This window comes from Paenibacillus sp. Paensp111, from assembly GCF_059492195.1.
Genome location: NZ_CP168527.1, coordinates 3,042,501 through 3,099,135 on the forward strand (window position 1 = coordinate 3,042,501; position 56,635 = coordinate 3,099,135).

A 56,635-nucleotide genomic window follows, 5' to 3' on the forward strand; every position below is an offset into this window, starting at 1 on the left:
TCACACCTATTTGATGGGGGATAAAATCAATAAGCGCTTCTCCCATGGTGAATACGGTCAACATGCATGTTCCTCCTTATAAGACATCCCATTTATAAAGGGATACAAGCTTGGCAGATCCCTTGGCGAATGCCTGTATCCCAAGCGAATGAGGTCCAGGATAGATGCGGGCTGTTATGACGTGCTGTCCATCACCGATAAAAACTTCAACCGAGGATTTATCAACAAATATCCGCAGCTTCAGCCGTCCTTCCGTAAGCCGGACGTGAACGCGGCGTTCACCACCAGGACCCACACCGGAGTTATCTCTATTCAAGCTGAATACTCCTTCACCGGGACGATAAGATAACACCGTCTCCTCCTCGGCTCCGACACGGAGCTTTAGGCCGAACTCCTCTGAATCGCCTGCTTCGAACTCGGTTATTAGCTCGTAGCTGTCGCCCATAGTCTGTATGTCGATAACCCGATCTAGAACAACGTCATGAATTTCATAAAGATTGCTCCGGTAATTCTCGATTTCTTCAACAGGACTAAATAGTATACGGTTCCCTTGCAGTTCTGCAATGCGAGGCAGACTCATGGCACCTGCCCAGCCATGCCCCTTCTGTGTAGGCATATCGCTCTCCCAAATATCCATCCAGCCCATTACAATTCGGCGGCCCTTGTCATCCAGCATGGATTGAGGTGCGTAGAAGTCAAATCCGTGATCAACCTGGGCAAAAGCTTCACTATGGAACTTACCCGTACCAGAATCGAACTCCCCAACACAATACATGGTGGAATGAAGGTTCCGGTATTCTTCTCCTTGAGCCGGCATCCGCTGCGGGGAGAGCATGAAGATGTCTTTATTTCCGAGCGAGAACAAGTCCGGACACTCCCAATTATCACCAAAGCGGCCATCACTTGATGCGAGCACATTCACAAAGGTCCAGCTATACAGATCATCAGATCGATATAAAAGAACCAGCCCATTTCCTTTTGCATCATTCGAACCGAGAACTACATAATACTGCCCGTTCCTCATGAATACTTTAGGATCACGAAAATCCTTCTGGCTTACTCCATCTGGAATCTCATCGTAACCAATAATGGGGTTGCCCTTCCACTTCTCAAAGCTCACTCCATCCTCCGAGACAGCAATCCCTTGAGACTGCATGTAATCCTGTTCCGGGTCAGGTCCAGTGACTACATGACCCGTATATAAGAGCATTAGGAGACCGTCTTTCTCAATAGCACTACCGGAAAAACAACCGTCCCGATCAAATTCCCCCTCGGGAGCCAAGGCCACCGGGAGATACTCCCACTTGATCAAGTCCCTGCTTACTGCATGTCCCCAGTGCATCGGTCCCCACACAGGCTTATAGGGATAATGCTGATAAAAGAGATGATACTGCCCTTTATATTGAATAAAACCGTTCGGATCGTTCATCCATCCGTATTCGGCCATCAGATGATAATTCAGTCTATACTCTGCCTTAAGCAGGGCCTTGGATTCTTTGATAAACTGGTCAGCCTGATCTCTGGTGTACTCTCTCATTTGCATAAAAAGTTATCCTCCTGCCTATAAGAAACAGAATAAAACCCTTTGAATAAATAAACCGCTTACACTCCGAAGTATATGTTAAACATTTAGCGTGTGTCAATCGTTTGACATATGTGGCATAAGATAACCAAGCTTTTAATTAACCCCGCATAAATATAGAGAATATCACTCATAGGTAATCAGAATTCATGTGGTAGAACGCTCTATTAATTCAACAGGGAGCAGGTTCTTCGGATCAAAAGGGTCTCCCTTTAATTGCTTTTGGATTAATTCTACGGCCAGATGTCCCATTGCTTCGATTGGCTGCTTGACTGTAGTGATCCCAGGGATGAACCATGAAGCCATATTCACATCGTCGTAGCCCACTATTCGAATATCCTGTGGCACCTTCTTCCCTTTGCTTAAGCATTCTCTCACTGCAAAACCGGCAATAACATCGCTGCTGGCAAAAATACCATCCATATCGGGATATTCCTCAAGAGCCTTGTGAATGATCCGTTCGTACTGCTGTTGATCGAATACATTCATATCCGTTTGAATAGTCATGTGGTGAATCCCATGCTTCTCGGCAGTATCCCTGAAACCGTCATTCCGATCATTCGCAAGCATCTTAAGCCCAAGGTTACCGCAAATGTGTACAATGTTCCGGCAGCCCTTACTTACCAGCAATTCAGTGGCCAGCACCCCGCCGTGATAATTGTCTGAAGAGACATACGGAATCTCAATGCCGATCTGCCGATCTATAGTAACAATAGGGGAATGAAGAGTGAGGTATTCTTCTATCTCAAGTGTGTGACTGCCCATTATAATTCCGTCAACCCTATTGCGTTTGAGCATGGCGATATAATCCTTCTCTTTGAAAGGATCCATATGAGAGCTGCAGAGCAGCACCTTGAATCCGTTCTGATAAGCATAATACTCGATATGGTTGGTCAGCTCACCGAAGAATGGATGAGATACACTCGGGATAATAAGACCGATAAGATTCGACTGCTTACGCAAAAGAGAGCGGGCAAGCTCATTAGGCTGATAATTGAGCTCCTCCATGGTCTTGTATACTTTGGCCCTCGTCGCCTCACTGATGTATCCCCGATTGTTAAGCACCCGGGACACCGTGGTAACAGACACACCGGCTTTAAGAGCAACATCATTAATTGTCGACATGGCTACCTCTGATTCTACTGATTTTATTTCAACCTAATATACCCGATCATTTGGGGTTAGACAAGCCATTTCATTCTCTGTTGATGCCAGGTAATTGAAGACTTGAGTGGTGATAACAAAGACATTTAGCAGTAGAGCCTCCTCAGTCACGGTACCATCAGAAAAAGACAAAATGGAGCAGCTGCCAACAAGGCAACTGCTCCATTTATTTTCCAAAAAGCTAGAGCTTATCATCATAGCATTGTCTCTCTCTAAGCTTTAACCTAAATTTGATCTAACTATCAAGAACATCTGCTGTATCCACAGTTACTGCAGGTCCGGCAGCCTTCCGTATTGACCAGAGAGGCCGATCCGCAGGAAGGGCACAGATCACGGGTGCTTTCTGAGAAGCTTGAGGTATGGGCTGTAGCCCCCGCCTCTTCTTCATATTTGTTGAACATCTCTTCCACAAGAGCAGCCGGATCCCCCGAAATCTGGCCCCTCTCCTGCAGCGCCTCCTGCTGAACATGGGTCTCTAATGCCTTGGCTACCGCATCAGCAATTGATTCTACCCGGTTCGCACCAAAGCCGATAGCACCTGAGCCACCGATTCCTTTCAAATGCTTGATCAGCAGCTCAACTTTATGCCCATGGTCTCCGTACCGCAGGAACAGGGAGCAGACACGCCCCAAAGCTTCGGCCATGGCGAACACGTCGGACCCTGCTTTTCCAACATTCAGGAAGATTTCTGCCGGTATTCCATCCAAGTCATTGATCGTGATATAAGCCATGCCAAAAGGCGTATTCATCTTATAGGTGGCCCCTCTCAGAATTTGAGGGCGGCGTTTATACTGCTTATCTACCACCTTATTATCGGGCAGGGAAACACTGTTCTTGGCTGAAAGATCCTGCTTCAACAGCTCTTCAACTTCTTGGCCTTCCAACTGAACCAAACGGTCAGAGGTTTCTGAGGTCACCTCAGCAGCCCGCTGAGCAATCTTCTGTTCCAGTTCCTTTTCATCCGCTTGCGGGGCTGTTTTGTCTTGCTTTTTCTCGGTCTGCAGCACCTGAATGTCCCGGCTGCCGTCCCTGTAGATCGTCACTCCCTTGCAGCCAAGGTCAAAGGCTAATTCATACAGCCGCTTAGTATCCTCCACTGTAAAGTCAGCCGGACAGTTCGCCGTCTTGGAGATCGAACTGTCCACCCATCGCTGAATCGCAGCCTGGGTCCGAATATGATCCTCAGCAGATAAGTCCATTGCTGTGACGAAGTAGTCAGGCAACTCCTCCCCCGGGTGAGCATCGATCCAGTCCTGGGCAATCGGCACGAACTGCTCGTCAAAGCCCAGCCGACTCTGTCTGTAATACTTGAAGGCAAAGTAAGGCTCAATTCCCGTAGAAGTGCCTACCATCGTTCCTGTGCTTCCCGTCGGAGCCTGGGTAATGATCGTGACATTCCGGATCCCCTTCGCGCGTACGGCTTCGCCAACCTCTGGGAATTCTTTTACCATTTCCTTCATGAATCCGCTTTGTAAATATTTGCTTGCATCGAAAGCCGGGAATGAACCCTTCTCCTCGGCAATATCGGCTGAGGCGAGGTACGATTCTCTGGCAATGAAGCCATACAACTGGTCGAGAAATTCCAGGGACTCCGCACTTCCGTAACGGATCTTGAGCTTAATCATGAGCTCGGCCAGCCCCATGGTCCCAAGCCCAACCCGGCGCTCGTTCTTCTGATTCTCCTCATTCTCTCTGAAATGGTATGGGGTCTTATTGATCACGTTGTCCAGGAAACGCACCGAATAGCGCGTTGCCCTAGCCAGCTCGTCCCAGGCAACATCTTCGCTTGACTCGTCATAAAACTTAGATAGATTCAGCGCGGATAGATTGCATACTCCCCAGCCAGGAAGTCCCTGCTCACCGCATGGGTTGGTACATATAATTGGATTAAAGTACCAGCTGTTGGACATCTGGTTATAGTACTCCATAAATACGACACCAGGCTCGGCGGATTTCCAGGCGGACTCCATAATAATTTCCCAAATTTCACGAGCCTTTACCGTACGGTAATGGACAACTTTTCCGCCGGCCGCTTTCCAGGCCTCCAGGTTACCATCCCATTCCTCATTATACTTATCGCCCGTGGTATCCGGGAAGACAAGCTCCCAATCCAGATCCTGCTTCACTGCCTGCATGAAGGAATTACTGATGCATACCGACAGATTCGCATTAGTCACCTGACCCATGGTCTGCTTCACGGTGATGAAATCAAGAATATCCGGATGCCAGTCATTGATCATCAGCATCAGCGCGCCTCTGCGGCTTCCGCCCTGCTCAATGAGTCCAGTAGTATAGCTGAACAAGCCTCCCCAGGAGACCGCTCCGCTGGATGATCCGTTAACACCTTTAACTACAGCTCTTCTCGGTCTTAACGAGCTGAGGTTAATGCCCACGCCGCCGCCTCTGGCCATAATCTCGGTCATCTCAGACAGGGTCTCCATAATTCCGCCGCGGCTGTCCCTAGGAGAAGGAATAACGTAACAATTGAACAAGGTGAGCTCTTCGCTCGCCCCGGCCCCGGCTGCAATTCTGCCGCCCGGAACGAGCTTCCAGTCATCCAGTATGGAGCGGAACTTGCCTTCCCATTCCTGCTGAAGCTCCGGAGTCGCTTCTACCGAAGCCATGGCCTTCGCCAAGCGATCCCACATCTCCTCGGGTGTCTTCTCTATATTAAGGGTAAGTTTCTCTACATCGGTATCCACCGTTTCACCGCTACGGGTCTTAACGGTAACTCTACTTCCCTGTCTTTCAACTATTTCTCCAACTTCCTTGGCAGGGAATTTCGGATCATCCTTGGTCAGAACAAGGACGGTATCCCCAATCTTCGCTTGGCTGGGATCTGCATTTTTCCAGGCATAACGATCCAGAAATATTTTTTCACTCAATCCTTCAAGCCGCTTGTGATTCTGTGTATTCATGAAGAATGCCTCCTAAGAACTTAATGAGAACTATATAACTTCACTACCCAAATATGTACATACCACAACATATTGTGCATAATCATCATCATACTATACAACATATCGGCCTATTGTGATTTGTGTCATATCTCTCACCCGTACAATTCCCTCTCATAACCCTTCTTCACTTGACCGGTTTATCTCTCCAAGCATCGCGAGTTATGAACAGCTCTATTTTCGTCCATACTAACCCTACATCATCTGATCCAGATGGAAGTGAAGTCAAAACCTTCGGCCTGCGCATTCTTCAATACAATTATTACTACTACATTCACCATCCAGATTCAACAGCTGAGAAAGGAAGGCCCAAGCCTTATGAGAATACAACCCGGACCTGATCTTCATCCTAGCATTCAATTTGACCGAACGTGGTTTGAACAGCTGGAGTCCAGACTAGACCGAGGAGGTCCCTGGGACAACTGGAGCTTATTCTCCCTAGCCATAGAGTCAGAAGAAGCGGGACTTGTCACGGAGTTTGAGGAAATGCAGTGTCTGAAGCATCTGCATGGACTTGAGCCGCTTCCTCATCAGACGGATACAGCAAGGAAAGTATTGTTCGAGATGAGGGGCCGTGCCATTCTGGCGGATGAGGTTGGGCTTGGCAAGACGATAGAGGCCGGTCTTATTCTCAAAGAATACTTAATCCGCGGGCTTGTCCGCAAGGTTCTTATTCTGGTCCCCGCCTCTCTTGTTCTTCAGTGGGTCAGAGAGCTGAACTCCAAGTTCGGAATCTCGGCCACTGCCCAGAAGAAGATTCATTCCTGGGATTCTGACATCGTGGTGGCTTCGATGGATACCGCCAAGCGGGATCCGCACCGGGAGATTTTGCTGGGGAAGGAATATGACCTCGTTATTGTAGATGAAGCCCACAAGCTCAAGAATAAGAAGACGACCAACTATCAGTTCATGCTGAAGCTCCGCAAGAAATACTGTCTGCTTCTCACGGCAACGCCAGTTCAGAACAATTTGGACGAGCTGTTCAATCTCATTAATCTGCTCAAACCGGGCCAGCTGGGGCGGCAGGATGACTTCTCGGCCAACTTTGTGGTTGATAAGCGCGTTGCCAAGAACGAGGATCAGCTTAAGGGCGAGCTCTCCAAGGTAATGATCCGTAATCGCCGCGGCGATGGACAACTTAATTTCACCAAGCGCATTGTACGGAACATCCCGCTGGAGCTGTCGCCCGACGAGAAGGCACTCTATGACGGAGTAACCTCTTTTGTCAAAAATCAATACCAGGCATCCGGAGGCAATTTCAGCAGCATGCTCTCCATGGTGACCTTACAACGGGAGGTATGCAGCAGCCGGGATGCGGTGTTCGTCACCCTCGTCAATTTATCCAAGAAGCTCGCTCCTGATTCACCGATCAGAGATCAAATTTGGGAACTCGTTCATGCGATTAAGGCTATCAAAGAAAATACAAAAGCGGAGAAAACCATCGAGCTCATCCGGGAAATGAATGAGAAAGTCATTGTCTTCACGGAATATCGGGCTACTCAGGAGTATCTGCTTAATTACTTTCGGGACCACGGCCTGACTGCCGTTCCTTACAGGGGCGGGATGAACCGCGGCAAGAAGGACTGGATGATGGATTTGTTCCGGGGCCGGGCTGAGGTCATGATTGCTACCGAAGCAGGCGGCGAGGGCATCAATCTTCAATTTTGCCATAACATGATCAATTTCGATCTGCCCTGGAATCCGATGCGTGTTGAGCAGCGGATTGGACGCGTTCACAGGCTGGGACAGCAGAATGACGTGAGGATCTATAATTTATCTACTAACGGGACGATCGAGGAGCATATTCTGAACCTGCTTCACGAGAAAATCAATATGTTCGAGACTGTCATCGGCAGCCTAGATGTCATCCTGGAACGGTTCGAGAAGAATCATTCTCTGGAGAAGAGCCTGTACAAAATCATGCTTGAATCGGAGAACGAGGAAGACCTTAGGAAGCAGGTCGAGTCACTTGGTAGTTCGCTGGACTCCATCAAACAGGAAGTAGTACTAAATGACACTTTTACAGAGGAAGATGAAGGTAATCTAGAGCAGCTCTTGGGAGGATGATTGTTACGATGAGTATGACCACAGAACAGATCCGGAAATACGTCCTGACCTACCTGGAGAGTATGGAATGCAGCGTGATCGAACAGTCTCCTTACCATGTGACAGTCAAGCTGTCTCCTGAAGCCGATAAAGAGCTTACCGGCCGGCCGTACTACTGGAGCTTTATTGAACGAACGAATGCAGAAGCGCAGACGATGTCTTTCCTGTTCGTCTTTGATCCAGAGAAATATGAGCAGTCTGAAATCGCCAAGACAGCCAAAGCGAATGAGGAACGGAGAGCCTCTCTTCATGCCCAGCTTAATCAGCCTGTCATCTCATCCGGTGAAGGAACCGTCACCCCCCCGTCTTCTTCACCATCCGAGGACAGCATTCTTGGAAGATACTTTGGAGTTGTACGCCCGCTGCCCAATGTCGGTCCTGGCCGAATACACCGGGAGCATCTGCATTTCGGTAGTCCGCGTCTGAAGCAAATTTTCGAGGCAGCCCGGCGTGGAGGCAGCTGTGTATATTTGTTCGAGGACCCGGGACCAAGACAGCGCTCCACTCTGTTCCCGGCAGCCTACGAGCCATGGCTGGGTGTTAATTTCAAGGTGGAGTTCGCCTGTGATATGAAGCGCGAAGAGCTTCACTTCATGGGGATATCTCTGGTAAGCCGAAAGATCGACTTCCAATTCCGTGATCGGCTGAGCGAAAGATCCCTCCGGCCAAGACTGCCCGAGAATGTGCATATCGAGCCCTCTTCCATCACCCCGGCCGAAGGAAGAGATGCTCTTGAAGCTTCCCTTGAAGACAAGCTGAGGGACATTGACCCAAGCTGGGCAACGGAGGCATCTGCCCGTCTACAAGAGGAGCTCGATTTGATTGATGTCTATTACAAAAACCTACTCCTCGAAGAGGATGAAGAGAAGCGTGAAGCTGCCAAAGAGCAGTATGAAGCTAGACGGAAGGAAATCCGCTGGCAGTATGAGCCCCGAATTCTCGTATCTGCCATAAACTGCGGTATCTTTCACCTAAGACAGGAGACCTCCCGAATGAGGTGACCATTATCGATAAAACACCGCAAAAATAGAATACTCGTGACAAGCTTGTCCCGACAGGTTGTAACAGTCTTTTGCGAGCCACTTCACTACAATGGGTACACCGGGCTTCAACCACGGTTAACACGGGAAACCAACCAAACTTAGGCAGGTGTTGTCTTTTATGAAAAGAGGGTTGAATCAATTCTTACGTACCAGCGTATGTATGGCCTTGATATTTGGAGGGGTCCAGAGTCTGTCCGGCCCCTATGTTGAAGCAGCCTCAGGGAGTCAGATTATCCAAATCTCCTCCGAGACTGAAGCTGCTGCTGAATTAACTCAATTTATTCAGGATATCCTAGATAGCTTATCGGAGCAGGAACCGTTTGAGGATTGGAAGAAAGCTGAATTCACAGCGGAGCCGCTCGGGCCAGGTACCCATGCCTGGATGGTAACGATCCGAACGGCCTCCCCCACAGCCGGTTATCTGATTATCGGAGCCAAACCGGATGGCGGTTATGCCTTAATTGAATATGGACGGGGAGCGGAGCCGCTATTCGCTGGGAAGTCGCTGGAGCAAGCAGTATCCCTAGTTAGAGACTCGGGAGAAGAGCGTGAGCTCGTGATCCAGAAGCTGTATGCTGGACCTACTCTAGCCGAGTGGAAGATTAGCATCAAGGGCTCGCCAGAGGAGAGCCGGTATTTCGATGCAGTCAGCGGAGAACTTCTCCCCGAGACAGAGGCCAGCTGGGCGAAGCAGATGGATGTCACGGCAACGCCCGATCCAAGCTTGATCCACAGCGGCAGTTCAGTCCTAACTCCGATGAAGACGGTGGTCACCGCGCGAGCTTTTAATCCTTATGCGAACATTGGGTGGATGAATCAGAAGGCACTACATATGAATCCCACCTCTTTCATCAAGCAGCTTAAGCTTAAGAAAAAACTTGTCTATGCCTCCCGCGGACCTGGCCGCACTTATTCTATTTCACTTCCCGTTAACGGATTTCAACGCTGGACCCATTCAGCAGCCGAAAGCCTGTATGTAATGTCCAAGTCTGGTGAATCCATCCGATGGATCTCCTTGGCATCTTTGGAGAGAATGGGGGGATTCTATACTGTGGATGGTTCTTAACGTCAAAAAAGCTGATCCCTTTACCGGTATCAGCTTTATTCAGGTCATGAGAAATCCCTAGATTTCTCGCGAAGACTCCTTGCGGCCGCGCTCCTTCACGAGCGGAACCGGTTCACTCTCCCACCACATCTCGAGGGCGAAAGGAATCATGCCGAACCATTTACGTGCCCAAGGCTCACGATGGTGCTGCTGTTCCTGCCTGCGAATTTCACGGGGTGTCTCCACAAAGTGTACAACTCTCTCGGTAATGATCTTTACAAGTTCATCGCCGCTTGCCATGATGACGATCCCTCCTTTAAGGAGAAGGTTACGGACTGCTCCTTGGTTTTATTGTGCTCCCATTCCACACTTCTTATTCACCCTTTTCACCTTTCACCCTTTACCTTTCACCTTGTACAGATCATGCATGATTTCAAGTCCATTAGACCATGATAGAGGTAAAAGAAACCAAGTGAAGGTGATTCTTATGCAGCGAATACTCCCTATGCTTCTGTGTCTCCCTCTCTTAACCGGGTGGATGTCTCCAGGTGCGGCATCTGCACGTCCCGATGAGATGGAGAGGCTCGCCCGCCATGCATTTCCAGAACCTGTAGTCCTCATTGATGCCGGCCATGGCGGAGTTGACGGCGGGACCTCTTTTCACGAAATTCTGGAGAAGGACATCAATCTGGATATCTCGCGCAAATTATATCTCCTGCTGAAGAGCAAAGGGTATATGGCTGCCCTAAACCGTTCCGAGGACTATGCGCTCAGCGATGAGAATCAGTGGCTGAAGAGCAGGTCCCGGCACCTGCGCGACCTAGCCCAGCGAAAAGGCTTAAGTGACGAACTCACCACCTCCATCGTGGTCAGTATTCATGTGAATTGGGCGAACAGCCGGTCCAAGCGCGGGCCGCTTGTTCTGCATCAAAAAGAAGGAAAAAGCGCACTCTTGGCCTGGGCCATTCAGAATGCGCTGGATCCTTTATTCGGCACCCGTTCATCACCTACGCTCGGCAAGCCGTTTTACTTGCTCAATCACACCCGTTACCCTGCCGTCATAGTCGAGACCGGATTCCTCAGCAACCCCGGGGACAGAGCCATGCTGACCAAGTCAAAAGGCCAGATGGATGTGGCCAAAGCGATTGCCGCCGGAATCATGCAATATTTCATGGAAATATGAAATCCAGCTGCTGCTGTTCCTTGGCCAGATCGCTGATACCTACAAAATCAGCCTCCTGCCTAAGCGTATGAATCGAATTCCGAAGCACCGAGGCTGTTTTCTTCCCACGTGAACCGACGTGACCAATGGTGACGCAGCTATCATGGCTTTTTAACCATTCGGACACCTTCCCGACCTGCTTGGATATATGTGCGGTGGATGCTACATCATCCAGAAAGATATGGTTGTACACCTCAGGAAGTCCTTTTTGTTTGCACAGCTTGCCGACAATGGATCTGTAGTTAGTTTTGCTATCTACGAAGAACAATCCCCGTTCCTTGCAGACATCCAGTACGATGGACATAATGCGCTCATCCGCGGTCACTTTGGATCCCATGTGATTATTGATCCCGACCGCGTAAGGCACATTATCAATAGCTGCTTCCACCGCCTTGCGTACCTCTTCATCCGACATTTTGGTCAAAATAGCCCCTGGTCCAAGCCATTCCGGTCTCCCGCGCTTTGGCTCCATAGGCAGATGAAGAAGCACATCATACCCTTTCTCATGAGCCCGTTTGGCATCCTCCTGCGTAGTTTGAAGAAAAGGCATGACGGCCACCGTTAACTTGACAGGCATGGACAAAATTTCATCCGTCCCTTCCATCTTGTTACCCAGGTCATCAATGATGACCGCAAGCTTCTTCTTCGAATGAGCACTCGGATTAGTGACCTTCGTATCCGGGTTCGCCGCAGCTGCGGATTCCCTGATCATCCGCTGACTTGTATCCTCCGGGAAGGCATACATGGAGACCGGACCTGCCAGAAGTCCGCATAACACTGCACCGGTTAATAGACTGCGGGCGATTCCTGTTCGCTTGTTCTTTTGCTTATCCATTGCCATAACCTGACCCTCCTGCCTTAAGACACATTGTCCCTACATTGTTTGAACTTAGGGAGTCAAATATGTATGGCAAATAAGGAGCTTTCAGGATGCCCTAGCTCTTACCAGCTTCGAGCTTCGACTCTGCCTGAACCAAGCAAGCTGCGAGCAAGCCCACGCTCAATATAAGCGCAAGCAAGATAAAGGTTAACGAGAAGCTGCCTAATTTCATAAACTGAATCGATACAATGGGGCCCAGGCTTGTTCCAGCAAAGAGAATAAACGTATATACGGACACCGCAATACCGCGTGCTTCTCCGCCCAATTGGCCAATCAATGACACCAGAGAAGGAACAGCCAAGGCGATCCCGGATACGAAGACGACAGTCATGAACACAAGGAACACCAGATTCGGGATCAATCCCAATGTACAGAGCCCGAGTACAGCCAAAGTTAATCCCCCTCGCAGTACAGCAAGAACCCCATAACGCCCGGCAAGTCTTCCTGCAAAAGGAGAAACCAGCATGCCTAACACCCCAAATAATCGTACATACAGGATTTCATGTGGACCAAGCGAGAACTTCGGGCCGCTCAGATAAGATCCGAGTACGGAATACATACTTACAAAAGACATAAGGAGCACAAGCGCAACGATATAGCTAAACACTAGATTTTTCCGCATAAAAACGCTACCCATCTGCTTGATAGGTTCCCAGACGTTAGCCTGAGGCCGGGTAACCTCCCCTTTAGGCAGAAGCCAGACAATTAATAAAAAGGTACATGCATACATGGCCGAAAGCAAATAAAAAACCATGTTCCATCCGTATTCCTGACTGACAATGCCAGAAATGACCTGCCCAATAATCCCGGCTATCAGGAAGCCCGTACTGATAAATCCAATTGTAGTCACCCGCTTGTGGGCCGGGAACATCTCCACAGTATAAGCTAAGGCTACGGGAGAGAAGGTCGCTGCTGCTGCCCCTTGAAGACCTCTAAGAGCAAACAGCATAGTTAGGTTGTGAACAGTTCCAAGTGTTAGTGAAATCAGGGTCAATGCGATTAACCCCAAAGTTATGACTTTCTTTCGGCCATATCTATCCGACAATCCCCCATATACCAAGCATCCCAGTGCAAATCCCAGGGAAAAGAAACTGCCCGCGGCTGCAGCTTGTGTTGTCGTAATGCCAAACTCACTCGCAAAAGTCGAGATTAATGGAATAGATACATACAAGCTGCACATCACAGCCATTCCCGACCAAGCCAATACTGCTGTCATCAGCGAGTAATTGTGCTGGTTAATAGATGTACCTGTCGTCTGTTTGATACTAAACACCTCTCTCAGTAATTTTATAGTTAGATAATCTAATTATTATGCTAAAAAAATTTATCTTCCCACACCCATTTTTCTCTCCACGCTTGCATTCAGTTTGGTTAAGACTTTTTGTAACACAGCTTTCTCCTCTTGATCCAAATCATCGATAAACGATGCGCAAGCTGACCAAAATGTAGGCAGGACCTGTTCAACCAAAGCGCGCCCTTCAGGTGTGATTGTCACATGAACTCTTCTGCGGTTATTCTCATCCGCCTTACGCTGAACCCAGTTTCTTCCCTCAAGCCAATCAAGCAGAGCTGTCGCCGAGGCCCGCCGGATACCAAGACGCTCAGCAATAGCTGAGGGGTTTATCTCTTCATGGTTTTGGTGCAGAATTAGCAGAAGCAGAAGGTCTAACTTGCTTTCTGTAATTCCATAGGCAGAGAGATCTAGATCCATCTTATCCTGCTGGTTGTCACCAATCCACAGCAGCAGCAGACCAATATGAGCCGAGGCTTGATCGGTCTCCTCAGAAGCTGTCTTCCCCATAAGCTCCAAGTATGGCTCTATGCCTAATTTAGGCAGCCGCTTATCAACTGAATGTTCTTTTTCAATTTTCTTTCTCATCTTGTCACCCATAATAATTAGATTATCTAACTATAATCAATATAATGGTTTTCTTTACTAATTGCAAGCCGTTAATTAAAATCTAGTCGCAGGAAGATCCAACTTATTGGATATCCACACCATCTACGAAATAAAAAAGAACAGGCCCGTAAATTATAAGTAATTTACGGGCCTGTTCTACTTAAAGTTATGCGGTCGAGAGGACTCGAACCTCCACGGGGGGTTAGCCCACACGGACCTGAACCGTGCGCGTCTGCCAATTCCGCCACGACCGCTCATTGCCTCTTGCAGAAGTTGTTCTCTGCGGCGACAAGATATATCTTATCATGGAATCTCAACCAAGTCAACAACCTTTTTATATTTTTTATTTTCCATTGATATTCAGTAAATAAAGTGGTTAAAATAAGAACATAAGTTCGTATTAAGGTGGTGGATTCCATGGCTGTTCCCAATATAAGTACAGATGAGCTTAGCTTGATCAAGAGCTGGCTGATGCTTGTATTTATACGCAAAGTCTTCGAACGCGACTCTCGAATTCTAATGAGCAGCGGTGTTCTCAAAAGTCCTGATGTCTATGTGGATATGATCGCTAGTGGTGCAGACCGAGTTGCCGTAGTTATGAAAGAAATACAGAATGATTTCAAGAAACGCAAAATCAAAATTTATGAGGTTAACCAGAATCCGCAAGGCATTGAAGCCAAGTATCTATGCCGCGGAAGCCGGGGTGAAATGAGGCTCCTCTGGTCTGCCTTGCGAAGTGAAATGCCAAGCCGAATGAGAGCTTATCTGGGCGTTCAGCATCAGCAGATCAGTCTGAGCGAACAGCTGAGCCCTATCTAGTCCTGATCGCTACCTAACTAACGGCAAGACAAATACCCTTTGCACCATGTCAAAGGGTATTATCCTAATATTTAGACTCATGCCATATACTTCTTACTGGGTCAATGCCTGCTCCACTCTTGTGGCACCCTGGGAGAGGATATGCCCTGAGCTGACCGCAGCAGCCGCCGCTGCTGCCTCACGAATCTCTGCGTCGGTTGCACCCTTGGATCTGGCCTCTTCTGTATGATAGAACGTGCACACCTCATTGTTGGCGAACAGACTGATTCCAAGAGCAATCAGCTGCTTCGTCTTGGCATCCAGTTCGCCTGCGGCCAGGGACTTTCCGGTAAAATCATGATAGGCTTCGGCTACACCTGGCAAAGATTCGCCAAACGCCTGGATTCCATCTTTATATGCTCTTACTTTATCGTTCTTCTGAGACATGGTCAGCACCTCTTCCTAAATAGATGAGCTTTATCAGCCGCTCTCTATTACGTTGTCCGAGGTTCAGCCAGAATATGCTCTACCCTTCAAAAGAAATGCGCGGTTCTTTGGCGGACTGGAACGTATAATTTCTGTCCAGCTTGACAATATTACGGTTTGGCCGACGGATCATGACCTGTGTATCACTCCAGGCTACGACAATCCCTCTGACGTCATTCTCTGGGATCGCATCCCGAACAACCCGTACCTTTTCTCCGGATAAGCGAAATGCATCTAGTTCTTCATCACTAATCATGTTCTTGTCATACCTCCTCTTCGATAGACGTGGTCACTCGGTTAAATATATCACAAAAGGAACGAGCATCAAATCCAAACACAAAAACAGGTCATTCACCGGTATGTACCGGCAAACGACCTGTCTCAACAACGATTACCCTGTAGTAACCGTGTATATCAAAAGGTATTGCTCCCTATTTATCTTTGTGCATGTTCTTTGCTATCGTTCTTCTCGAACCAGAAATCAAGCACTTTAGCGGACATCACGCGCTCTTCAATGTATGCTACCTGCTGAGGACTAAATTCTTCTCTCCAAGGAAATGAGAGATCCTCGCACATACCCGCAATGGTTAGCAGCTGTGACCAAGCCACGTACCGTTTGTACCAAAAGAACTGCGGATGTTCAAGCATATAGGGATAAAGGTCATCAAATTCTGTATGTTTGCAATCAAGAGCTCGCTCAAAGGTTACCTTAGCTTCACTTAACTTCGTAACAAAATATTCTGCATTTACTACCGGTTGTTGTTCCCCCATGTAGTTGCCTCCTCTCCCTACTTATCTCTTATTATAACTGAAAAGAAAGGCTCTGGAAAGGACTCTTGTGAAATTGATGCCGTTTTGCCTAGTCTTCAAACGTGACTTTGCCGTCATTTAGGGACAAAATCCGCACGAGTGATTCCAGGCGGATTCCCTGCTCACGAATTGCCTTGCCTCCAGCCTGAAAGCTCTTCTCCACGACGATGCCGACGCCAACCAGTTCAGCACCCGAACGCTGAATAATCTTCACTACACCGCGGGCTGCATCTCCATTGGCAATAATATCATCAATGAACAGGATACGGTCGTTCTCGGAGATGTACTGCTTCGAGATCAGAATATCCGTTACAATCCCTTTCGTAAAAGAAGGAACACGCTCGCACAGCGCGTCTGGATCAGCCAGAAGTGTCTTCTTCCTGCGGGCGAACACGAGTGGAACTCCCAGTTCATAAGCCGTAGCAAAAGCTGCAGGAATGCCGGATGATTCTACCGTAATGACACGGGTTACCCCTGCTTCACGGAATCTTGCGGCAAACTCCTTTCCCATTTGCATCGTAAGCTCGGGATCCACTTGATGATTAAGCAGGCCATCAAGCTTCAACACCTGGTCCGAGATCACGATCCCTTCTTCCAGGATTCTTTGTTTTAATGCTTCCATGGTTGTCTCCTCCTAAAGATATGATCTAATCTGCATTCTCTGATTGGCTGGATCTGTCAGCCTGTCCCCGTTCAGCCTTGCTTAATCTGCTTGCTTTCAAATTCCGTATGAACAGATAAATGATTACTCCGATCAGTGAAAGAACAATTACCAGAAGTGCCATACGCCACATATGATGATGAACAAAATAAGCCATTTTTCTCCAGTGGTGGCCTACTGTAGCTCCAAGAGCCATAAAAGTTGTACACCATATAGCCGCACCAATACTTGCGTAGATCAGATACAAGTAGAGCGGAAGGCGGTATACCCCCGACAAATATGAGGTTAGTTGACGCAGACCCGGGACGAAATAACCGAAAAGCACACTCCAATTGCCATACTTGGCGAACCATCTCTCCGTTGTGGCCAGCCTGCTCGGAGTGATGAATATCCACTTCCCGAATTTGTGAAGCAAAGGGGTTCCAACCACTCTACCCAGCGTGTAGCTCAGAATCATCCCCGTCATGCTTCCTAAGAAGGTCATAAGCAGGGCAATCCAGAATACAAAATGCCCTTCTGCCGTTAACCCTCCAAATGTCACAACCAGTGTTTCATCGGGTACAGGAATGCCCATAAAGCCCAATGCCAGTAGTCCGAACATAGCCAAATAACCATATTGGGCGATATAAGACATGATTACACTCAAGATATATCTCACCTTTCTGAAGATAAAGCGCAGGGCTCTGCTCAAGAATGGACATGTTGCAGTCATGTCCGGTTCCCGTACTACATACCTTGTACTATATATAGCACAGATCCGGTACGTTCGGAAGCCATGTACTTCCAAAGTTACCCGCAGGCAGCGCCGCGAAACGGTAAGGAGGAAAAAGATGAAAAATGCCGTCAAGGTCTTACAGATCGGCTTCACCTATATCGGCACTATTGTTGGAGCCGGTTTTGCAACGGGACAGGAGATCATTAAATTCTTCACGCAATACGGCAAATGGGGCGTCTTCACTATTCTGCTGGCAACCATCCTGTTCATCTGGCTGGGTACCAAGATGATGCTTCTTGCTCACGATATAGGCGCCTCCTCCTATGAGGACCTGAACCGCCGCCTGTTCGGTCCACGGGCCGGGGGCTTAATCAGCATATTCACTTTAGTTGTCCTCATGGGTGTGAATAGTGTTATGCTCGCCGGCGCAGGCTCCGTCTTCATGGAACATCTTGGACTTCATTATCAGACGGGGCTGTGGATTACACTGATCGGCACTTACCTGCTGCTTCATCGCGGCATTCAGGCCATTCTGCAGCTTAACTCCATCGTAGTGCCGCTCATGCTCATCTTGTCGGTCATTATAATCAGCAACACCTCAGGTATGCCGGATGCTTCCCGCTTCCTCACTTACACGACCGACACAAGCGTGGGCGCAGCATGGGCCTCTCCGCTAATGTATACAGCCTTTAATCTGGGAATGGCCCAAGCGGTTCTCGTTCCTGTGGGAAGTCATACCCGGAACCGGAAGGTGCTTATCTGGGGCGGCATCGTGGGCGGAGTTGGCGTTGGCTTTCTGCTGTTGGCAGGACACTTTGCTCTATCGGCCCACATGCCGGGCATCACCCAATTCGAAATCCCTATGGGTCATATCGCCAATCGTCTGGGAGCGCTCGTTAGAATCGTCTATGTGATCTTGATATTCCTCGAAATCTTCAGTACTTTCGTGGCCGATGTCTATGGAGTGGCTTTGCAGCTGAGGCAGCATCTCCGGATTGCACCCAAGCTGCTGTCATTGATCCTGCTGCTGGTATGTTACCTGACCAGCCAATTCGGATTCAGCTCGCTGCTCTCCGTACTGTATCCGTTATTCGGCATGTTTAGTCTCATCTGGGTCACTATGCTGGTGCTGCATAAAAAAGAAAAAAAGGCATGAACAGCAGAAGCCGATGCTCCTCTTCCTAGGATTGATACTGCAAATATACCTTCTTCAGCTCATGAACCGCGCGGGCGATGGAATATTCACGCTTCGCTTTCTCCCATCCTGCGCGCGCCAGGCCATAACGGTAGGAAGGATCTAAGATAACCGACTCCAGCGCTGAAGCCAGGGCATTGCAATCTTCAGAAGGAACAAGCAGTCCACCTACACCATGCTCAATCTGCTCTGCAATCCCCCCAACTTCCGTGCCCACGAGGGCAAGACAGCACAAGGCGGCTTCCGCAAACACGGATCCGAATGCCTCGGCCCGGGACGGGAGTACAAATATATCAAAGAAGGGCATGAATTCTTCTGGATGGAGTGTATACCCGTAGAAGATCGTCTCTTCGTAGATTCCAAGATCCTGGGCCATCTTTTCCAGTTCAGGACGGATCGGTCCATCACCAATGATATGCAGCACATATGGGTGACCCTTGCGTTTGAGCTTCGCGCAGGCCTCTAGCAGAATATCAAGGCCTTTGGCCGGGACAAGGCGGCAGACCGTTACAAGCTGGGCTACCTCATTATCATGCGGAATCGGCTTGAACCTCTTCTCATCGAATCCATTCGAGATGACGCCGATCTCTTCTGGACGCTCCACATGCGGAGACAAATAATCAAGAAACGATCTAGAGACGGTTAACATATGGTCGGTCCGATGCTCAAGCTCTCTATACAAGGAGGTCAGAAATCGCTGCTCCAGCCCCCCTTCCTGTATGGTCCCATTAAGAAGAAGTTCCCGTTCATAACTGGAGTGAATGGTCTGAATGACCGGCGTATCCGGAAAAATCTCCTTCATCGCAAGTCCGGCAATCGGATGATGAGCATGAATAAGATCATAGGGACGCTGTATTCTCAGCTTGGTCCACCACAAGTAGTCCCGGTATGTCTGTATATACTTCTGGACGACGGGGCTGTCTTGGAACTCAGTCCAGTCGAAAGTATGAAATTTCACTTGATCCGTACCTTTGCTCCGGATTCGCTTCGGGATCGAGAATATATCCATTTCCCAGTGGGGCGGATTAAATCTCTCCTGCAGATAAGGAATCATGGATGATACACCGCCAGGCTGTTCAGGCGGGAAGAATAAGGCCTGCAATAATTTCATAGGGTTGCCCCTTTCTCTGTTCTATAACGCCTGTCAGCGTCGTCTGTTTCTCCATTATGCCATAGGTAAGATGGAACATCCATTTCCCTTTTGTGAATCAAATTCCAATGTGATAAACTGCTAATACTTTGTAGTTTCATAGAGGGAACGGACAATTGGAAGGAGTATTACCTATGAAGGAGCAACAGACGCTGCCCGCAGATTATCTTAGAAGTATGACTGACCTGCTTGGAACTGAGGAAGCCGAACAATTTATCAAGAGCTATGATCAGCCAAGAGCATACGGGCTCAGATTGAACACACTCAAGACGACCCCATCGTCTTCTGTAGTGGAGATGATGAAGGCTCAGTTTCACCTGAGGGAGGTCCCTTGGTGTGAGAACGGTTTCTATTACGAGGAAAGTTCACGTCCTGGTAAGCACCCTTACCACGCAGCCGGACTTTATTATATTCAGGAGCCTTCGGCGATGTCAGCGGTCGAACTCCTCGCTCCCGAACCCGGGGAGACCATTCTGGATCTCGCTGGGGCTCCTGGGGGCAAGACAACTCAGATTGCCGCTAAAATGAAGGGAAAAGGCCTGCTGATTGCCAACGAAATCCACCCGCAGCGTGCCAAGATTCTGGCCGAGAACGTTGAGCGCTGGGGTATTCGGAATACGGTGGTCACCCAATCCGCCCCCGAGGGGCTGTCCTCCAGATTCCCGCTCACCTTTGACCGGATAATGCTTGACGCTCCTTGTTCGGGGGAAGGCATGTTCCGCAAAGATCCCGAAGCGGTAAAAGAATGGTCCGAGCGTTCGGTAGAAGCATGTGCTGCCAGGCAGTGGGACATCATTCATGATGCCATCAAGATGCTTAAGCCCGGCGGCCGACTGGCCTACTCTACATGTACCTTTAACCGGCATGAGAATGAGGAGACCATCGCTCGGCTGTTAGAGACGTATCCCTTCATGCAGCTGATCACCGAGAAGCGTATATGGCCCCACAAGCAGGAGGGCGAAGGCCACTATGTGGCACTCCTGCAGAGGGGCGGAACTGCGGAAGACCGGTTCGGCACACCGGAGGCGGATGGAGAGTCTAAAGCCGGCTGGCCAGACGAAGACCGCGGACCTAAGGGCGGACGAAAAGGCAAAGCCGGCAGAGCTTCTGCCGCTGCGAAAGAGACGCAGGCAGCCTGGGAAACCTTCTGCTCCTGGGCAGATGAGGACCTTCCGGGCTACATACAGGCGGAGGGTAGCCCCGAGCTGTTCGGCGAAGCTCTCTACTGGCTGCCCCGAAGCAGCGGCCTGCCTCTGCAGATGGGCCAGCTCCGTGGACTTAAGCTGCCTAGGGCCGGTCTGCATCTTGGCGAGCTTAGGAAAGGAAGATTCCAGCCTAGCCATGCGCTGGCTATGGCTTCCTCCGCCGGGCAGGCTGCCCGCACGTGGGATCTGGAACCCTCGTCTCCTGAAGCAGCGGCTTACCTGCGCGGGGAGACGCTCCCTGTTCCGGACTCCCTGAAGGGATGGACCCTGGTTACCGTCTCCGGATACCCACTCGGGTTCGGCAAAGCCAGCGGAGGGCAGCTGAAGAATCATCTGCCCAAGGGGCTGAGAGTTCACCTTTGATCGAGGTGGAACGTCTGAATCCTTTCCATACGTGCCGAGCTAACCGCCTCGTCGCCATGATAATCAAAAAAGTCTGCCGAGGTCAGTAATCCTCAGCAGACTTTTCTCTTTTACAGGCAGTACTTCTCCAACGCCAAACGTACGCCTTCCTCATTGTTCGATGCGGTCACATCCTGTGCAGCCGCCTTCACCTCAAGCGGTGAGTTATCCATCGCGATCCCCAGCCCGGCAAACGTAAGCATCGTAATATCGTTATAGAAATTGCCGATCGCCATCACCTGTTCAGCAGGAATCCCGCGCTGCTCGGCAAGCTTTTTCAGCGCATTGCCCTTTGAAGCCTCGGGGTGCATCAGGTCTATGAAATAATCGCCGCTGCGCAGCATGTTAAGTTCATGAGTCCAAAGATTCCAATCTGCTTCCACCTGGTTCATTGCATCGGTCAGCCCGGATGCCGTCATTTTGACAATAGGTTCCGTGAAATCGACCCAAGCGGGTAAATTTAGCGGTTCAATCAAAAACTTATGGTACATATCAAGAACCTCGGGTCCAATCTCATCGAGCTTGTCGACATAAATGCCGTAGGTAGTATTGACATCAAAGTGAACACCATGCTTGCGGCAGTAATTAATATAAGGTTCAAGCGCAGAGGGATCGACTGCAAATTCATGCACAATCTCACGAGTATTTACGTCCACGGTCGCAGCCCCGTTATGTGTAATTACATAACCGCCAAGGCCCATCGACTCCATAAAAGGAATGCAGCTAAGAGGAGCTCTTCCTGTGCATAGAACAATTTCAGTCCCCTGCGAAGCCACTCTCTTAATCATCTCGGCCGTGGCTGGCGTAAGCACGTGATTATCGTCCAGCAGCGTACCATCCACATCTAATGCAATCAGCTTGTATTTCAATGATCTCCATCCTCTCTATGTATAATTAATTATATAACATATATCTGCTGACCGCCTAATTCAGCGAAGCAAGGCTAATTCATCTTCTGTCAGTTCCCGGAAAGCGCCCTTGGGCAAAGCCTCATCCAGCGCAAGGCTGCCCATCGACATTCTCTTTAAATAAATGACCTCGGACCCTACAGCTTCGAACATTCTCTTCACCTGGTGGAACTTGCCCTCCGATATCGTCAGTAAAATCCGGCTGAGGGGTCCTTCCTCATCGTGACCCTGCCCGGTAACCACCAGCTTGGCCGGGAGTGTCACGTATCCATCGTCCAGTTCAACCCCCTGTTCAAATCGCAGCACTTCCTCCTGTCCTATCAGGCCGCGTACGTCAGCATAATAGGTTTTGGGGACGTGCTTGCGCGGGGATAGCAGATCATGAGCGAGCTGTCCATCATTGGTGAGCAGCAGCAGCCCTTCCGTGTCCTTATCGAGCCTCCCTACCGGGAAGGGAGAGAATACCTTGTACTTGGCCGGGAGCAGATCGATTACAGTTCTATCTCTCGTATCCTCCGTAGCGGAGATTACCCCGGCAGGCTTATGCAGCATAATATAAATGAACTCCCGGTACAGCACAGGCTCTCCGTCAACCTCGATCCGGTCGTGGTAGGGGTCCGCCTGGGCTCCGCTATCTTTCAATACCTGTCCGTTCAGCGAGACCCGGCCTTGTTTGACCATCTTTTTGAGGTCTGCTCTGGAGCCAATCCCCAAATGACCTAAGATCTTGTCTACCCGCTGTGTCTTTTTTCCTTTATCCATAAGTTTAGGTCCACCTCCAGCCCGCAGGATATTCATTCTTAAGCATGCCATCCAGCCATTTGCCCCAGCCCGCAGAGTATCCGTCTATGCAGACTAGCACATAGCTCTTGGGATCGGTACCTTCCATTCGCTGAATTCGGTCAGGGGAGACTGTAAGCGTCTCTCCTTTGAGATAGCGGACAGCCTCTCCGTTCTCGGAAGAGAGAGATAATGTACGCATCGCTTCCTCCGGGCGCAGCGCAGCGGCGAGCGGGTGGCCCGGTGTGAATCTTCCATTCTTCACTGTGCCCACATACCAACCGGGTCTTACCGTCTTAAGCCCATTCAGCCGGTCTTTAGTAAGCGGGGACAAGTATACATGTCCCCCGAACATAATCGGCTCGCCTTCGCTCTCCAGCTTTAGATTGGCCGCTGCGAAGCTGCTCCAGCTGCCCAGCAGCTCCTGTTCAGTAGGCTCCGTCCTATCCGGCGGCCCGTTCTTCTTACGCCGTGACAGCTTGTCCCTCGCTTGGCGGCGAGGCTCGCTGATATTTATCTTGTCCGGTGCGGCCTTATGGGTAGCAATGCTCTCCATTCCAGCACCCTCACCATTGTGCCGAAGCACGGCTACAAAATGTCCTTCACCTTCGATAAGGTGGGGCCACAGTCTGCCGCAGTTCGAAGTCTCGCGAGCCGCTTCTGCGGTATATTCTTGATCTCCCTCATTTACGCCAGCTTGCTTCAGCCACTCGGGACGTCCTCCCGAAATCCCCCATTCCTTGGGAATGGGCACGATGCTAAATTCAGGATGCCTGCTGATAAAAGCAGCAATCATCCCTTCATTCTCTTCGGGCGCAAATGTACAGGTAGAATACACGATAGTTCCGCCCGGAGCCAGCAGCTCCGCAGCACTTTTCAATATATCCTTTTGCATGGCTTCGCATTTCTCTACCGAATGCTTCTCCCACTGACGGGCCATATCTGCATCCTTACGGAACATGCCTTCGCCAGAGCAAGGGGCGTCAATCAATATCTTGTCAAAATAATGCGGAAAAGCCTTGGCGATCCGATCCGGAGCTTCATTCAGCACCACGGCATTCCTTACCCCGTAAAGCTCTATATTCTTGGCGAGCGCTTTGGTCCGTTCAGCGCTGATATCATTGGTCACCAGGATTCCAGTGCCTTGAAGCTTACCCGCAATTTGCGTGGATTTGCCCCCTGGGGCGGCACATAGATCAAGCACCCGGTCACCCGGCTGAACACCCAAAGCCTCCACAGGGGCCATAGCGCTGGGTTCCTGAATGTAATAGAGTCCGGCATGATAGTAAGGATGCTTCCCTGGCTTCAGCCCTTCTTCCGTATAATAACCATTGCTGCACCAGGGGATAGGACGAACTGGAAAAGGAACGATTTGTTCAAACTCCGCCTGATTAATCTTGAGCAGATTCGCCCGTACCCCCGCAAAATGCGGCGTATCATAAGAATCCAGAAAAGCGGGGTATTCATCCCCAAGTAACTTCTCCATCCGTTCCAAAAACGCAGGAGGCAGTTGAACAGCCATAGTGACACCCTTTCTAACTCGCAAGCGGCCCGCTGCCAGATTCAAGCAGCGGGCCATGAGAATTATTTATCGTTTAATTTCTGCTCCCGCAGGGCATGCTTCTCTCCCCGCTTTGGATGAATTTGAATCGGTATATTCGGCGTAAGTTCCGAAGATGCGATATCCACAGCACGCCCCAGTTCAGAATCTATGATTTGGATGGTCAAGTCATAATAGGGGACGGGCTCGGCTGAATCAGGGTCCAGCCTGCCAATCAGCTGCCTAAGGTCTTCCTTCAATCCGGCCAAATTAATCCCCAGGCTATCGTCCTGGTAATTCTGAAGCTTATCCGCTGCGGACTGCAGCATCTTCAGGCTTCCTCTAATATTCCCTCTTCGAAAATGAAACAGCCCCACTGCCACCTGCAGCAGCCCTTTATATAGAGGCTCGCGATTCTTGGCAAGCCACAGCTCTTCAAGCACCTCATGACATTCGAAGTAATCACGGTCACGGTTAAAATAGATCAGATACGCTACATAAAGCGGATCATACTTCATCCGGGCTCTCCGCTCTGCGAGCAGCCTTCAGAAGAGCTTTCACTTCATCAACCAAATCCTTCATAGAAGCCAGGTCCTTCGCTTCCCAGAGATCATTGAACCGCCGCTGAGCATCAATCGCCTCGTTGACGAGGTGATAGAAATACAGCTGGTGAATGGAATTCAGAGCCTGGGCCACCAGACTCGAATCATCCTCGAAGGATTTCTGCGCATCCAGAATCTCCTGACGGATGCTGGACATTTCGTTATCCAGGACAAAGGCAGCCTCAGCAGCCTTCTTCAGACGCTCACGCATGTCTTCGGGCAGGCTATCCCGGTATTTATAATTCAGAGAGTGCTCGATCGTAGCCCAGAAATTCATAGCCAGTGTGCGAATCTGGATTTCGGCTAGCACCAACTTCTGTTCTAGAGCTGTCTGTACCGGATACTCCACAATCATATGGAAGCTGCGATAGCCGCTGTCTTTGTAATTAGTAATATAATCTTTCTCATACAAGACCTTCAGGTCTTTCCTATTACGAATATATTCAGCAACTCTCCGGATGTCCTCAGCGAACTGACACATGATCCGGATCCCCGCAATATCTTCAATTCCGGTCTCCAGTTGATCCATGGATACATTAAGGCGCTTGGCCTTATCCAGAATACTAGAAATCTTCTTAACCCGTCCGGTTACAAATTCAATCGGTGCGTACTCTTCCCGTTTCTTGAGCTCGGAGCGCATCGTCTTGAATTTGACTTTCAATTCTTCTACAGCCTGTTCATACGGAAGCAAAAATGTTCCCCAATCTCTGCCATCCATTCTGTGTGCTCCTCTCTAGCTCCCGGCGCCGCTTAACGGTGGTCGGCTCCAACCGCTTCGGATATATGGGTGAACCCGTCACGTGCAAGCAGTTCACGTAATCCCCGGTGAATCCGGCGATTAATCTCCGGTCCTTCATATATCAGTGCGGTATATATCTCCACCAGGCTTGCGCCGGCACGAATTTTCTCATAGGCGTCCTGACTGTCAAAAATGCCACCTGATCCGATGATCGGCAGCCGACCTTCGGTCTGACGATATATTCTTGAAATGATCTCGGTGGAGCGCTGCTTCAGCGGCCTTCCACTAAGTCCCCCGGTCTCCTTGGCATTCGTATGCGTAAGCCCTTCGCGGGAAATGGTTGTGTTGGTTGCAATAATCCCCGATACGCCGCTGGCTGCAATGGTATTAACCATATACTCAAGCTCCTCATCACTCACGTCCGGAGCGATCTTAACCAGAACGGCCTTTGACTTGCCTGATCTCTCATTATGCACCTTCATCTCCTGCATCACCGCTGACAGCAGGGAAGCAAGCTCACTCCCGTGCTGAAGCGCGCGAAGATCCGGTGTATTAGGCGAGCTGATATTCACTACAAAAAAGTCAGCATGCGGATAAAGAGCCGAAATACATTTCTCGTAATCCAGATGCGCCTCTTCATTCGGAGTCACCTTGTTCTTGCCGATATTCACGGCAATCGGAACCTTCCGAGCAGGAAGAGCCGCCAGTGTGCCTGCCATGGCTTCCGCACCCTTGTTATTAAATCCCATTCGGTTGACGAGAGCCTCATCAGGAGGCAGACGGAACAACCGCGGCTGATCATTGCCGGGCTGGCCCACAGGAGTTACGGTCCCGACTTCCATAAATCCAAAGCCAATCGAGGAGAAGCCCTCTACCGCTTCAGCGTTCTTATCCAGACCAGCAGCCAGCCCGACGGGTGTCGGGAAATGTATGCCGAACAAATCAACTGCCAAATCCGGTGTTTCTTGTACACCGTATATTTTATTGAGGAGCGAAATGCCCCCTGGCATCTTGGCCGTTTTATGTAACCCGCCGATCACTAAATGGTGCGCTTTCTCGGGATCTATTCGGAAGAATACGGGTTTCCCCACGTTGCGATATAACACTGTTCACTCACTCCGTTCCTCTCTCGGTGGACATTCTGCCCCATTTCTCAGTTTAGCGTTTTCTATGTGAAAAGAAAAGTCTTGAACAAAGGTCCACTTTTTCAAGGACAAACCCTATAGATATTCAAAATGAAAGCCATTACAATAACGGTATACGGCTCTTCATATAACAAGATATGTAGGAAAGTTAAGTTATGAAAGGGGTATGAGCTCTATGTCAACCAAACGCAAGCCGCCAACACTTCACCAAAAGAAGGAAGAAGTAAATAAAAAGGCGTTAATCTGGAGCGGCTCTATAATAATTGCCATCGTGATTGTGTTCACCGTGCTCCTCATATGGAGCAAGAGCTAATTCAACCAATGATATGTCTTTTGGGGATTGGCCTGATTCTGTCTGTCCGGGACGACAAATCGTTCTTCTGAGCGCCCGGTTAGCCCAGGTACAGTCCCCTTTCCAATCGTGACCTTGGTTCCCGCGGGAGCCAGATCGAACAGCTCCTCAACGTCCTCCTTACTCATTCTAATACAGCCCTTCGATTCATCCTTCCCTACACTGTCCGGCTCATTCGTCCCGTGAATCGCATAATTCGTATCCGAAAGCTGCATTCCGCGGCTGCCGAACTCCCCACTCGACTTTCCGTTCGGTTTGATGATTTTCTCCGTGATCATGTAGGTGCCTTCCGGAGTTCGATCGCCTCCCAGTCCTACCTTATAGCTGCGCACAACCACATCCCCGCTCACCAAGGCAAGCTCATGGCTGCTCTTGTCTACGACAATTTCAAGCGGCTGAACCAGGAAGGGTTCGTGTGAAGCCGGGGCAGCCTTGGTTAGAGGTGAATTGGCACTGCCTCCTGATGCAGTGCTGGAGGGGTTATAGTTCTTCTCGGCATCGATCTGCTGCTTAGCGAGCTGAATCGCCTGTTTGAAGGCTTGTTCAAGCGCCGGGCTGGTTCCGGCAATCCAATTGTTCGGATAGGGCTGGGCAAGCTCGCTAAGTCCTTCGGGGAGCTGCCTATTTTTGCGTGCAAAATGGTGGATCGCCGAAGACACTACCGCATACGCCTCCTGCTCCTTCGTCCACTGCCTCGCTTTCTTCTGAAGCGGTTCGGCATCCGGCGGTTTGCAGTTGCAGCTCTTCGCATCGAAAGCCTGCACGGCTGATCTGCCACTGGCTGCATCCCGCTCGACCGTGAATATCACCGGCATATTCCGCTTCCAGAGCAGCCAGTGTCCCTTCTGCTCCATGCCAAGCACCGCAGTCAGACGAGCCTTAGGCTTCGAGCTGCTCAGCAGCTCTCCAACAGCCGCACTTCTCCTGGATGCATCTCCAAGAGAGCTTGCCGTGAAGGTCATAGAGTCCGCCTGTCGCTCCGGCGGAGCAGCCTCGTTAACAGACACCCCTGGCAGGGTGTACAAATTATCAACGGACGGGTCATAATCTGAACTTACAGATTCCGTGTAGACAGACGGATCATCCATTGAGGGGATGAACAGGAGCAGCAGAAACATAAGCGAGACCAGCAGCCTGCGTCTTCGCTTCGTCCGCCTTTCCTTTTGGGCAGAAGCTTCCATAAGCCTCATCTCATACTCTTTCCATACTTCTGCCGGAACTTTACTGCTCTCGAACGCCTCGTAAATCTGACCGGCCTTATTGAAGCAGTAATTGGCTTTCCCTGTCTGCCCGCCTCGTTCGTATTCCTTACCGAGTAAATACCACGCCATTTTGTTATCCGGATGCATTTGTACGTATTTCTTGAGGTATGACGGATTCATCGCAACCTCCCTATTTATTGAGCGGATCTTCTGGTCGGCCCATTATTTTCCATTCCACAACACAGCTATCCTCTATATCGGCAGACTTCCCCGAGCATATCAGAGTCTAAAGGAATAGATTGGCAAGACAAGACTTATGACCCAGAGTTGAAGCTCAAATAATGATTAGGATCAATAACAAAGAGACACCCTCCACCTGTTCAGCGGAAGATGTCTCCTGGTCAGCAGAAGCTGCTATAGATGGGGATTAACCCTCTTTGTTAAATGGAGTATCAGCAATCTTAATGGAATCCGTAGGGCAGCCGTCACAAGCGTCCTGCAGATCATCATAGAGATCTTCTCCAATTTCCGTGTTACCATGGTTGGCATCATTCTTGTAGATCACTTCTGCCAAACCTTCATCATCGTAATCGTAAATATCTGGAGCTGTTGCGCCGCATGCGCCGCACGCGATGCAAGTGTCTTTCTCCACCCAAGTATATTTCGCCATATTAATCTGCCTCCTAATATAAGACGGTACAAGTCCGGTGCGTTCCACCATGTACAATATAATATAATATAACCACAATTTCAAATGATTTCAGCGGGCAAACCACTGATAATCATTATCATCCTTCCCTTTCCCCACGCAGAAAATCCGTCTGCAGGGAGGTACCCCGAATCTTGTGATTCCGAATCAAGGTCGAAGGATCATCACCAAGCATGCCTGCAGTAAGTACGGCATTCTCTCCAAACTTGTCCCGCAGCATATCCATAGCCTTGGTCAGCTGTTCTTTCTTCGGCTGCTTCTCGTAATCAAACAGATCGAGTTGAAGCACAGACTCCTCTTTGGGCACAAGATTCTGAAGCGTAATTCCAAGAAGCCGCACAGGGCGATCTTCCCTCCAGTGCCGGCGGTACAATTTACATGCTTCCCGGTATATGTCATCCATATTCTCAGTTACCCTGTCCAAAGTTTGTGAGCGGGTAATCGTCTTCATGTCCGGAGTGCGGATCGTAATTTGGATAGTCTGTGCCATCATTTGCTGTCTTCGCAGCCGCCTAGCTACCTGATCAGCCAGATTCAGCATGACCCGGGAGACGTCCTCCATGCTGCTGATGTCTCTCGGAAGTGTGGTTGTATGGCCGACCGACTTATTCTTGCCCTGCTCTTCCTTGACTGGGGAATCATCGATCCCGTAAGCGGCCTGCTTCATCCAAAGCCCCATCACGCCGAATCTTTCGGATAGCACACGTTCATCTGTCCCGGCCAACTGGCCCAGCGTATAGATTCCCATCTTCTGAAGCTTCTCCGCTGTCTTCCTACCTATTCCGTACATTTCGCCGCACGGTCTGTCCCACAGCAGCTTTGGAACATCTCTAATCCGCACTACGGTAATGCCGTTTGGCTTCTTCATATCCGAGCCCATCTTGGCCAGCAGCTTATTTGGAGCAATACCAATCGAGCACGGAAGACCCAATTCCATCATGATTCTCTCCTGAATCTCCTTCGCGATCTCCAGCGGGGTACCAAACTGCTTCGAGCCCGTTATATCCAGGTAACACTCATCAATGGAGACGGCTTGAAGAAGAGGGGTGTATCCATAGGCGATATTCATGAAGGCTTTGGAATACTGACGGTACAAATGAAAATTGGGCGCTATTACAATCAAATCCTTACAAATTTTGAGCGCCTGGCTCACCAGCATGCCTGTTGAGATTCCAAGCTTACGGGCAGCATAGGAACAGGTCACAATGACACCTTTACGGAGCTCCACACTTCCCGCTACAGCCGTGGGCTTATTCTTATATTTGTCGGGCTCTTCGGCCTCATGGACCGAGCAATAGAAAGCGTTCATATCAATATGTAATATGACCCGGCCTTTAGCGGGATAGTAATCCTCCACGTTCCTCACCGGAATCCCTCATTTCAGAAAAAATAACGGTTTTATGCAAAAAATCCGAATCCGTGTTACATTTAAAAAAACACGTGATATAATATTTCATTATACCAAAATTAACGATACTTTTTCATGACTTTTAAAGGGGGACTCTCCACTATGTCAAAGGCCTTATCCATCTTCGACACGACCTTGCGCGACGGCACACAGGGCGAAGGAATCAGTTTGTCTGCGGACGACAAATTAAAGATCGCCACGAAGCTCGATCAGCTGGGTGTGCATTATATCGAAGGCGGCATTCCGGGGAGCAACAATAAAGATATCGAATTCTTCAAACGGGTCAAGAGCCTGGGTCTGAATGCCAAGATCGCTGCATTTGGCAGCACCCGCCGGAAAGACAGTATTGCAGAACAGGACGCGAACCTGAATCGCATCGTGGAGTCCGGTGTTCAGGCTGCCACACTCGTCGGCAAATCCTGGGATTTCCATGTCCATACAGCTCTCCAGACCTCGCTGGAAGAGAATCTCGCTATGATCTATGATTCGATCGCCTATTTGAAGCAGAAAGGGCTCGAGGTTATTTTCGATGCCGAGCATTTCTTCGACGGATATAAGAACAACCCGGAATACGCGCTGGCTGTCATGAAGAAGGCTGAAGAAGCCGGAGCTGACTGGCTCGTCATGTGCGACACGAACGGCGGTACCCTGCCGCATGAAGTCCACAGTATTGTATCCGTTCTCGCAGGACATGCTGCAAATTCTTCGCTGGGTATACATACCCACAATGACTGCGAATTGGCCGTAGCCAACTCGCTTAGTGCCGTTCAGGCAGGCGCACGGCAAATCCAAGGCACGATGAACGGATATGGCGAGCGATGCGGCAATGCGAATCTGTGCAGCATCATCCCGAATCTTCAGCTCAAGATGGGTTATGAGGTGCTCACGCCAGCCAAGTTGGCCCAGCTTACGAACACGGCCCGCTATGTCAGCGAGATTGCCAATGTGCATATGCCCAATAATCAGCCATACGTCGGAACCTCGGCCTTCGCCCACAAAGGCGGCATCCATGTATCGGCCATCCTTAGGGATTCCCGTACTTATGAGCATGTAGAGCCTGAGACGGTAGGGAACAAGCAGCGGGTTCTCGTGTCCGAGCTTGCCGGGCAGAGCAACATTTTGTCCAAAGCTCAAGATATGGGCATAGAATTTGATCCGAACAATGAGGACACCAAAGAAGTGATTAACCGGATCAAGAACCTTGAACATCAGGGTTACCAGTTCGAGGCGGCCGATGCTTCCCTTGAGCTGCTGCTCAGACAGGCGAACGGCGAGCTGACCGAATTGTTCGTCTTCGAGTCCTTCAAAATGCTGGTAGAGAAGACGGCCGGCAGACCCGTTGTATCAGAAGCATTTGTCAAAATCAACATCGGCGGCTCCAGCGTCTATACGGCTGCTGAAGGTAACGGACCTGTTAACGCACTGGACAACGCCCTGCGTAAAGCACTGGTCACTTACTTCCCGCGCCTGAACGAAATGCACCTGTCCGATTATAAAGTCCGTGTATTGGATGAAATGGATGCTACAGCTTCCAAGGTACGGGTTCTCATCGAATCGCGCGACCTCTCCTCCTCTTGGAATACGGTTGGCGTATCCGGGAACGTGATCGAAGCCAGCTGGGAAGCTCTTGTTGATAGTATTCGGTATGCTCTGCTTGGAGAGACCCAACTTGAGAACCAGGAAGTCTCTGCCCAAAGGGGCGGCCTGGTGAACCATTGATTTGAACTAAGCTATCCTATAAAATGTATAACTGACATCAAAGGCCCGACTGATCCTCACTCAGGAAAAGTCGGGCCTTATTTACAAATCACGATACATTTTATTACAGTTTAACCAAATTTTCTATTTTTTGTTCCAACTGCTCGGCAGACAATGTGCCGATGATAATATCCTGTATCACACCATTTCGGTCAATTAATACATTAGTCGGGAACGCAACCCCGTTGTATTTACGATAAGCAGCCTCCTTCTCATCGAGAAGCACAGGAAATGTCATCTTATATTGCTGGACAAACTGCTTCACTTTAGAAAGCTGATCGTACATGGTAACATTTACACTGTAGACATCCAGGCTTTGGCTGTACTTATCTGCCATCCTGACGATATCGGGCGCTTCTTCCTTGCATGGATCACACCATGAGGCCCAGAAGTTGACAAGCAGCGGCTTGTCCCGCTTTCCGCCTACTTGATAGGTCTTCCCGTCAAGACCGGTTAGGGTGAAGGAAGGAGCTTCCGCACCCGGCTTCAGACCGCTCTTGGCTAAGGCCGTCGCACTGAGTGAAGGCTGCGGCTTGTCTGAAGAGCCGAACCAGGACAGAACTCCGTTGTCTGTATTTTGATATAAAGCCACACCGAGAAGCAGAGCAATTCCCAGCAGGATTAATCCATTTCGTCTCATTGATCTCTTTCCTTTGCACTAGGGTAATTTTCTAATACATCCTTATTGTACCCTTAATGCGCCATTTGTTACAGATATTCTATAGATATATGGATGGAGCTAAAGATGGCCTGATCGATATTCCGGCGCAACCAGCGGTTGCCCGATTTCTAAGGTTCAACTCTTAAGTTCATTCCAGATAGAGTTAAAAGGAGCGAATACCATGCATCTTCAAGCCAGACAGCATTGCGTGATTACCCCTGAAGCACGCCGCTTATTGGTCACTCACTTATACCGAGTCTTTCCCGAAGAGGGCTGCGGAGCACTTCTTGGCTCTCAGACCGATGAGGGGTGGATCATTGATCATTTCCAGCCTATCCGCAATACCGCCAGTAATCCGCGGCACAAATTCAAACTGGATCCTACCGGCTGGATTACTTCCAGCTTCAACCCAAGGCTGGTTGGGATCTTCCATACTCACCCGACCTCCTCTCCGGAGCCTTCTCCGGAGGACTTGTTACAACTGCAGCTATTCGGGGAAATGGTCCCCCTGTATCTGATTGCCTCCAGAACAACAATTGACGGTGAACCGGACGCCCTCATTGGCGCTTACACCGTTCACCGTCAATCGAATGGATTATTCACTTTGGAACCCCTAACCCTTGCTTAGGAAAACATATAAATCACCTAAAGTTAACACTTTCTTATCTCTCAGCTGCCGGATAAGCGCCGCCCATAAGGCGGCGGTCATCTTGGAATCCTCCAGCGCATGATGGCGTACAGTGATCTTAATTCCGTAGGCACGTAACCAGTCATCGAGACTGGTAATACCCCGATCGGGCTCGAGCTTGCCTGCAACCATCATTGTATCCAGAACCCTGTGGCCCAGATGCGTCCTTGTCGTTCTCCACAGCGCATGGTCGAGGAACGACTTGTCATGAGCACTCCCGTGGGCGATAAGGACTCGGTCATCTATGAAAGACATGAAGTCATGAAGAGAGTCAACCAGCGGAGGAGCCTGATCAGACATTTCCTGGGTAATACCCGTCAGCTCTATAATCGATGGCGAAATCGGCTGAGTAGACCTGCTGAGCGCATGAAACGTCTGGCTAGTAATTCGGTCACCTTCCATTTTCACAGCTCCGAAAGATAATATCTCATCCCCGTAACGGGTATGGAAACCCGTGGTTTCAAGATCAAACACGGCCGTCTTCAGCTCAGTCAGCGGGATATGAAGAGTCTCGGGCCTCCGCTGCCCCTTGGTTAGAGATCTGATAAAAGCAATCTGCTGGGCACTGTGGGTTCCTGTCATGGAGGCAATAGACCCTGGGACTGTACGATTCTTCAGCGCATCCCAGAAACCTCCGTTTTTCTTCACAGGCTCTCTCATAGACCTTTCCTTTCCGAGAACCTCAGCTGTCTCTGCAGAGTTCTGTACAGCAGCTTTACCGTACCTAGGCTCTCTCTTAACTCCCTTAGAACATCTCTCTGCTTCATTAGCGAAGGACTCAAATAGGAACTGCCCTGAAGCATGCCTTCATATACCGAATACGAGGTGAGCGATCTTAACTTAAGCGTGGTATGGAAAGAGTGACGGCAGGCCTCTAGCCACTGGCCAGGAATTGCCTCCAGCTGAATTAATCGGCGCAGCCGCTCAATCGTGGATGTCTCTTGAATCCCATATTGAAGCGCAATACAGCGCAGTCCGTTCACCAGCGGCATATAGAGCCCATACTTGATATCAAAGCTCCCGGCATGCTCCCCAAATGGCTCGGTTATAACTTGCCCCAGAACGTTCAACCCTGCTTTATGTCTGACCGTCCCGCGCAGCAGCGCAGCGGACAGCCTGTCGCCGGGCTCCATTACTTCTTGAAACATACTCTTCCACTCATCCTCAAGACTGCTACTCCCTGCAATAAATCTCATATCCGAAGCAATGTTCAAATACCTTATTTGCTCCCATTGCAGCTCGTCACGCCAGCCTTGCAGCTGTTTCTTCCATCCGCCCAGGGTATGGCGCCAAAGCGGATTAGAGAGCATAACATTGCCCGGACAAGGCGGATATCCGACCTTCTCCAATATTTTAGATAAAGTCGCAGCAAAATACTTATAATAAATCTCGCTCCGCTCTCCCCCGCCTTCACCGATAATCAGCCCATTATCCTGATCACTCCAGAGCGTCTGTTCAGAGCGCCCACCGCTCCCGAATGCAACAAAAGCATAAGGGACTGGCGGTGCGCCAATTCCCTCGGCCTCCATTACCCGCTCCGCCAGATAGGCTGAACGAATCATCACTTCATCATGCAGCAGATTGACAGCACGGTTCCAATCGGGTGTAGGCAGGGTGCTAAAGCCCTCCAGTAGGCGGCTTTGTTCCTTGATTCTCTCTGCCCGCAATGTACGGGGGGAGGAAGCTGCACGTATGCCCGCATAGTTATTCCCATAGGCCAGCGCTTCTGACATCTGCCCCACTCCCTCTCCCTGATTAATATTTATTATTTAATTACACTAATGGATCCAAGATCAGATGTGCTGCGGGATACCGCAGGCTCTTTGCCCGCGCTTCCTGCAAGGACCTGCATTTGCTCAGGGTAACCATAAGAGCCATGCTCACTAATATCCAGACCCATCATCTCTTCTTCCTCAGTAACCCGAATGCCGATCAGCCATTTCATACCCGCGAGGATCAGGAATGAAGCCACGAGAACGAATGCGAAGGTTCCGGCTACACCCAATAGCTGAACTCCAAGCTGATCGAATCCACCTCCATAGAACAAGCCGGGTTTGCCTACTCCAGTCGCCGCTACCAGCTCAGGGGTAGCGAATAAGCCTGTGGATACCGCTCCCCAAACACCGGCGATACCGTGCACCGACACTGCAGAGATGGGGTCATCCAGACCTGCACGCTCCAGCCATTTTCCAGACAAGAACCCAATAATTCCAGCTACGGCACCAATCACTACTGCTGCCCATGCATCTACAAAAGCACAAGAGCCGGTGATGGCTACAAATGCTGCAAGCACACCATTAAGCATGCTTGGAATATCCGACTTGCCTGCAAAGACCCAAGAGATGAACAAGGCTGCAATGGCTCCTGCTGCTGCTGCGATATTGGTTGTAAGAGCTACATAGCCGAAGAATCCATTAGCCAGAGGTGTCAAAGCACTACCCGGGTTAAAACCGAACCAGCCAATCCAGATAATGATAACACCGAGTACCGTCAACACTTGGTTGTGACCTTGAATGACGTTAGGTTTGCCTTCTTTATTGTATTTCCCAAGACGCGGCTTAAGCAGAATCGTTGCAGCAAGCGCCGCCGTTGCACCGGTCAAATGCACGACTGTTGAACCGGCATAGTCCTGCATTCCCAAGCTTCCAAGCCATCCGCCGCCCCATACCCAGTGAGCCACGACCGGATAGATCAGAATCATGAACAAGGTTCCAAAAATAATATAAACACTTAATTTGGCGCGTTCCGCCATTCCTCCGCACGCTATGGCAAGGGAGACAGCTGCAAATGACAGCTGGAACAGGAACTTTACATTCAAAGAGACATCAGAGGCAGCCAGTGAGGCGAATGAACCAGCAGCGCTATCTCCACTGAACAAGAATCCGGTTGTTCCCCAGAAGCTGTTCCCGTTCCCGAACCCGAAAGCAAATCCTGCCGCCCAAAAAGCAATTACGGAGATCCCGAGAGTTAGTACAGTTTTGCCTGCAACGTGACCCGCATTCTTCATTCTTACAGAACCAGCCTCCAGCAGTGCAAAGCCGGCTTGCATGAAGAAGACAAGCAAAGCAGCCAAGAACACAAACATCGTATTAAGACCAATCTCCAGTACCGGGGCTGTTACTTCATCCGCTGCAAAAGCAGATACTGGAAATGCCATAATCATTACCGCTGCAATTAGACCTACGATCCACTTCCTCTTCATCGACGACCACTCCTTAATGTCATGTTATCTAACATGTTTTCGTTTATTAATGTGATTATAAAGCTAAGTATACAAAAAATACAATAGAATTTATGAAATTAGGTAAAAATAATTATAATATCTAACTACTTATGTTATTTATATGTTAGGTTTAGAGGTTTAGTAGCCTCTTTATGAAAGCGTAACGTTTGACTGTATACTTTTGAATCGTGTATTATACATTTATACGCGGATCGTTCATTCCACTAATTTTATTGTAGAAAGAACATCTATATAGAGGGATTGGATAAGAGTATTTAGGGAGTGATGATATTGGAGATATGAAGCTTTACCGAATAGGTGAATTGGCCAAACAGGCTAATGTGAGTGAGAGAACGATTGATTACTATACAAAGATCGGACTTATTACCCCGGAGTCCCGCACTCTTAAGAACTACCGTCTCTATAATCATGAAACTTTGGTACGGCTTGAACGTATTAACCAAATGAAACAGGAGAAATATACGTTGGAGGAAATACGGGCCAAGTTGGATCTGTGGAACCATATCAGCAGTGAAGAAGAGGTCACGGAGAAGCTAACTGCGCTGGAGATCCATATGCAGCAGCTGGAGCGTGAAGTCAAGGAGCTTGAGCCTATTATTTCTCAGCTCCAGCCTAATCAGATTAACCGCGCTTTTACTCATCTGATGCCTCAAAGCATGGCCTGTATAGAAGCCATCCGTATTCTGCTCAATCATGGGCCATTTACCTAATTTCACGGTTGGAGGAATGAACAATGTATTTTGACGGTATGTATATTCTAATTATTATTGCATTTATATTCTCCTTATGGGCTCAGTTCCGGGTATCCGGGACGTTCAAGAAGTGGGCCGAGGTTCCTAACTTACGCGGGATGACCGGACAAGAGGCAGCCAGACATATGCTCGATTCTAACGGACTATATGATGTACCCGTAGAACCGGTGCGGGGATCGCTTACAGACCACTATGATCCTATCGCAAGGGTCGTCCGCCTGTCTGAGCCCGTCTACTATGAAAGATCTATCTCCGCAGTATCCGTTGCCTGCCACGAGGTGGGTCATGCCATACAGCATAAAGTTCACTATCCGATGCTGGTTCTTCGCCACAAAATGTTCCCAGTCGTCAACTTCGCATCCGGATTCGCCCCGATCCTTCTCCTGGCGGGAATTATCTTCGGGTTCATGAATCTGGTCGGTCTAGGCATCATCTTCTTCTCAGCGGCAGTAGCTTTCCAGCTCGTCACCCTGCCTGTTGAATTCAATGCCAGCAACCGGGCACGCGAAGTTATGGTATCAGAGGGATATATTACAAATGAAGAAGAACGCGGTGTCGCGAAGGTCCTGAATGCTGCTGCACTGACTTATGTAGCTGCTGCACTTGTGGCTCTGCTTGAATTGATTCGTTACATTCTTATCTTCACCAGCAATCGCGATTAATCTTAGGAATACACAAAGAACCTCCCATCCGGGAGGTTCTTTTCTTGTGCCTTAGCACCTATTTGGAGGCCGACGCAAAATACTCAAGCAAAAATTTGCGGAATGACTGGGCCACAAGCGGCAGCTTGTCATCTGAACGATGGATGAGGCCAATGGTCCGCGTTACTCTCGGGTTCGAGATCCTGACTCTTGCAGGTTGAAGCAGGTTGGTCTGGAACAATGCCATCTCCGGCAAAAGGCTGACCCCCATCCCCGCCGCTACCAATCCGCGGATGGTATCGGTCTCTTCCCCCTCGAACGCGATCTTGGGTGAAAACCCCGCCTCCAGACAAGCCTGCCATACAATCGGCCTAAGTGAGTAGCCTTTGCTGAACAAGATGAACTTGTCATCCTTGAGCTGGCTCAAATGGATCGTCTCCTCCTGTGCCAGCGGATGACTTGGCGGGAGAATAGCTACCAGTTCCTCAGTTAAGACAAGATTACCCTCCACCTGGTCGTGGCTCTCCGGAAATGGCGAGATGAAGGCAAGATCAACCTCAGCCATAGTCACGTCCCGGATCAAAGACGGGAACATCCCCTGCTTGAATCTAAACTTCACATTCGGATAAATCTTGCGGAATTCAGCCACTATACTGGGAATTAAATGAATGCCCAGACTATGCGGGAAGCCAAGTCTGATCTCTCCATGCTCCGGATCCAGAAATTCATGGACCTCATTCACAGCAAGCTCCAGATCCTTGATAATCGCCTCTACCCTGCTGCAGAACAATTGCCCTACCGCAGTCAGGTGAACATTTCTCCCCTTTTGAATAAATAAATCTACACCCAGCTCCTGTTCAAGCTGATGAATTTGCCTGCTAACAGCAGACTGAGCAACGTGCAGCTCTTCCGCCGCCTTCGTAACATGCTCCTTCTGGGCTACTTTCACAAAGTACAGCAGTTGTCTTAACTCCACTTCCCTAACCTCTCCATTCTGCTCTTTACGCGATCCACTAAATAAGGTTAATCATAAAAATTTTAATTTGTGCGGCCCCTTGATAGCCGAATCAAAACACCATAGATGAAGAATCCCGTGATCAGCCCGCCCAGATGAGCCATCCAGTTGATGTTATCCACAATGACCGAGAAAACAAGCCCTACCATGAGAATAGCATAGAGCGTCTTGCGCGACGCATCATCCATGAACTGCCGCTGAAGCAATGCCACATATAGAAAACCTCCATATACCCCATAGATAGCGCCAGAAGCACCAACCGTAAGGATAGGCTCCATATGATAATTGTAATAGGCCATACTGAGCGCATTGGCAAGCAGGCCACTCCCCAAATAGAGCACAGCGTACCTCCAGGATCCGAGCAGCCTTTCCATTGGAGGGGCAAATACCACGAGCGCAAAGCTGTTGAACAGGATATGATCAAAGCCATCGTGCAGAAATATAGCAGTCAGATAACGCCACTTCTCATGCTCATATGTGACATCATTGGTAAGCGCTCCGAATCTAAGCAGATCATCCCCATTCAAGGTAACAAGAAGGAACATGATTATATTAATTAATAGAATCAAGGAAGTAACCGGATAATAGCGCAAATAACTCTTCAAGTTCTCATATCGGATGAAGATCAATTATATCACCCTTTTCCTATTTCATTTCCTAACATTGGACAAGCGCTTTTTAAAAAGATTATAATGTATTCTGGCATGTAAAACCAATTAAGGAGGAGATTTATTTGGCACAAGAACGTCAAACAGCCACATTCAAAGGCAATCCGATCACTTTGGTAGGTCCCGAGCTCAAAGTCGGCGATACAGCACCAGATTTCACCTTGAACAAGAACCTAGTGGAAACAGCTTCCCTGCAGGATTATGCTGGCAAAATCAAACTGATCAGTGTTGTCCCTTCACTTGATACAGGCGTATGCGACGCCCAGACTCGCCGCTTCAATCAGGAAGCTGACAGCTTGGGAGATAACGTTGTTATTCTTACCGTAAGTGCAGATCTCCCATTTGCTCAAGCCCGCTGGTGCGGTGCCTCAGGTATTGAGGGCGTAATCACATTGTCTGACTACAAAGACAATTCCTTCGGTAAAGCTTACGGCGTATTGATCAAAGAATTCGCAATCGACTATCGTGCTATCTTCGTGGTAGATGCTGACAACACTATTCGTTATGTTGAGTATCTGAACGAAATGACCGAGCATCCGGACTATGACAAAGCCCTGGCCGCTGTCAAGGAATTGATCTAAATAAAACGGGCACAAGGAGCTAATCCCTTGGCCCGTTTTTTTCTGCTCATTTATCCACCCGTTGTCTTGTATTTACTTAGCTTCTTATCCAGCACCTCGAATATTTGAATAATATTCCGGTAATTCGATCCGAGATCCCCCATCGACCCGCGTGAAGCGGAATAAATATCCACAGCAGCTCTCATCGGTCCCGTCTGGATGACAGATACGGTAATATCCATCATACGTCCGAATGGACTGCGCTTCTCTAACAGAATTTCCCCTACAGAAGGCACCTCGTGAAGCAGCTTGTACCCTGGAATCTTCTTAATGGTAGAGGATACTTCCTCCCATGCCTTTTCTTTGGATAATTGATAATAACGTGTCTTAAGTTCAGGCAGCTTGGCGCGGTCGCCGCTTCCTTCCTGGCTGCGCAGCAGTCCCGCCATCGTTCTCTTGAGTGACAATAGATTTCCTCCTTCAGTCCGTGCGGATCAAATCTGATATTTGTATACGCTCTCTATAGTTTAACATTGTTAGACAGCAAACAAAAGTCATTTGAGCACACTTGGAAAGACGCAAAAAAGCATCTCCATATTCATCACGAATACAGAGATGCTCACTTAGGATTGTTAGGAATCCCGCTTATGCCGTCCGATCACATTGTCTTAGAACCTGCATTGGCAGGTGGGTGACCTCAGTAGCGTTTTTGAAGTCCCCTAATCATATAGATAGGGCTTATCAGCTGCGCTGCAATATTGATCTCCCAAGACATCTTCATTGGTTCAAAACAAAGTATAACCGAAACGCACATCGCAGGATGTATTGTTATTATAGACGCTTACATCCGAAAAGTAAACTCATCCGGCAAGCAAAAACTCTGGTAATTTCCACCTGAGCGCAGAAGTCCTCATAAGGTTATTTATCGCTATTGACTTCCTCCGAGAGCAGTGGATCCGTCTCCTCATTCAGCGTATCTTGTTCGGCCTGCTGCTTCTCGGCCATTTGCTGCATTTTCGTAAAGGTACCGTAAAAATTGAAGAAGGCAACAAAAGCCATTAAGCTGCCAAATCCAAACAGGATCAGGAACGGGAATTTATAAGTAATCACGACTAAAGCTACCGCACAGATCAAGGTGGACAGCATACGAAGCGGACGTACCATCGTTAAAAGTATCGAGTTCTTGATAATCTGTTTGATCCCCATATGATAATGAGCAACCATGGAAAAGAAGTTAAACATAGAAATGAACAGAATAAACATAAAGATCAGCATCACAATACCGATTACCTTAGCGCCCGGGATCTGATTCATGTACACTTTATAATCCACAATCATAATCACGCACAGTAGCGTGTAGAATATGCCCCCGATAAGGCTTTGCTTATAGTTCTCTTTATACCCTCTGAAGAACGTACGCCACACCGACACATCCTCTTCCCCCATTACCCATTTGCGGGTAACCGCGAATAGCGCTGCCGTTGCCGGGAACAATGTAACCGGTGCCAATACCGCCATTAACCAATAGGTCAGTGTCTCGGGTTCATTAGGCATAGTCTGAAGCAGCAGTATTTTATTAACGACAACAAAAAAGAACGGGAATGAACATAACAGCCATAATAAATTACTTCCCGCAATTCGTGATATCCATTCTGTAATCTTATATAACCCACCCATTAGCCCTCTTGTATCCAAACCTTCTCCCCCTCAATAAGTACGAGTCTCTGTAATTATAACTATACTCTATCAGTAATCCTCATTCCAGCGCCTATTTCACACCAACTGGGTTAATGTCTTTATCATGACCAGGGTTTATGCCATATGATACCTTGTAAGCCTAAACTTTTTCATATCAAAGGAGGTACCGACCATGTCCCAAGTAGGTGGATACAGCAACATCTTTACTTCTACTGGAACAATTCTGGTATTGTTTATTCTGCTTGTTATTGTAAGCCGTACTTTTATTTAACCTCAAGGAACAAGAACTAAAGAAGACGAAGCGGTTAAGCCGCTTCGTCTTCTTGAATTGAAAAGGATTATTCGTTATCGCTGCGTGTCGAAGGACGACGTTCGCCGCCGGTAGAACGTGGCTTACGATCCGAAGAAGTACGGGAAGAATAGTCGCGTCCGCCTTCTCTGCTGCCGCTGCTATATCCGCCTTTGCCACTTCCGTAGCTGCTGCTTCCATAACTGCGATTACCGCCACCTTCACGGTTCCCACGGTAAGATCCTCCACCGCTTTGGCCACCGCTGCGATTGCCATAACCACCGGATGGCTTGCGTCCGTTGGAACGAATGTCCGGCTTGCGGCGTTTAACACGGATTGGCTCTTCCGGAGTCAATTCAATGTTACCAGATTCTTTCTTGTCTCCAGTTACAAGCTTGATCGCTGCGGACAGAAGATTCACAGAATCATACTGCTCAAGCAGCTGAATAGCGATACCTTTATACTCGTTCAACTCACCATTCTCAACAAGCTCGATCAAGCGTTCAGCAGTAATCCGTTGTTTGCCTTCAATCGCTTCAGCAATACTTGGAAGCGGCTTCTTGGTAATACGATGGCGAGTTACACGCTCGATAAAGTGCAAATGATCCAGCTCACGTGGTGTTACGAAGGAGTAAGCTGCACCTTCCTTACCTGCACGTCCTGTACGTCCAATACGGTGAACATAGCTTTCAGGATCCTGTGGAAGGTCAAAGTTAACTACGTGAGTCACACCGGATACATCCAGACCACGTGCAGCGACGTCTGTGGCTACCAGTACATCGATGCTGCCGTCACGGAATTTGCGCATTACGGTATCACGTTGATTCTGTGACAAGTCGCCATGAAGGCCATCTGCTGAGTATCCGCGTTTGGACAAAGCTTCTGCAAGCTCATCAACCCGGCGCTTCGTACGACCGAAGACAATAGCGAGCTCAGGAGATTCCATATCAAGCAGGCGAGTAAGAGCATCGAACTTCTGACGTTCATGCACTTCGATATAAGCCTGGTCAATAAGTGGCGCACTGACTTGTTTCGGGATCACGGATACATGTTCTGGATTCTTCAAGAATTGTTGAGCCAGCTTCTGGATATTCGTTGGCATAGTTGCAGAGAATAGCATTGTTTGGCGCTCTTCGGGGACAAGCTTCAGGATGGATTGAATATCATCCATAAAGCCCATATCGAGCATTTCGTCCGCTTCATCAAGAATGACTGTCTGTACGTCGTCCAGCTTGATAGTCTTGCGGTTAATGTGGTCAAGGAGACGACCCGGGGTTCCGATGATGATCTGTGGTTTCTTCTTCAAAGCGCGAATCTGGCGTACGATATCTTGGCCGCCGTAGATCGGAAGGGAACGAATGCCTTTGAAGCGGGAGAGCTTGCTGATCTCTTCAGCTACTTGAATGGCAAGTTCACGTGTTGGCGCCATGATCAAAGCAACGATTCGCTCTTCTTCTCTCTTGATCTTGTTGATTAGCGGGAGGCCGAAAGCAGCGGTCTTACCTGTACCGGTCTGCGCCTGTCCAATCAGGTCTCTTCCTTCCATTGCAAATGGAATGGACTTCGACTGAATCGGAGTTGCCTCTTCAAAGCCAAGCTCCGTAATTGCTTGTAAAACCTTTGGCTCTAGGCCGAATTCTGTAAATGTACTCAAATTTATTCATGCTCCTTCTATATGGTGGATATGGTGGACAGATCCACATTCTTGACGTTATTCTTAAGTAGCGGTAAACGTTTATTAGGCTGTCCCATCCTGCAAAAATGTATCATTACAGGGGGTAGGGTAAAGCTGGAAAATAAACCTTTGGTTATCTAAACTTTACCGTTTCTTTTGAACCATGTAACAGTAACACATATATTCATTAAAATGGAAATCCATCCCTACTCAAGAATATCTCAAACATTATAGCACAAAACATTCTTGAAACACCAGTTACATACCAAGAACCATTTCGCGAGGTGAAACCCTTTGTACAAATTAATCAATCGCAGTCTGGCGGTTGTCTTCGGGGCTGTTCTCATTGCCGCCGGATTCAATCTCTTCCTGATTCCCCACAAGCTCCTGAGCGGAGGGGTGTCCGGGCTATCCATGCTCACTGGATATTTCACCAGCTTCAGCATCAGTACGATGTATCTGGTGTATAACATTCCTCTTCTGATTGCAGGTCTGTTCCTGTTAGGCAAAAGATTCATCGGTCTCAGCATTCTCTCGGTTGTAACAACAACCTGGTTCATCGCCTTGATCCCGGTACCTGTGAAGATGCTAGCCCAGGACGCTCTGCTGGCCTCCGTCTTCGGTGGCGTGCTCGTAGGCCTTGGGGCTGGAATCTCCTTCCGAGCAGGAGGCTCATCCGGCGGATTCGATATTCTGGGCTCCATTGTTACCAAATATCGTGACTTTCCTGTCGGAAGTGTAATCGTTGTCCTGAATACCTTGGTCGTTCTGGCCATGGGATACTTGAATGGAGAATGGAATCTGGCTCTGGCCTCCATGGTCTCCATCTATTTAAGCGGCAAGGTCGTTGATTATATTCACATCAGCCACGTCAAAGTCACACTCTTCATTATTACGAACCAGACAGACGCCATGCTGGAGAAGCTTCTCGGTCTGCCGCGAGGGGTCACGCTGATCAAAACCGAGGGTGCTTTCTCCCATAAGGAAAAAGACATGCTGATGACCGTAACTACCAAATACGAGCTGGCTGAGCTAAGAGAAATTATCAAGTCAACTGACCCTACGGCATTCGTTAATATTGTTGAAACCGTTGGCGTCATGGGCTCCTTCCGGCGTGGTTAATTACCTCTGGTGCACCACCAGGGGTAATATGGTATGATGAGGAAGCACGGACCTTTGCCAAATTCATGAGATCTCTGCAGAAATGGAGCTTTACCCTTTAACTTCACAGGTTAATAGCTTTTCCGGTACGATGAATGATTCTTTAAATGAATGATTCTTGGAGGAAAGGATGATTATTGTGGACATGGAAACGGTAAAACTTTCTCAAATCGTCATGAAATGGTTCCCCGATATGATGCCATTCTTCAATACCGAGGAGTTGAATTCCAGAATTCTGCTTCGGGATGGCTTTACTGTTCTGGAACCCGAGGATGCATTAGAGATTATTCACTACAGCATTTGCGAACATCAAAGTTCCGCGCTTCTACATTAATCAAGAACACCTTAAGCCGCTTCTTGTATAAGAGGCGGCTTATTCATTTTCACATGGATCTTTGTTAAATTTCTGTAGCTACTAATTTTTGGACGTTTAACCACATATTTTTAAGTTTAAAGAGGTTACAGCGGTTTATACTCTAAAACCTGCCAAGAACAAATGACAATTCTGCTCTTTCTGGCATTTATTTTATCCGATATAATTATAATAGAGAGCGCACACAAGGGAGAGAAACTTCACATGAACATCTTATGGACACTGCTAATGCTGGCTGTGAGCACTTCTTCTGGCCATCACACGGACCAACCTCAGAAAGGAAGCCTTGCTGGTATTCTGAAATCATCCTATCAATCTATCGCTACTTATTCTCAGAAGGCTTCTAATGGAACAGCACCTACTGGAACAACTTCAACTACAACCGTGAAGACAGACCCACAGGAGGAAGCACCCAAGGTAAAAGGGATTTATGTTACGGCCTACAGTGCTGGCGGATCCAGAATGGAGCAGCTGCTCAAATTGACGGACACCACAGACCTGAATGCCATGGTCATTGATATAAAGGACGATTCCGGTTACATAACCTATCCTACGACTAATCAGGAACTTCTTAAATACGGCAAACCGCAGAACTTTATTCACGATATTCACGCACTTATGGATCGGTTGAAGAAGCACAAGGTATATCCGATTGCCCGGGTAGTTGTCTTTAAAGATACTGTGCTTGCCAAGAAGCACCCGGAGCTATCCTTCCGCCAGAGCAATGGTACGGTATGGAGCAATGGTAAAGGAGACAGCTTCGTCAACCCTTACAGTAAAGATGTGTGGGAATATAACGTAGCCATTGCCAAAGAGGCGGCTGCCCTGGGGTTCAAAGAGATTCAGTTCGACTATGTACGATTCCCAGAAGGATTTGAGAAACGGGCTAATACGTTGAAATACATTAAGGACGATAAAAGCCGGGTAGATGCGGTGTCCTCCTTTGTTGATTATGCCCGCAAGGAACTAGAACCGCTGGGTGTACGCGTATCCGTAGATATTTTTGGCTATGCCGCTTCGGTTCCTGCAGCTGAGGGAATCGGGCAGGATTTCACCAAGATTTCCAAGAACGTGAACGTAATCTCGCCTATGATCTATCCAAGCCATTATACGACAGGCTGGTTCGGAACCAAGGATCCGGATAAAGCTCCTTACCAGACCATCAAAGGCTCAATGGCCGATACGCACAAGAAGCTGGACCCGCTGGGTGATAAGAAGCCGATCATCCGTCCATGGATACAGGATTTCACGGCAAGCTGGCTTGGAAGCGGACATTATTCCAAGTATGGTAAGCATGAAGTTGAAGAGCAGATTCGCGCACTGAAGGAAATGAAGGTTGACGAGTATCTGCTCTGGAACGCGAATAATCGGTATACAGCCGGTGTAGATTACAAATAAGCATTTATTGTGGATTAATGAAAAGCCCTTTAATGGGCTTTTTCTTTGTGTGGAGCAGCTTTCCCGCTCCCAGGAACGCTACTGAAATGGAGACTTGAAATGAAGCAGACATTCACTCTGAAACAGAAATATATCCAGTTTATTCATATCCTAATTCCGATCCTGATTACACAGATCACCTTATCTCTAATGACCTTCTTCGATACGGTGATGTCAGGCCACTCAAGTCCAGCTGATCTTGCGGGAGCCGCAATTGGATCAAGCCTCTGGCTGCCTGTCCAGACGGGGCTCAGTGGTATTCTTATGGGCATCATTCCCATAGTCTCCCATCTTGTTGGCCGGGGTGAGCGAGACCAGGTTGACTTTAATGTGATGCAGGCTTTGCTGCTGTCTCTAACGGTATCTATCGTGGTTCTTGTTGGAGGCGGCATAGCGCTTGATCCTATTCTTAACGGCATGAGTCTTGAGCCAAAGGTTCAGCACGTAGCCCACTACTTTCTGGTCGCCATCGGCACCGGTATCATTCCTTTGTTCGGATATACTGTGCTTCGTTCTTTCATTGATTCCATAGGACAGACCCGAATTTCGATGACAATCACCCTACTGTCCCTGCCCATTAATGTACTTGTGAATTACCTGCTTATTTTCGGCAAAATGGGCTTCCCGCGGCTCGGAGGGATCGGGTCGGGCGTCGCTTCCTCATTTACCTATTGGTGCATCTTTATATTAGCTTTCATCATAGTCCGTAAAAGCGAAGCATTCTCTAAGTATCACATGCTCCGAAATTGGTATAAGATCTCCTTCGCCAAATGGAAGGAGCTGCTCAAGATCGGCGTGCCGATCGGCTTCGCCATCTTCTTCGAGACAGCCGTCTTCGCAGCGGTAACTTTGTTCATGAGCAGGTATGATACGCAGACCATTGCAGCACATCAATCCGCGCTAAACTTTGCCTCAACCCTATATATGATTCCGCTTAGTATCTGTCTTGCTTTGACGATTCTGGTGGGCTTCGAGGCTGGAGCAGCCAGACTTAGGGATGCCAAGCAGTATGCAAGACTTGGAATAGGAACTGCAGCTGGCATGTCCATCGTCACTGCAATCATTCTGTTAGTATTCCAACATGGGGTTGCGTCTCTATACTCCGATGAGCCTGCGGTAATCGAGCTGACCAAGCACTTCCTCATCTACGCTATATTCTTCCAGCTCTCAGATGCGATTGCCGCTCCGATTCAAGGAGCTCTAAGAGGATACAAGGATGTGAACTCTCCGTTCCTTCTTGCGTTTATCGCTTATTGGGTCATTGGCCTCCCGCTCGGATATGTTCTAGCTAATTACACAAGTCAGGGACCATACGGGTACTGGCTGGGTTTAATCAGCGGGCTGGCGGTTGCCGCCGTATCCTTATTCCTGCGGCTCGCCTATATGCAGAAGAAATATGCCAAGGACCTGGGGCTGCCTTTACAATAATTAGACAAAAGAACGCTGCTATATCCATTTGGATACGGGCGGCGTTCTTTAGTTGATGACCAGATCAAGTGCCGGCCTTACGAGGTCGAGGCTGGAGTTGAGGCGGCCCTGATGATATCTTTTTTTCGATAAATAGACAGCAATAACCCTACAGCCGCGAACTCGATGAGTAAATGAGAACCGCCATAGCCTACGAACGGGAAAGTCACCCCTATAATGGGGGCGTAACCCATCGACATGCCCAGCCCGTATACGAGCCTGGCTCCAAGCATCATCATGATGACCAGGATCAGCGATTTGCCATACTTGTCATCCACCCTTTTGTAGGCGGCTATCATGCGATGAATCAGCATCAGGGTGGCTATCGCCAGAATAATCCCTGCGACCCAGCCAAAGCTGTACAGCAAATAAGTCACAATAGATTCCGACTGAAGAAAAGGAAGCGCCTTAAGCGGAGCGCCCAGTCCTCTGCCCCACCAGCCTGCGGATTGAACAGCCGCTCGGGTTTTAACATAGGTGTATCCATAACCTTCGGGGTCGCTGTAAGCGCGAAGAAATTGAGTAAGTCTTAACCATATCGGATTCCCGATAAAGCTCAAAAATCCATACCATAGACTAAGTAAACTCCCAAATCCAAATCCAATTCCAATCACAACAGTGAGCTTTCGTCGGTACAACCAGACGCTCAATCCCGCACACCCAATCAGGTAGAACCCAAGTTCCGTTAAAGCCCCCATGCTCATATAGATGAACACTGGCAGCAAAGTGATGGCAAATCCGAAAAAATTGCGGATTAACAAGCTAAGCGCTGAATGTCGCATTTTCTGTAAAATCCCCGCGATAGCAATCAATAGCAAGTAAGTACTAATGTTAGCCCAATCCCAAGCTAAAGAACCAAGGATAATATACCTGTGCTGACCAGCCATAATTGGACTGTTAAACGTAAACACAAACCCAACCATAACGATGCCATACAAATACCAAGCTCCTTTATACAGCTTACGGTAATCCAGAAAATATACCCCGATCATCACAGCAATGCCGAGTGCTAAGAAAAATATTTGCTTCTCCAGAAACCCTGCGGATGCATACTTTTCTGAGTATGCTGTATAATTTTGCACCACCGACCACATTGAAATGATGCTGACTGCTGCAAAGAACAGCACAATCAAGATAAGTCCGTAGTTAATCCGCGGTCTATGTACTTGGTGAAGCTGCTTACCAAGCACTGCAGGATCGCCCATCTGGGCTACCGCCCAAGTGACGGCCTCATCTGCATCATATCCTTGATCTACTCTAGCCTCAATCAATTCCTCCAAATGGTTATCCAGCTCTTCCCGAACGGAAGAATGTACTTCCTTGGCCTTTACCTGTGTACAAACTTTATCCAGAAAAACACGTCGTTGATCTTCCATGCTCAATTCCTCCCTCCTTCCCCCAGCACCGTATCTACGGCCTGCCGGAATACTCTCCACTCCGTCTTCTTCTCTTCAAGCTGCTTAAGCCCGCTGTCCGTTATACGGTAATACTTACGTTTCCTTCCCCCGGTCTCGGTCCAGAATGATTCCACCCATTTCTCGCTCTCCATGCTGTGAAGCAGCGGATACAAGGTGCCTTCTTTCAGCGCAAAAATGCCCCCTGAACCTACATCCAGCTGCTTGATAATCTCATACCCGTACAAAGGCTCCCGCGATAAAATCGTTAATATCAAGGTGCCTGTGCTTCCTTTCATCATTTCCTTGCTAATTTTCATGATCAAACCTCCTTCCATACTCAATAACGCTCCAATATACCTCTTATCTCTATACATAGTAAATCCATGCATAGTTAATCTATGTATAATAATAGACTGATATGGTAATATTGTCCATACCCGCTTTGCATCCATAAACTCAACGTACTACAATAGACAGGAATACAGGCAAATACCATCATTTTACTTAATCTATTAGGAGCGTGACTGTTCAATGCTCAGCGAAGGAACAAAGGCGCCGCTCTTTCGCGCCGAAAGCACACAAGGGTTAATTGATTTGGCTGAGTATGTAGGCACACGGCCTATTGTACTTATCTTTTATCCCATGGATGATACACCGGGTTGTACCAAGCAGCTGTGTGCGGTTAGAGATGCAGAGCCATCGTATAATGGCTTCAATGCTCTCGTGCTCGGTGTGAATCCCGGATCAAAGGAAAGCCATGAGAAGTTCGCTGCCAAGCACGGTTATGATTTCCCGCTTGTTGTGGATACGAACGGGGAGATTCGCAGCAAGTATGAGATCGGCAAGACGCTGGGTTTCTTGACGCAGCAGCGCGTGGTCGTTGTGATCGACCTGGAAGGAAAGGTCGCATTTGCAGAGAAGGGTCTGAGGCCAACCGAGGAAATTATGAATGTGCTCAAGCGAATTACAGCATAGGCGTATAGCACAAAAAAAGGAATCCACAGCCATTACCGGCAGGATTCCTTTTTTGCAGCTAATTATATAATAATTATTGGGACAACCGTGAAGCCAGCTCGTACAGTTCCATGTTGAACGGCTTCTTGGTATTAACTACTTTCTCAATATCCGTAAGCACAAGCTCACCTTTGAGAACGCCGCAGCCTTTGTTGGATTCGCCTTCAATCAGCTTGCGAACGGCGAAGTCACCCAGACGGCTCGCCAAGTTCCGGTCGAATGGAGTTGGGGATCCACCGCGCTGAATATGTCCAAGTACCGTAACACGCGGATCGATGGAAGGGTAACGCTCTTTCAAGGCTGTAGCCACATCTTCGCCCTTGCCTACTCCTTCAGCGACGATAACGATACTGTGTCTCTTACCATGATCAAAGTTCGCCTTCATCCGGTCAGCAACTTCATTCAGATCGTAAGATACTTCAGGCACAAGAATCGTCTCAGCTCCGGAAGCCAGTCCTGCATGAAGAGCGATGTCTCCGCAGTGACGTCCCATAACCTCTACCACCGATGAACGCTCGTGCGATGACATCGTATCACGAAGCTTGTTCACGGCTTCCACAACCACGTTAACAGCCGTATCAAAGCCGATTGTATAATCTGTAAACGAAATATCATTATCGATGGTTCCTGGAAGTCCCATGGTCTTGATCCCTAGACGACTGAGCTTCTCGGCACCCTGGTAGGAACCGTCTCCGCCGATGACCACAAGGCCATCAATGCCGCGATCCCGCAGAATTTGAGCACCCTTCTGCTGACCTTCGAGAGTCTTGAACTCTAGGCAGCGTGCAGACTGGAGAATGGTTCCCCCGCGCTGGATAATATCTCCCACACTCCGGATATCCATAGCAAAAATATCATTGTTCAGCAGGCCTTGATAACCGCGCTGTATGCCATAAACCTCAAGTCCGTAGTACAGGCCGCTTCGCACAACGGCACGTACTGCTGCGTTCATCCCCTGGGAATCTCCACCGCTGGTTAATACGGCAATTTTTTTCATTTGTGTCATAATGGTTGCCTCCTCAAAATGGTTGCTTAAATATGCTTTCGGATCCAGCGGCTGTTCACGAAGAAGAATAACCTCGTCAGAGGACTCTTCTTCATCAATCTTCTGGATACGCTGCGAATCTCCTGCTGCTGGCTTACTTTGGGATCGGACAAGTACAAAGCAAGCAGACCCTCAATAATCATCCGGTGAAAAGAAGAGGCTGGCAGCACCGTGACGTCCTGCCTCGCAGACTGAACGATCAGGGATATCCGGTTCAGCATCGTCTCGGTATTGTCGTAATAATTGCAAAAATTCAGATCGCCGCCGATCCGGTCTTCATCCTGATCAATTAAATAATCAAGCATTATATGTAATCCGCATACATGCGGGAAATAAGCATGTCTGATTATCTCTGCGCTTGTCTGATCAAGGTCTTTATGGCTTGCTGCCAGGAAGAGCATGAATACTCCCAGAGTGGACCCGGTAGCGGCAGCGAACTCATTCCACTCCAGATCCGGAGCCAGATCCCGGTGCTCGGCGTGCCACTGAAGCAGTGCCGGCTCTCGCAGCTCAGGCTTAATATGCTTGTACACTTGCAAATCGGTATACAGCTTGACCAGCATCACGATCTGCGGCTTAGCCGCTTCATAGCCGGGAAGCTCAGCGATACAGTTACGGCACGTGGCGACAAGGCGGTGCAGATACCCCCCATCCTCCTTCTCGTCGCGTAGTTCGTAGTAATCTTGCAGGGGTACATCCGGATTGACCGCATCCAGCATAGACTGGTGCAGCAGGCGGAAATCATCCGCATCCATTGAAGTGCTGCGGTCACACAGATTATCCAGGTAATCGCTTATCGTCTGAAAAGCTACAATTAACGGGATCAGCACGTGTTTCTGCTCCAGGTGGGCTGCTGCATAGACCGAGCCTCCCTGACAATGAAATTCCTTGGTAGCAATACTGGCAAGGGCTTGTCGTCTAAGCTCAGGATCCGGTATGGCTTCGGCCCTCTGCCTCCACTGGTTCAGCTCGGAACGCACGTCTGGCAATAAATACTTATATACCCGGCTCATCAGCCTGATCGGATCACGGGGTATCTGATATGGGCGTTCTTCAAGATCAATCAAAGGCTTGCCTCCACATGGTAGTCATCATTCACTGGTGTGAACCATTCTTTATTATAATATGATCCTTATCTTTCTACAAATAAACAATATCACAGACAAATCAGGAATGTCTCTTTCCTTCCTGCTCTTCAGCCGATACTCTATACCATATATGAAGATCATTAATAATACTCGCAAGTTCTGCAATATCACTGTTAATCTTGCATGAAAGCGCAAAGTTATGCTCTTCTCCCAGCTCCTTCAGCTTGGTCACGATAATCTGCTCCAGCTGCATAACCCGGGTCGGAATTTGCCCGCGGATATTTTCCCAGGTCTCAATAATTCCCCTTCTCTCTATTAGAGGAAGCTCCTCGAACGGAGTATCAAATTCCGGAACCTTGATTCCCAGCCGGCTATCATATACAAAAACGTCCATTTCCATCCCTCCCAGAGGTATTAGATATCCCATATTATAGCGGAAATCCGGTAACTTGGTGCCTTGTTATGCTATACTAACGGTGGCTGTTTAATGAACTTTAGTCAAAAAATTACCGATTGGAGCCTCCTAAGCATGAATTCACAACATCAGATCCGGCGGGACGTTAACTGGCTGCGGGCTTTCACCTATACAGTGTACGGAATCAGTGTTCTTGTCTTCTCTTTCTTTCCACTCTTTTACCGAAGCCTCGGATTCTCCAATGCACAAATTGGCTATCTCTACGCGATCGGACCCATGATCTCTCTATTCTCCAATCTTCTATGGAGTATGATCAGTGACCGCTACCGCACGATAAAAAGAATCCTCATCCTGCTATTAATCGGCCAGCTCGTGCTGTCCATGATCTTATCGGTCTCCGAATCTTTTCTCGGCATCCTAATCGTTATCATGGTGTTCTACTTCTTTTATTACCCGATCTATCCGCTTGCTGATACGATGGCCATTACTACAGCCAAGGAATATGGCAAAAGCTTCACCGTTATCCGTATATTTGGCTCTCTCGGATTCGCCACCTTCGCGATTGTGATTGGTTATGTTCTAACCGCACTCGGTACTTCCTGGACGATCCGGATTAGCATCATACTTACGATGATTGCTTTATTCCTGACCTTCTTCATCCGCGACCAATCTTCCTCTACGAGTAGAATGGAAGCGTCCGGACTTTGGAAGATTCTTCGTCAAAAGGAACTGCTCTGGTTCTTCGGCTGCGTATTCTGCCTGGCCATTGGTCACCGTATGAATGACGCCTTCCTGACCATTGCCATGAAGGAAATGGGGTCCAGTGATAATCTGGTAGGCTGGGGCGTGCTCGCCTCTTCCCTCTCGGAGATCCCTATCTTCTTCCTGTTAAGCATCTATGGGGACAAGCTGAAGGAGCTCCCACTGCTATTATTCGCCTGCTTGATGTTCGCTCTTCGCTTCCTGTTAATGAGCCTGACCGATTCGGCTGCCAGTGTCATTGCCATTCAGACTCTGCACAGCGTCACCTTCGGCATCTTCTTCGTCACAGCAGTCAGATACTTGACCAGGCTGATTCCTGACCAGTACAGAGCAACCGGACTTGCTATGTTCACGGTGATGTGGTCCAGTGCATCAGGTCTGATCAGCGGTACATTTGGGGGCGTCATTTATGAGCATTTCGGCCGCAAAGACTTTTATCTGGTTGCCATGACCTTCAGCCTTGTAGCATTTCTAGGATTTGCGAGTAAATATCTGGACCGGATTCCCGGCCGCAATAATATTAACAAAAGTATTTAGCCCCACTCGTGCTATCAAAGATAGATCTCATCAGCTATAATAGATGGAACAAGAAATATAGTACCTAGTCCTAAAAAGGTGGGAAATAAATGGATTTCAAGGATTTCAAAGAGATTATGCTAACCCGTCGCAGTATCCGCGACTTTACTGAAGAGAACGTCTCAACTGAGGATATTGAAGAAATCATTGACTGTGCCAGATATGCACCCAGTGACACCAACTCTCAGACGTGGGAATTCATTGCGGTTGTCAATCGCGACAAGATCAAGCAAATTGAGGATTTCACTTGGGAGCAGCTGCATTTGAAAGCTGCCGAAGCGGAGAAGCAGGGTCTTGGACGCGAAGCCAGACTTCTTGTTAAGTCATTCGGCCCTTATGCCACAGCCTTCTCGGGTGCACCTGTACTGATTGTTTGCTTGTCGACCCCTTATGCTTCCAAATTCCGTGAAAGAATATTTGATCCATTACAGTTCGGCAGTCCAGATATCTGGAGTGAAGAAGGCCTAAAGAGCAGCAGCCTGGCCTCCCAGAATTTAATGCTGGCTGCGCATGCCAAAGGGCTTGCAACCTGTCCTATGACCGGCCCGGTTCTGCTCGCAGAAGAGCAGCTTCGTGAGTTCCTGGATATCCCTGAAGACCGCGGAGTCAATATGGTGATTGCGCTGGGCCACCCCGCTGTCTCACCGAAAGCTACGCCACGTAAGGAAGTAGCCGAGATTCTGCGAATTGTGGACTAGCACCGGAGCTAAGCGAACCGATTATATTTGTAAGCTAGAACCGTAGAATTATTAATGGGCAGCTTAATCATTGCACACTTTTGCCCAGTTCAACTTATAGCCAAAAGGGCTCTTACTCCCCTGCAACCAGGGGGTAAGAGCCCTTTTGATTTTCTTTTATTAACCAATGCGCTCCATCTCGGAAGCACTGATCTCAAAGTTGGAGTATACATCCTGAACATCATCATTATCCTCGAAGGCATCCATCATCTTCAGCAGCTTCTCTGCATTCTCGCCTTCCACATCCACAGTATTCTGCGGAATCCAGCGAACTTCAGCCGTACTGAATTCGTAATTCTCCGCCTCCAGGGCACTCTTCACCTTCTCCAGCTCATGCGGGTGGGTTACAAGCTCAAAGGTCTCGTCCGTTGTAACCATATCTTCTGCTCCCGCTTCCACAGCTTGAAGAAGAAGGGTGTCCTCGTCAATATCCTCAAACTGCTCACGATCAATAACAAGGGAACCTTTCTCGTCGAACATATAAGCTACGCAGCCCGATTCGCCCATATTGCCGCCTCTTTTGTTAAAGATCGCGCGGACATCGGCTGCTGTCCGGTTCCGATTGTCCGTCAAACACTTCACCATGATGGCAACGCCGCCTGGACCATAACCTTCATAATAAATTTCTTCGTAATCCACATTATCCGCGTTACCTGATGCTTTCTTGATTGCACGTTCTATATTATCCGCTGGCATCTTGATTGCACGGGCGCTGGCAATGGCCGTCTTCAGTCCGAAGTTGGCTTCCGGGTTGGGACCACCTTTGCGTGCCTGCATATAAATCTCACGGCTTAATTTGACCCACTGA

The 56,635-nt window shown here is 48.7% G+C and carries 59 protein-coding genes, 1 tRNA gene and 1 other RNA gene (2 of these 61 only partly in view); 21 read left to right on the forward strand and 40 right to left on the reverse strand.

From position 1 onward, the window contains the following. The 4 genes from ACEN86_RS14145 to ACEN86_RS14160 all read right to left on the reverse strand — a co-directional run. Window positions 1–64, reverse strand: the beginning of a protein-coding gene (locus ACEN86_RS14145; protein WP_495631253.1) for a carbohydrate kinase family protein. 884 nt of this gene lie to the left of the window's left edge; 64 of the gene's 948 nt are visible here — the first part of the coding sequence; it begins with the start codon at window positions 62–64; its stop codon lies beyond the left edge, outside the window. Window positions 65–76: 12 nt separating this feature from the next. Then, the gene (locus tag ACEN86_RS14150) at window positions 77–1,543 is read right to left on the reverse strand and encodes a glycoside hydrolase family 32 protein (RefSeq protein ID WP_495631254.1); all 1,467 of its coding nucleotides are present in this window, start codon (window positions 1,541–1,543) and stop codon (window positions 77–79) included. Between the two features lie 186 nt (window positions 1,544–1,729). Continuing rightward, window positions 1,730–2,707 (reverse strand): LacI family DNA-binding transcriptional regulator, encoded by a 978-nt coding sequence (locus ACEN86_RS14155; RefSeq protein ID WP_495631255.1) that lies wholly within the window; start codon window positions 2,705–2,707, stop codon window positions 1,730–1,732. A gap of 281 nt (window positions 2,708–2,988) precedes the next feature. Beyond that, window positions 2,989–5,664 (reverse strand): adenosylcobalamin-dependent ribonucleoside-diphosphate reductase, encoded by a 2,676-nt coding sequence (locus ACEN86_RS14160; protein ID WP_495631256.1) that lies wholly within the window; start codon window positions 5,662–5,664, stop codon window positions 2,989–2,991. Window positions 5,665–6,021: 357 nt separating this feature from the next. Here ACEN86_RS14160 and ACEN86_RS14165 point away from each other — a divergent pair, with 357 nt between their 5' ends. The 3 genes from ACEN86_RS14165 (at window position 6,022) to ACEN86_RS14175 (ending at window position 9,918) form a co-directional block, all read left to right on the forward strand. After that, entirely contained in the window at window positions 6,022–7,770 is a 1,749-nt protein-coding gene (locus ACEN86_RS14165) for a DEAD/DEAH box helicase (RefSeq protein WP_495631257.1), read from the forward strand. 8 nt (window positions 7,771–7,778) lie between these two features. Continuing rightward, window positions 7,779–8,810 carry a YqhG family protein gene (locus tag ACEN86_RS14170; RefSeq protein ID WP_495631258.1) on the forward strand — a complete coding sequence of 344 codons (1,032 nt, stop codon included), beginning with the start codon at window positions 7,779–7,781 and terminating at the stop codon, window positions 8,808–8,810. Between the two features lie 160 nt (window positions 8,811–8,970). Continuing rightward, a complete protein-coding gene (locus tag ACEN86_RS14175; RefSeq protein ID WP_495631259.1) occupies window positions 8,971–9,918 on the forward strand; it encodes a hypothetical protein in 948 nt (315 codons plus the stop codon). 57 nt (window positions 9,919–9,975) lie between these two features. Here the strand turns inward: ACEN86_RS14175 and ACEN86_RS14180 are convergent, their stop codons facing one another. Continuing rightward, complete coding sequence (locus ACEN86_RS14180) at window positions 9,976–10,197, reverse strand: YqzE family protein (RefSeq protein ID WP_495631260.1); 222 nt, start codon at window positions 10,195–10,197, stop codon at window positions 9,976–9,978. A gap of 238 nt (window positions 10,198–10,435) precedes the next feature. Here ACEN86_RS14180 and ACEN86_RS14185 point away from each other — a divergent pair, with 238 nt between their 5' ends. Beyond that, window positions 10,436–11,080: an N-acetylmuramoyl-L-alanine amidase family protein gene (locus ACEN86_RS14185; protein WP_495634307.1), complete on the forward strand. Its 645-nt coding sequence runs from the start codon at window positions 10,436–10,438 to the stop codon at window positions 11,078–11,080. On the opposite strand, the gene ACEN86_RS14190 is transcribed toward ACEN86_RS14185, so the two are convergent. The 4 genes from ACEN86_RS14190 to ACEN86_RS14205 all read right to left on the reverse strand — a co-directional run bounded on the left by ACEN86_RS14190 (window position 11,067) and on the right by ACEN86_RS14205 (window position 14,153). Further along, window positions 11,067–11,960 (reverse strand): divergent polysaccharide deacetylase family protein, encoded by an 894-nt coding sequence (locus ACEN86_RS14190; RefSeq protein ID WP_495631261.1) that lies wholly within the window; start codon window positions 11,958–11,960, stop codon window positions 11,067–11,069. The two genes, ACEN86_RS14185 and ACEN86_RS14190, sit on opposite strands and share 14 nt — an antisense overlap. Before the next feature lie 94 nt (window positions 11,961–12,054). After that, a complete protein-coding gene (locus ACEN86_RS14195) occupies window positions 12,055–13,215 on the reverse strand; it encodes an MFS transporter (protein WP_495634308.1) in 1,161 nt (386 codons plus the stop codon). A 108-nt stretch (window positions 13,216–13,323) separates the two neighbouring features. Beyond that, window positions 13,324–13,878 (reverse strand): MarR family winged helix-turn-helix transcriptional regulator, encoded by a 555-nt coding sequence (locus ACEN86_RS14200; RefSeq protein WP_495631262.1) that lies wholly within the window; start codon window positions 13,876–13,878, stop codon window positions 13,324–13,326. A gap of 190 nt (window positions 13,879–14,068) precedes the next feature. Beyond that, a tRNA-Leu gene (locus ACEN86_RS14205) sits at window positions 14,069–14,153 on the reverse strand. A 163-nt stretch (window positions 14,154–14,316) separates the two neighbouring features. On the opposite strand from ACEN86_RS14205, the gene ACEN86_RS14210 reads away from it, so the two are divergent. Further along, on the forward strand, window positions 14,317–14,718 hold the full coding sequence (locus tag ACEN86_RS14210) for a YhjD family protein (protein ID WP_495631263.1): 402 nt from the start codon (window positions 14,317–14,319) through the stop codon (window positions 14,716–14,718). A 93-nt stretch (window positions 14,719–14,811) separates the two neighbouring features. On the opposite strand, the gene ACEN86_RS14215 is transcribed toward ACEN86_RS14210, so the two are convergent. From ACEN86_RS14215 to ACEN86_RS14235, 5 genes are all read right to left on the reverse strand, one after another. After that, window positions 14,812–15,144 carry a carboxymuconolactone decarboxylase family protein gene (locus ACEN86_RS14215; protein WP_495631264.1) on the reverse strand — a complete coding sequence of 111 codons (333 nt, stop codon included), beginning with the start codon at window positions 15,142–15,144 and terminating at the stop codon, window positions 14,812–14,814. Window positions 15,145–15,223: 79 nt separating this feature from the next. Beyond that, the gene (locus ACEN86_RS14220; protein ID WP_495631265.1) at window positions 15,224–15,439 is read right to left on the reverse strand and encodes a hypothetical protein; all 216 of its coding nucleotides are present in this window, start codon (window positions 15,437–15,439) and stop codon (window positions 15,224–15,226) included. Between the two features lie 179 nt (window positions 15,440–15,618). Next, window positions 15,619–15,954, reverse strand: coding sequence for a hypothetical protein (locus ACEN86_RS14225; RefSeq protein WP_127200835.1), 336 nt, complete (start codon window positions 15,952–15,954; stop codon window positions 15,619–15,621). 88 nt (window positions 15,955–16,042) lie between these two features. Next, window positions 16,043–16,615 (reverse strand): xanthine phosphoribosyltransferase, encoded by a 573-nt coding sequence (locus ACEN86_RS14230; RefSeq protein ID WP_495631266.1) that lies wholly within the window; start codon window positions 16,613–16,615, stop codon window positions 16,043–16,045. 25 nt (window positions 16,616–16,640) lie between these two features. Beyond that, window positions 16,641–17,300, reverse strand: coding sequence for a DedA family protein (locus tag ACEN86_RS14235; protein WP_495631267.1), 660 nt, complete (start codon window positions 17,298–17,300; stop codon window positions 16,641–16,643). A 184-nt stretch (window positions 17,301–17,484) separates the two neighbouring features. Between ACEN86_RS14235 and ACEN86_RS14240 the strand changes: the two genes are divergently transcribed. Beyond that, a complete protein-coding gene (locus ACEN86_RS14240; protein WP_495631268.1) occupies window positions 17,485–18,525 on the forward strand; it encodes a YkvI family membrane protein in 1,041 nt (346 codons plus the stop codon). A 25-nt stretch (window positions 18,526–18,550) separates the two neighbouring features. Here the strand turns inward: ACEN86_RS14240 and ACEN86_RS14245 are convergent, their stop codons facing one another. Further along, window positions 18,551–19,675, reverse strand: coding sequence for a glycosyltransferase family 4 protein (locus tag ACEN86_RS14245; protein ID WP_495631269.1), 1,125 nt, complete (start codon window positions 19,673–19,675; stop codon window positions 18,551–18,553). A 173-nt stretch (window positions 19,676–19,848) separates the two neighbouring features. On the opposite strand from ACEN86_RS14245, the gene ACEN86_RS14250 reads away from it, so the two are divergent. Next, window positions 19,849–21,282 (forward strand): RsmF rRNA methyltransferase first C-terminal domain-containing protein, encoded by a 1,434-nt coding sequence (locus ACEN86_RS14250; RefSeq protein WP_495631270.1) that lies wholly within the window; start codon window positions 19,849–19,851, stop codon window positions 21,280–21,282. A gap of 110 nt (window positions 21,283–21,392) precedes the next feature. Here ACEN86_RS14250 and ACEN86_RS14255 read toward each other — a convergent pair whose 3' ends face one another. From ACEN86_RS14255 to ACEN86_RS14280, 6 genes are all read right to left on the reverse strand, one after another. After that, complete coding sequence (locus ACEN86_RS14255) at window positions 21,393–22,190, reverse strand: Cof-type HAD-IIB family hydrolase (protein ID WP_495631271.1); 798 nt, start codon at window positions 22,188–22,190, stop codon at window positions 21,393–21,395. A gap of 60 nt (window positions 22,191–22,250) precedes the next feature. Beyond that, window positions 22,251–22,991 carry a pseudouridine synthase gene (locus ACEN86_RS14260; protein WP_495631272.1) on the reverse strand — a complete coding sequence of 247 codons (741 nt, stop codon included), beginning with the start codon at window positions 22,989–22,991 and terminating at the stop codon, window positions 22,251–22,253. Window positions 22,992–22,995: 4 nt separating this feature from the next. Then, entirely contained in the window at window positions 22,996–24,531 is a 1,536-nt protein-coding gene (locus ACEN86_RS14265; RefSeq protein WP_495631273.1) for an RsmB/NOP family class I SAM-dependent RNA methyltransferase, read from the reverse strand. Window positions 24,532–24,593: 62 nt separating this feature from the next. Further along, window positions 24,594–25,067, reverse strand: a complete 474-nt coding sequence (locus ACEN86_RS14270; protein WP_495631274.1) for a DUF309 domain-containing protein — start codon at window positions 25,065–25,067, stop codon at window positions 24,594–24,596. Next, window positions 25,057–25,869: a GTP diphosphokinase gene (gene yjbM, locus ACEN86_RS14275; RefSeq protein WP_495631275.1), complete on the reverse strand. Its 813-nt coding sequence runs from the start codon at window positions 25,867–25,869 to the stop codon at window positions 25,057–25,059. Before yjbM ends, ACEN86_RS14270 begins: the two co-directional genes overlap by 11 nt. Before the next feature lie 32 nt (window positions 25,870–25,901). Beyond that, window positions 25,902–26,996: a quinone-dependent dihydroorotate dehydrogenase gene (locus ACEN86_RS14280; protein WP_495631276.1), complete on the reverse strand. Its 1,095-nt coding sequence runs from the start codon at window positions 26,994–26,996 to the stop codon at window positions 25,902–25,904. Between the two features lie 214 nt (window positions 26,997–27,210). On the opposite strand from ACEN86_RS14280, the gene ACEN86_RS14285 reads away from it, so the two are divergent. Continuing rightward, window positions 27,211–27,348, forward strand: a complete 138-nt coding sequence (locus tag ACEN86_RS14285; RefSeq protein ID WP_495631277.1) for a hypothetical protein — start codon at window positions 27,211–27,213, stop codon at window positions 27,346–27,348. Here the strand turns inward: ACEN86_RS14285 and ACEN86_RS14290 are convergent. The 3 genes from ACEN86_RS14290 to ACEN86_RS14300 all read right to left on the reverse strand — a co-directional run bounded on the left by ACEN86_RS14290 (window position 27,345) and on the right by ACEN86_RS14300 (window position 30,664). Next, the gene (locus ACEN86_RS14290) at window positions 27,345–28,769 is read right to left on the reverse strand and encodes a L,D-transpeptidase (RefSeq protein WP_495631278.1); all 1,425 of its coding nucleotides are present in this window, start codon (window positions 28,767–28,769) and stop codon (window positions 27,345–27,347) included. The genes ACEN86_RS14285 and ACEN86_RS14290 overlap by 4 nt on opposite strands. A 247-nt stretch (window positions 28,770–29,016) precedes the next feature. Next, on the reverse strand, window positions 29,017–29,259 hold the full coding sequence (locus ACEN86_RS14295; RefSeq protein WP_251375774.1) for a ferredoxin: 243 nt from the start codon (window positions 29,257–29,259) through the stop codon (window positions 29,017–29,019). A 118-nt stretch (window positions 29,260–29,377) separates the two neighbouring features. After that, complete coding sequence (locus ACEN86_RS14300) at window positions 29,378–30,664, reverse strand: DNA polymerase IV (protein ID WP_495631279.1); 1,287 nt, start codon at window positions 30,662–30,664, stop codon at window positions 29,378–29,380. Window positions 30,665–30,808: 144 nt separating this feature from the next. On the opposite strand from ACEN86_RS14300, the gene cimA reads away from it, so the two are divergent. Then, entirely contained in the window at window positions 30,809–32,425 is a 1,617-nt protein-coding gene (cimA, locus tag ACEN86_RS14305) for a citramalate synthase (protein ID WP_495631280.1), read from the forward strand. A gap of 103 nt (window positions 32,426–32,528) precedes the next feature. Here cimA and ACEN86_RS14310 read toward each other — a convergent pair whose 3' ends face one another. After that, complete coding sequence (locus tag ACEN86_RS14310; RefSeq protein WP_495631281.1) at window positions 32,529–33,104, reverse strand: TlpA family protein disulfide reductase; 576 nt, start codon at window positions 33,102–33,104, stop codon at window positions 32,529–32,531. A gap of 202 nt (window positions 33,105–33,306) precedes the next feature. Here ACEN86_RS14310 and ACEN86_RS14315 point away from each other — a divergent pair, with 202 nt between their 5' ends. Next, window positions 33,307–33,753, forward strand: coding sequence for a M67 family metallopeptidase (locus ACEN86_RS14315; RefSeq protein ID WP_495631282.1), 447 nt, complete (start codon window positions 33,307–33,309; stop codon window positions 33,751–33,753). Here ACEN86_RS14315 and ACEN86_RS14320 read toward each other — a convergent pair. The 3 genes from ACEN86_RS14320 to ACEN86_RS14330 are packed head-to-tail and all read right to left on the reverse strand — an operon-like array spanning window position 33,739 to window position 37,015. After that, window positions 33,739–34,473, reverse strand: a complete 735-nt coding sequence (locus ACEN86_RS14320; protein ID WP_495631283.1) for an exonuclease domain-containing protein — start codon at window positions 34,471–34,473, stop codon at window positions 33,739–33,741. The two genes, ACEN86_RS14315 and ACEN86_RS14320, sit on opposite strands and share 15 nt — an antisense overlap. Next, window positions 34,470–35,546, reverse strand: coding sequence for a DUF294 nucleotidyltransferase-like domain-containing protein (locus tag ACEN86_RS14325; protein WP_495631284.1), 1,077 nt, complete (start codon window positions 35,544–35,546; stop codon window positions 34,470–34,472). The genes ACEN86_RS14320 and ACEN86_RS14325 overlap by 4 nt, the downstream gene beginning before the upstream one ends. 32 nt (window positions 35,547–35,578) lie before the next feature. Beyond that, window positions 35,579–37,015 (reverse strand): ammonium transporter, encoded by a 1,437-nt coding sequence (locus ACEN86_RS14330; protein WP_495631285.1) that lies wholly within the window; start codon window positions 37,013–37,015, stop codon window positions 35,579–35,581. A gap of 320 nt (window positions 37,016–37,335) precedes the next feature. Between ACEN86_RS14330 and ACEN86_RS14335 the strand changes: the two genes are divergently transcribed. Then, the gene (locus ACEN86_RS14335) at window positions 37,336–37,767 is read left to right on the forward strand and encodes a MerR family transcriptional regulator (protein ID WP_495631286.1); all 432 of its coding nucleotides are present in this window, start codon (window positions 37,336–37,338) and stop codon (window positions 37,765–37,767) included. A 23-nt stretch (window positions 37,768–37,790) separates the two neighbouring features. Beyond that, window positions 37,791–38,471, forward strand: a complete 681-nt coding sequence (locus ACEN86_RS14340; RefSeq protein ID WP_495631287.1) for a zinc metallopeptidase — start codon at window positions 37,791–37,793, stop codon at window positions 38,469–38,471. Window positions 38,472–38,529: 58 nt separating this feature from the next. Here the strand turns inward: ACEN86_RS14340 and gltC are convergent, their stop codons facing one another. After that, window positions 38,530–39,426 (reverse strand): glutamate biosynthesis transcriptional regulator GltC, encoded by an 897-nt coding sequence (gltC, locus tag ACEN86_RS14345; RefSeq protein ID WP_495631288.1) that lies wholly within the window; start codon window positions 39,424–39,426, stop codon window positions 38,530–38,532. Between the two features lie 62 nt (window positions 39,427–39,488). Beyond that, the gene (locus ACEN86_RS14350) at window positions 39,489–40,094 is read right to left on the reverse strand and encodes a rhomboid family intramembrane serine protease (RefSeq protein ID WP_495631289.1); all 606 of its coding nucleotides are present in this window, start codon (window positions 40,092–40,094) and stop codon (window positions 39,489–39,491) included. A 104-nt stretch (window positions 40,095–40,198) separates the two neighbouring features. Between ACEN86_RS14350 and tpx the strand changes: the two genes are divergently transcribed. Continuing rightward, window positions 40,199–40,714, forward strand: coding sequence for a thiol peroxidase (gene tpx, locus ACEN86_RS14355; protein WP_495631290.1), 516 nt, complete (start codon window positions 40,199–40,201; stop codon window positions 40,712–40,714). A gap of 50 nt (window positions 40,715–40,764) precedes the next feature. On the opposite strand, the gene ACEN86_RS14360 is transcribed toward tpx, so the two are convergent. From ACEN86_RS14360 to ACEN86_RS14370, 3 genes are all read right to left on the reverse strand, one after another. Next, window positions 40,765–41,160 carry a DUF1499 domain-containing protein gene (locus ACEN86_RS14360; protein ID WP_495631291.1) on the reverse strand — a complete coding sequence of 132 codons (396 nt, stop codon included), beginning with the start codon at window positions 41,158–41,160 and terminating at the stop codon, window positions 40,765–40,767. A gap of 167 nt (window positions 41,161–41,327) precedes the next feature. Next, a non-coding RNA gene (gene ssrS, locus ACEN86_RS14365) (6S RNA) lies at window positions 41,328–41,518 on the reverse strand. 93 nt (window positions 41,519–41,611) lie between these two features. Next, entirely contained in the window at window positions 41,612–42,388 is a 777-nt protein-coding gene (locus tag ACEN86_RS14370; protein ID WP_495631292.1) for a YesL family protein, read from the reverse strand. 175 nt (window positions 42,389–42,563) lie between these two features. On the opposite strand from ACEN86_RS14370, the gene ACEN86_RS14375 reads away from it, so the two are divergent. Beyond that, window positions 42,564–42,662, forward strand: a complete 99-nt coding sequence (locus tag ACEN86_RS14375) for a dihydroorotate dehydrogenase (protein WP_127200862.1) — start codon at window positions 42,564–42,566, stop codon at window positions 42,660–42,662. Between the two features lie 67 nt (window positions 42,663–42,729). Here the strand turns inward: ACEN86_RS14375 and cshA are convergent, their stop codons facing one another. Continuing rightward, window positions 42,730–44,334 carry a degradosome RNA helicase CshA gene (gene cshA, locus ACEN86_RS14380; RefSeq protein WP_495631293.1) on the reverse strand — a complete coding sequence of 535 codons (1,605 nt, stop codon included), beginning with the start codon at window positions 44,332–44,334 and terminating at the stop codon, window positions 42,730–42,732. 315 nt (window positions 44,335–44,649) lie between these two features. Here cshA and ACEN86_RS14385 point away from each other — a divergent pair, with 315 nt between their 5' ends. The 4 genes from ACEN86_RS14385 to ACEN86_RS14400 all read left to right on the forward strand — a co-directional run bounded on the left by ACEN86_RS14385 (window position 44,650) and on the right by ACEN86_RS14400 (window position 48,754). After that, window positions 44,650–45,477, forward strand: a complete 828-nt coding sequence (locus ACEN86_RS14385; RefSeq protein ID WP_495631294.1) for a YitT family protein — start codon at window positions 44,650–44,652, stop codon at window positions 45,475–45,477. A 169-nt stretch (window positions 45,478–45,646) separates the two neighbouring features. Further along, window positions 45,647–45,850, forward strand: coding sequence for a hypothetical protein (locus ACEN86_RS14390; RefSeq protein WP_185897401.1), 204 nt, complete (start codon window positions 45,647–45,649; stop codon window positions 45,848–45,850). Between the two features lie 243 nt (window positions 45,851–46,093). Further along, window positions 46,094–47,287 carry a putative glycoside hydrolase gene (locus ACEN86_RS14395; RefSeq protein ID WP_495631295.1) on the forward strand — a complete coding sequence of 398 codons (1,194 nt, stop codon included), beginning with the start codon at window positions 46,094–46,096 and terminating at the stop codon, window positions 47,285–47,287. A 99-nt stretch (window positions 47,288–47,386) separates the two neighbouring features. Further along, window positions 47,387–48,754 carry an MATE family efflux transporter gene (locus tag ACEN86_RS14400; protein ID WP_495631296.1) on the forward strand — a complete coding sequence of 456 codons (1,368 nt, stop codon included), beginning with the start codon at window positions 47,387–47,389 and terminating at the stop codon, window positions 48,752–48,754. A 77-nt stretch (window positions 48,755–48,831) separates the two neighbouring features. Here the strand turns inward: ACEN86_RS14400 and ACEN86_RS14405 are convergent, their stop codons facing one another. Then, window positions 48,832–50,169 carry an FtsW/RodA/SpoVE family cell cycle protein gene (locus ACEN86_RS14405; RefSeq protein WP_495631297.1) on the reverse strand — a complete coding sequence of 446 codons (1,338 nt, stop codon included), beginning with the start codon at window positions 50,167–50,169 and terminating at the stop codon, window positions 48,832–48,834. 2 nt (window positions 50,170–50,171) lie between these two features. Beyond that, on the reverse strand, window positions 50,172–50,507 hold the full coding sequence (locus ACEN86_RS14410) for a PadR family transcriptional regulator (protein ID WP_495631298.1): 336 nt from the start codon (window positions 50,505–50,507) through the stop codon (window positions 50,172–50,174). A 214-nt stretch (window positions 50,508–50,721) separates the two neighbouring features. On the opposite strand from ACEN86_RS14410, the gene ACEN86_RS14415 reads away from it, so the two are divergent. Continuing rightward, window positions 50,722–51,165, forward strand: a complete 444-nt coding sequence (locus tag ACEN86_RS14415; RefSeq protein WP_495631299.1) for a peroxiredoxin — start codon at window positions 50,722–50,724, stop codon at window positions 51,163–51,165. Between the two features lie 73 nt (window positions 51,166–51,238). On the opposite strand, the gene pfkA is transcribed toward ACEN86_RS14415, so the two are convergent. From pfkA to ACEN86_RS14430, 3 genes are all read right to left on the reverse strand, one after another. Continuing rightward, window positions 51,239–52,210, reverse strand: a complete 972-nt coding sequence (gene pfkA / locus ACEN86_RS14420) for a 6-phosphofructokinase (protein ID WP_495631300.1) — start codon at window positions 52,208–52,210, stop codon at window positions 51,239–51,241. Window positions 52,211–52,236: 26 nt separating this feature from the next. Beyond that, a complete protein-coding gene (locus tag ACEN86_RS14425) occupies window positions 52,237–53,262 on the reverse strand; it encodes a tetraprenyl-beta-curcumene synthase family protein (RefSeq protein ID WP_495634309.1) in 1,026 nt (341 codons plus the stop codon). A 154-nt stretch (window positions 53,263–53,416) separates the two neighbouring features. After that, the gene (locus tag ACEN86_RS14430; protein WP_495631301.1) at window positions 53,417–53,731 is read right to left on the reverse strand and encodes a hypothetical protein; all 315 of its coding nucleotides are present in this window, start codon (window positions 53,729–53,731) and stop codon (window positions 53,417–53,419) included. Window positions 53,732–53,866: 135 nt separating this feature from the next. Here ACEN86_RS14430 and ACEN86_RS14435 point away from each other — a divergent pair, with 135 nt between their 5' ends. Together ACEN86_RS14435 and ACEN86_RS14440 are read left to right on the forward strand one after the other, a co-directional pair. Continuing rightward, complete coding sequence (locus tag ACEN86_RS14435) at window positions 53,867–55,051, forward strand: MFS transporter (RefSeq protein ID WP_495631302.1); 1,185 nt, start codon at window positions 53,867–53,869, stop codon at window positions 55,049–55,051. Between the two features lie 89 nt (window positions 55,052–55,140). Beyond that, the gene (locus ACEN86_RS14440) at window positions 55,141–55,788 is read left to right on the forward strand and encodes a nitroreductase family protein (RefSeq protein ID WP_495631303.1); all 648 of its coding nucleotides are present in this window, start codon (window positions 55,141–55,143) and stop codon (window positions 55,786–55,788) included. Between the two features lie 159 nt (window positions 55,789–55,947). Here ACEN86_RS14440 and ACEN86_RS14445 read toward each other — a convergent pair whose 3' ends face one another. Further along, window positions 55,948–56,635 carry the 3' portion of a YebC/PmpR family DNA-binding transcriptional regulator gene (locus tag ACEN86_RS14445; RefSeq protein WP_495631304.1) on the reverse strand. It continues 56 nt past the right edge of the window, so 688 of the gene's 744 nt are visible here — the last part of the coding sequence; its start codon lies off the right edge, out of view — the gene reads right to left on this strand; the stop codon is at window positions 55,948–55,950.

Bases quoted from the DNA above. Each gene is read 5' to 3' on its own strand.
- ACEN86_RS14150 (WP_495631254.1), bottom strand. From the start codon at position 1,543: ATGCAAATGAGAGAGTACACCAGAGATCAGGCTGACCAGTTTATCAAA.
- ACEN86_RS14155 (WP_495631255.1), bottom strand. From the start codon at position 2,707: ATGTCGACAATTAATGATGTTGCTCTTAAAGCCGGTGTGTCTGTTACC.
- ACEN86_RS14160 (WP_495631256.1), bottom strand. From the start codon at position 5,664: ATGAATACACAGAATCACAAGCGGCTTGAAGGATTGAGTGAAAAAATA.
- ACEN86_RS14165 (WP_495631257.1), top strand. From the start codon at position 6,022: ATGAGAATACAACCCGGACCTGATCTTCATCCTAGCATTCAATTTGAC.
- ACEN86_RS14170 (WP_495631258.1), top strand. From the start codon at position 7,779: ATGAGTATGACCACAGAACAGATCCGGAAATACGTCCTGACCTACCTG.
- ACEN86_RS14175 (WP_495631259.1), top strand. From the start codon at position 8,971: ATGAAAAGAGGGTTGAATCAATTCTTACGTACCAGCGTATGTATGGCC.
- ACEN86_RS14180 (WP_495631260.1), bottom strand. From the start codon at position 10,197: ATGGCAAGCGGCGATGAACTTGTAAAGATCATTACCGAGAGAGTTGTA.
- ACEN86_RS14185 (WP_495634307.1), top strand. From the start codon at position 10,436: ATGTCTCCAGGTGCGGCATCTGCACGTCCCGATGAGATGGAGAGGCTC.
- ACEN86_RS14190 (WP_495631261.1), bottom strand. From the start codon at position 11,960: ATGGCAATGGATAAGCAAAAGAACAAGCGAACAGGAATCGCCCGCAGT.
- ACEN86_RS14195 (WP_495634308.1), bottom strand. From the start codon at position 13,215: ATGACAGCAGTATTGGCTTGGTCGGGAATGGCTGTGATGTGCAGCTTG.
- ACEN86_RS14200 (WP_495631262.1), bottom strand. From the start codon at position 13,878: ATGAGAAAGAAAATTGAAAAAGAACATTCAGTTGATAAGCGGCTGCCT.
- ACEN86_RS14210 (WP_495631263.1), top strand. From the start codon at position 14,317: ATGGCTGTTCCCAATATAAGTACAGATGAGCTTAGCTTGATCAAGAGC.
- ACEN86_RS14215 (WP_495631264.1), bottom strand. From the start codon at position 15,144: ATGTCTCAGAAGAACGATAAAGTAAGAGCATATAAAGATGGAATCCAG.
- ACEN86_RS14220 (WP_495631265.1), bottom strand. From the start codon at position 15,439: ATGATTAGTGATGAAGAACTAGATGCATTTCGCTTATCCGGAGAAAAG.
- ACEN86_RS14225 (WP_127200835.1), bottom strand. From the start codon at position 15,954: ATGGGGGAACAACAACCGGTAGTAAATGCAGAATATTTTGTTACGAAG.
- ACEN86_RS14230 (WP_495631266.1), bottom strand. From the start codon at position 16,615: ATGGAAGCATTAAAACAAAGAATCCTGGAAGAAGGGATCGTGATCTCG.
- ACEN86_RS14240 (WP_495631268.1), top strand. From the start codon at position 17,485: ATGAAAAATGCCGTCAAGGTCTTACAGATCGGCTTCACCTATATCGGC.
- ACEN86_RS14245 (WP_495631269.1), bottom strand. From the start codon at position 19,675: ATGAAATTATTGCAGGCCTTATTCTTCCCGCCTGAACAGCCTGGCGGT.
- ACEN86_RS14250 (WP_495631270.1), top strand. From the start codon at position 19,849: ATGAAGGAGCAACAGACGCTGCCCGCAGATTATCTTAGAAGTATGACT.
- ACEN86_RS14260 (WP_495631272.1), bottom strand. From the start codon at position 22,991: ATGGATAAAGGAAAAAAGACACAGCGGGTAGACAAGATCTTAGGTCAT.
- ACEN86_RS14265 (WP_495631273.1), bottom strand. From the start codon at position 24,531: ATGGCTGTTCAACTGCCTCCTGCGTTTTTGGAACGGATGGAGAAGTTA.
- ACEN86_RS14270 (WP_495631274.1), bottom strand. From the start codon at position 25,067: ATGAAGTATGATCCGCTTTATGTAGCGTATCTGATCTATTTTAACCGT.
- yjbM (WP_495631275.1), bottom strand. From the start codon at position 25,869: ATGGATGGCAGAGATTGGGGAACATTTTTGCTTCCGTATGAACAGGCT.
- ACEN86_RS14285 (WP_495631277.1), top strand. From the start codon at position 27,211: ATGTCAACCAAACGCAAGCCGCCAACACTTCACCAAAAGAAGGAAGAA.
- ACEN86_RS14290 (WP_495631278.1), bottom strand. From the start codon at position 28,769: ATGAATCCGTCATACCTCAAGAAATACGTACAAATGCATCCGGATAAC.
- ACEN86_RS14295 (WP_251375774.1), bottom strand. From the start codon at position 29,259: ATGGCGAAATATACTTGGGTGGAGAAAGACACTTGCATCGCGTGCGGC.
- cimA (WP_495631280.1), top strand. From the start codon at position 30,809: ATGTCAAAGGCCTTATCCATCTTCGACACGACCTTGCGCGACGGCACA.
- ACEN86_RS14310 (WP_495631281.1), bottom strand. From the start codon at position 33,104: ATGAGACGAAATGGATTAATCCTGCTGGGAATTGCTCTGCTTCTCGGT.
- ACEN86_RS14315 (WP_495631282.1), top strand. From the start codon at position 33,307: ATGCATCTTCAAGCCAGACAGCATTGCGTGATTACCCCTGAAGCACGC.
- ACEN86_RS14320 (WP_495631283.1), bottom strand. From the start codon at position 34,473: ATGAGAGAGCCTGTGAAGAAAAACGGAGGTTTCTGGGATGCGCTGAAG.
- ACEN86_RS14325 (WP_495631284.1), bottom strand. From the start codon at position 35,546: ATGTCAGAAGCGCTGGCCTATGGGAATAACTATGCGGGCATACGTGCA.
- ACEN86_RS14330 (WP_495631285.1), bottom strand. From the start codon at position 37,015: ATGAAGAGGAAGTGGATCGTAGGTCTAATTGCAGCGGTAATGATTATG.
- ACEN86_RS14335 (WP_495631286.1), top strand. From the start codon at position 37,336: ATGAAGCTTTACCGAATAGGTGAATTGGCCAAACAGGCTAATGTGAGT.
- ACEN86_RS14340 (WP_495631287.1), top strand. From the start codon at position 37,791: ATGTATTTTGACGGTATGTATATTCTAATTATTATTGCATTTATATTC.
- ACEN86_RS14375 (WP_127200862.1), top strand. From the start codon at position 42,564: ATGTCCCAAGTAGGTGGATACAGCAACATCTTTACTTCTACTGGAACA.
- ACEN86_RS14390 (WP_185897401.1), top strand. From the start codon at position 45,647: ATGATTATTGTGGACATGGAAACGGTAAAACTTTCTCAAATCGTCATG.
- ACEN86_RS14395 (WP_495631295.1), top strand. From the start codon at position 46,094: ATGAACATCTTATGGACACTGCTAATGCTGGCTGTGAGCACTTCTTCT.
- ACEN86_RS14400 (WP_495631296.1), top strand. From the start codon at position 47,387: ATGAAGCAGACATTCACTCTGAAACAGAAATATATCCAGTTTATTCAT.
- ACEN86_RS14405 (WP_495631297.1), bottom strand. From the start codon at position 50,169: ATGGAAGATCAACGACGTGTTTTTCTGGATAAAGTTTGTACACAGGTA.
- ACEN86_RS14410 (WP_495631298.1), bottom strand. From the start codon at position 50,507: ATGAAAATTAGCAAGGAAATGATGAAAGGAAGCACAGGCACCTTGATA.
- ACEN86_RS14415 (WP_495631299.1), top strand. From the start codon at position 50,722: ATGCTCAGCGAAGGAACAAAGGCGCCGCTCTTTCGCGCCGAAAGCACA.
- pfkA (WP_495631300.1), bottom strand. From the start codon at position 52,210: ATGACACAAATGAAAAAAATTGCCGTATTAACCAGCGGTGGAGATTCC.
- ACEN86_RS14425 (WP_495634309.1), bottom strand. From the start codon at position 53,262: ATGAGCCGGGTATATAAGTATTTATTGCCAGACGTGCGTTCCGAGCTG.
- ACEN86_RS14430 (WP_495631301.1), bottom strand. From the start codon at position 53,731: ATGGACGTTTTTGTATATGATAGCCGGCTGGGAATCAAGGTTCCGGAA.
- ACEN86_RS14435 (WP_495631302.1), top strand. From the start codon at position 53,867: ATGAATTCACAACATCAGATCCGGCGGGACGTTAACTGGCTGCGGGCT.
- ACEN86_RS14440 (WP_495631303.1), top strand. From the start codon at position 55,141: ATGGATTTCAAGGATTTCAAAGAGATTATGCTAACCCGTCGCAGTATC.